The following is a 57,671-nucleotide window of genomic DNA, read 5'->3' as shown; positions in this document are numbered from 1 at the left end:
GTCCCGCGTCGTCGTGGCGCAGGTCGGCGACCTCTTCGGGGGCATGAAGACCTTCACCAACGCGAACGGGACGTTCGAGCAGCTCGCCGAGGGCAAGTACCTCATCACGTCGGGCGGCGCGAACATGTGGCAGGGCACCAACGAGTACTCGACCATCTACCGCGAGCAGGGCGCCGACGAGAACTGGTCGGCGACGGTGAAGATCAACAGCCAGGGCAACTCGAACGGGTCCGCCAAGGCCGGGATCATCGTCCGCAACGACGTCACGCAGGTCGGGAGCTCGCCGGGCTACGCCGCACTGGGCATGCGCCCGAGCGGCGGCTTCGAGTGGCTCCGCGGCAACGCGGCCGGCCAGCTCGTCACGTCGTCCGCCGCGAGCTCGACGAGCTACCCCGCGTGGGTGCGGATCGTGCGCGACGGCGACCTGTACACGGCCTCCTGGAGCAAGGACGGCGAGAACTTCACGCAGATCGGGGAGCCCCAGGCCCTCCCGGGTGCGGCGTCCGTGCAGGACGTGGGGCTCTTCGTCACCGCGCACAGCACGTCGGCCACGAGCGCCGTCGAGTTCCAGGACTTCGTGTTCGACGACGACCCGCAGACCGGGGGACCCGGTGAGGAGACCCCGCCGCAGTGCCTCGCGCAGGCGTCGGACGAGTTCGACGGCGACACCCTCGACCCGCGGTGGACGGTCGTCCGCCAGGCCGACGGCAAGCCGATCACCGTCGCCGACGGCCACGCCGTCCTGCCGGTCGTGCAGGGCGACATCAACGAGGCGCAGACCGGGCCGATCAGCTACCTCGGTCAGCCCGCACCCGCCGGCGCGTGGACGCTCGAGACGAAGCTCGACGTCCCGCTCGCCCGGCACTGGCAGCACGCCGGCCTCCTGGTCCACGTGACCGACGACGAGTACACGAAGCTCGCGTTCACGAAGAACCAGAACGGCAACCGGTTCCTCGAGTTCCAGACCGAGACCGGCGGCGCCCGCACGTGGCACGGCCAGACGAACGTCGCCGGGGACTTCCCGACGTCGATCCACCTGCGCCTCGTCTCGGACGGCTCCGCCATCACGGCCGCGTACTCGGCGGACGGCCGGACGTGGACGGCGCTCGCGGGCTCGGCGCCCGTGAAGTCGGGCGCGACGTTCGGCGTGATGGCCGGCGGCGACACCGCGGCCGCCGACTCGGTCGCCAAGGTCGACTACGTGCGCGTCACGGGCGACGGGTCGGACGACGGCGAGCGCGAGCCGAGCGACGAGTTCGAGGGCGACGCCCTCGACGGCTGCCGCTGGGACGCGGTCGTGCGCTACGACGGGTCGAAGGTCGCCGTCGCCGACGGCGAGCTGCGCATCACGACCCAGCCGGGCGACATCAACGCCGACAACAACGACGACCCGCGCAACTTCGTCCTCCAGACGGCACCGGAGGGCGACTGGGTCGTCGAGACGCGGTTCAAGGCGCCGCTCGTGCACCGGTGGCAGCTCGCGGGCCTCATCGCGTACGGCGACGACGACAACTACGTCAAGGCCGACGTGCTCGCGAAGAACGCCCCGGGCGCGGCTCTGAACCTCGGCGCCGAGCTCGTCTCGGAGAAGGGCGGCCAGTTCGGCAACGGCGGCAACCGTCAGCTCGAGCTCGCCGACTCGACCGAGTCGGGCTACTGGTACCTGCGGCTCGAGAAGGTGGGCAGCACGTACCAGGGCTGGGTCAGCGACGGCGGGGTGAACTGGACGCCGCTGGGCGACCCGGTCACCAACGACGCGGCGCTGACGAAGGTCGGCCTCATGGCGATCGGCCCGGAGCAGGAGACGCCGGTCACGGTGGCGTTCGACTGGTTCCGTCTCACGACGGACTCCGAGCCCGAGCCCACGGTCGACGTCGAGGTCACCGCCTCGGCCCGCTGCCTCGCGGGCAAGGCGTACCTCGCCCTGCGCGCGACGAACGCCGACGAGGCGCCCGTCGCGGTCACCCTCACCACGCCGTTCGGCTCCAAGGAGTTCGGCGCGGTCGAGGTGGGCGCCAACGCGTACCAGTCGTTCGCGTCGCGCGCGACGGCGTTCGAGGCGGGCACGGCGACGGTCACGGCGACGCTCGGCGACGTCACGACCGAGATCGAGGTGCCGTACGACGCCGTGAGCTGCGGCTGACGGCGGGCCGGTGACGGGCGACCCGCTCCCGTCACCAGCCACCACCTGCGCCGGCCCGGCCCGCGGGCCGGGCCGGCGCGCCCGGCGGGACGACCACAGGACAGGAGCGACAGGTGGCACAGCGCACCTCGGCACGGACGCCGACGACCCGGACCCCGGCGGGAGGAGCCCGGGCGGGCTCCGGCCGCACCGGCGGCCCGACGACGCCCGCACGCTCCCGCCCTGCCGACCGGGGCGGTGCCGGCCGCCCCGAACCCCGGCCACCGGCGCGCGTCCGCGCGCGCCGGTGGTTCGTGGGCCTCGACCCGTGGCGCCGCGTCCTGCTCGTCGTCGGCGCGCTCGCGCTCGTGGCCGTCGTGGTCGCGGCGGTCGTCGCGCTCACGCGCGGCGGCTCAGCACCTGACGAGGAGGGCTTCACCGTCGACCCGGCGCGCGTCGCGGAGCTGGAAGCGGCCGAGGAGGCGCGCGACGCCGAGAACCTCGTCGCCTCGATCGACCACGCCCGGTACCTCCAGACCGAGCTCGTCCCCGTCCTGCACGGCCTCCACGCGGTGCTCCCCGTCGACGGGTCGAGCGCTGTCCCCGCGGACCCGGCGGACGTCACCGCGTGGCGCGCGACCGTCGACGGCCTCGTCGCCGAGACGGAGGCGCTCGCGAGCGGTTCCTCCGAGCACAACATCGTCCGCAACGGGATGCTCACGTCGCTCGAGCTCGTCGGGGACGCGCTCGACGCCGTCGGGCTCGCCGCGAGCGCCGACCCCGCCGCGGCCCCGGACCTGTACGCCCTCGCGGGCGACCTGCGCACGCGCGCCGTCGAGACGTGGGGCCTCGCCGCCGTCCAGCTCGACCTGCGCTCGACCGCCGGCGGCCAGGGCCACGTCCACGTCTTCCTGCCCGTCCACCCCGACGACTCGCTCGACGGGGGCCTCGGCCTCAGCCACACGGGCGGTGACGAGGGCGGCCACGAGGGCGACCACGAGGGCGCCGACGGCGAGGACGCGCACGACCACTGAGCCGACCGACCACCGTCCACCGGACGACCGCGGCCCGCACGGGCCGCCCACCGACCTCCCGGTCGGGCGCCCTCCGGGGGCCAGGCCGAGCCCGACCGGGAACTCCCGTCCGTCAGCGGCGGGGCAGGGCCATGACGACGTCCGCATGGGTCTCCCCGCCGACGACGTACGTCCGGCCACCCACCACGGCGAACCCGTGCTTGCGGTAGAAGGCCTGGGCGCGCGCGTTGTGCCCGTTCGTGCCGAGCCAGAGGGGGAGCCCGGGCCCGAGCAGCGCCGCGGCCCCCGTCGTCGCGGTCATGAGCACGCTCGCGACGCCCGTGCCCTGCGCGGCGGGGTGCACGTAGATCTTCGACAGCTCCACCGCCTCGCCCGGCCCGACCGCGGCCGCCACGTCCGGGTCGTCGGGGAGGCCTCGTGCCAGCAGCGCGTACCCGAGGGGGCCGCTCGGGGCCTCGGGCGACCCGGCGTCCGTCTCCACGGTGCCTGCCGACGTGCCCGCCGACGTGCTTGGCGACGTGTCTCCCGACGCGCCCGCCGACGTTCCTGCTGAGGCGCCGGGCGACGCCGCCTCGACGAGCAGCAGCGCGTGCGCGGCGCTCGCGGCCCACGCGCGGAACCGGTCGGGCGAGAGCTGCGTCGCGACGTGCTCCGCGATCGCGTCGGGCGACGTGCCGGGCGGGCACGCGAGCGGGAACGTGAGCGCGGCCAGGTCCGCGAGCGCGGCGGCGTCGGCCGTCGTCGCGCGGCGCACGGCCGTCGTGGCGGTGGTGGTGTCGTCCGGCATGCCAGGAAATCTACGCCCGCGGTCTCCGCCCACGGCACGGTGGGCACCGCGGTGGCGCAGCGGTGGCGCACCGGTGGCGCACCGGTGGGGTCCGCGGCGGAGCCCGCCGAGCGCGCGTCCCGGGCATGATGGACGCGTGACGCGCATCGACCTCAACGCCGACCTCGGCGAGGGCTTCGGCCGCTGGACCCTCGGCGACGACCAGGCCCTGCTCGGCCTCGTGACCAGCGCGAACGTCGCGTGCGGGTTCCACGCGGGCGACGCGACGACCATGCGGACCGTGACGCGGGACGCCGCCGCGCGCGGGGTGCGGGTGGGCGCGCACGTGAGCTACCGGGACCGGGCGGGCTTCGGGCGGCGGTTCATGGACGTGGACCCCGGCGAGCTCGCCGACGAGGTGCTCTACCAGCTCGCCGCTCTCGACGGGTTCGCCCGGCTCGCGGGGGACCGCGTGCGGTACGTCAAGCCGCACGGCGCGCTCTACAACGCCATCGTCCACCACGAGGCGCAGGCCCGGGCCGTCGTCGACGCGGTGCGCGCCTACGACCCCACGCTGCCCGTCGTCGGGCTGCCCGGCTCGGCCGTGCTGCGGCTCGCGGACGCGGCGGGCCAGCCCACCGTCCGTGAGGCCTTCGCCGACCGCGGCTACCTCCCGTCGGGCGAGCTCGTCCCGCGCGGGGAGCCGGGCGCCGTCGTGCACGACGGCGACGAGGTCGCCCGGCGCGTCGTCCGGCTCGTGACGACCGGCACGGTCGAGGCCGCGGACGGCACGTCGCTGCGCGTCGAGGCGGACTCGGTGTGCGTCCACTCGGACACCCCCGGGGCAGTCGGGCTGCTCGGGGCGCTGCGGACCGCGCTCCAGGAGTCCGGGGTCGTCGTGCGGCCCTTCGTCGACGCCCCGCACGGCGGGTCGGCGGGCGCGGACGCCGTGCCGTGACGACCGGAAGGTCGCCCGCTCCCGGGTCACCGGTCCGCGACGCGGCCGACGGCCCCGACGGCGAGGTGACGGTGCACGCGTTCGGCGAGGCCGCGCTGCTCGTCGACCTGCCGGACCTCGCCGCCGTGCGCGCGCTGCACCGGGCCCTGGGCGACGCGCCGCCCGGCGTGGTCGACGTCGTCCCGGCCGCCCGCACGGTGCTCGTGCGCTGCGCGGCGCCTGCGGACGTCCCCGCCGCCCGGGCGTGGCTGCGCGCGGCGGCGCGGCGCGCGTCGACGACCGGCCCCACCACCCGCGTCGGGGAGCTCGTCGAGATCCCCGTGCGCTACGACGGCCCCGACCTGGACGACGTCGCCCGCTGGGCGGGCCTGAGCGTCGAGGAGGTCGTCGCGCGGCACCACGGCCGCGAGTACGAGGCCGCGTTCGGCGGGTTCGCGCCGGGCTTCACGTACCTCTCCGGGGTCGATCCCGCGATCGCCGCCCCGCGCCTGGCCACCCCGCGCACCCGCGTCCCCGCCGGCTCCGTGGCGCTCGCGGGCGGGCTCACCGCCGTCTACCCGGGGGAGTCCCCGGGCGGGTGGCGCCTCCTCGGCAGCACGGACGCACGGATGTTCGACGTCGACCGCGACCCGCCCGCGCTCGTCGCGCCCGGCGCGCGCGTGCGGTTCGTGCCGGTCCGCGCGGCCGTGACCGCGGGCGTCGGCGCGCTCGTGCCGCCGCGGAGGGAGCAGCAGCACGGGAGTGCGGGGGCGCCGCGCGTGCAGCCCGCGCAGGACCGGGCCACCACCGCCTCGCCGCCGGGCCCGCGCGCCCTGGAGGTGCTCGCGACGGGTCCCCTCGCGCTCGTCGAGGACGCGGGGCGCCCGGGGCTCGCCGCTGTCGGCGTCGGGCCGTCGGGAGCGGCCGACCGTGCGTCGTACGCGCTCGCGAACCGGCTCGTGGGCAACCCGGACGGTGCGGCGGCGATCGAGGTCACCCTCGGCGGTCTCGCCGTGCGGTTCGCCGGCGGGGCGGTCGTCGCGCTGGCGGGGGCGGCGGTCCCCGCCAGCGTGGACGGGAGCCCGGTCGGCATGCACACGGCCGTCCGGGTGCCCGACGGCGGGACCCTCCGCATCGGCCTGGCGGCGCGCGGTCTGCGCACCTACCTCGCGGTGCGTGGCGGACTCCGGCCGCCCGCGGTCCTCGGGTCGCGCGCGCGGGACGTGCTGGCCCGGCTCGGCCCAGGACCCCTGCAGCCGGGTGACGTCATCGCGGTGGGGGCAGCGCCGTCGGGCACGTGGCCGTGGCCCGACGTCGCACCGGTGCGGTTCCCGCCCGGCGAGCCGCGTCCGGGCGAGCGGGCGGGCGCGGTGCTCGAGGTGCTGCCCGGGCCGCGGTCCGACTGGTTCCTCCCCGGTGCGGGGCACGCGCTGCGCGCGCTGCGGACCGTGTCGCCGGACAGCGACCGCGTCGCCCTGCGGCTCGACGGCCAGGCGGTGCCCCGCAGGCCCGGGGAGCTGGCGTCCGAGGGGCTCGTCCGCGGCGCGGTCCAGGTCCCGCCCGACGGGCGTCCCGTCGTCTTCCTCGCGGACCGCCCGGTCACCGGGGGATACCCCGTCATCGGGGTGCTCCGCGAGCGGGACGTCGACCGCGCGGCCCAGCTCCGACCGGGAGACCGCGTGATCCTGCGGCTCGCGACGACGGTTTGAGCGCGGCGCCGGGGGAGCGCGGAAGAGCGGGGCCGACGGCCGCACGTCGTGCCGTGCGGCGAGCGGCGACGTCCCTGTGGGCCGGGTCACCGGGGAGCGGCTTGACCATGCCGCGCGGGGCCGCGTAATGTTCTGGATGTCGGCCCGACAGGGAGGAACAGACACCGCCTCGAACGATCGAGGGTGGCTGGTCCCGGGGTCGAAACCCTTCCACCGCATGGCGTAGAGTGTTCTCTGCCCGCGACGAGGAAGACCACGGTGACTGGACCACGGCGAACAGCCGGGGTTGAGGAGCCGGGGACAACCTGGTAAGGTTGAAGGGTTGCCCCAAGCGAGGTTCTGCCCGGTCGGGTGGTGCTGAGTTGGTGTGCGTCGGTTGTTTGAGAACTCAACAGTGTGCTTGTTAGTCAATGCCAAATTTTTGTCCCTGTGGCATGGCTGGCCTGGTTGCCCGTCCGGGTGGTTGGGTTGGTTGTGTCTGGGATTCCTTTGGTTGATTTCGGAAGATGATGTCATCTTTCGTGTTGATGCCAGTTTTGTGAACCCTGTTGGGGTTCGCTTCGTATGGATTGTTCACTGCCGGGTTTGTCCTGGTGGTGGGCGTTGTTCATTTACGGAGAGTTTGATCCTGGCTCAGGACGAACGCTGGCGGCGTGCTTAACACATGCAAGTCGAACGATGATGCCCAGCTTGCTGGGCGGATTAGTGGCGAACGGGTGAGTAACACGTGAGTAACCTGCCCTTGACTTCGGGATAACTCCGGGAAACCGGGGCTAATACCGGATATGAGCCGTCCTCGCATGGGGGTGGTTGGAAAGTTTTTCGGTCAGGGATGGGCTCGCGGCCTATCAGCTTGTTGGTGGGGTGATGGCCTACCAAGGCGACGACGGGTAGCCGGCCTGAGAGGGCGACCGGCCACACTGGGACTGAGACACGGCCCAGACTCCTACGGGAGGCAGCAGTGGGGAATATTGCACAATGGGCGAAAGCCTGATGCAGCGACGCCGCGTGAGGGATGAAGGCCTTCGGGTTGTAAACCTCTTTCAGCAGGGAAGAAGCGCAAGTGACGGTACCTGCAGAAGAAGCGCCGGCTAACTACGTGCCAGCAGCCGCGGTAATACGTAGGGCGCAAGCGTTGTCCGGAATTATTGGGCGTAAAGAGCTCGTAGGCGGTTTGTCGCGTCTGGTGTGAAAACTCGAGGCTCAACCTCGAGCTTGCATCGGGTACGGGCAGACTAGAGTGCGGTAGGGGAGACTGGAATTCCTGGTGTAGCGGTGGAATGCGCAGATATCAGGAGGAACACCGATGGCGAAGGCAGGTCTCTGGGCCGCAACTGACGCTGAGGAGCGAAAGCATGGGGAGCGAACAGGATTAGATACCCTGGTAGTCCATGCCGTAAACGTTGGGCACTAGGTGTGGGGCTCATTCCACGAGTTCCGTGCCGCAGCAAACGCATTAAGTGCCCCGCCTGGGGAGTACGGCCGCAAGGCTAAAACTCAAAGGAATTGACGGGGGCCCGCACAAGCGGCGGAGCATGCGGATTAATTCGATGCAACGCGAAGAACCTTACCAAGGCTTGACATGCACGAGAAGCCACCAGAGATGGTGGTCTCTTTGGACACTCGTGCACAGGTGGTGCATGGTTGTCGTCAGCTCGTGTCGTGAGATGTTGGGTTAAGTCCCGCAACGAGCGCAACCCTCGTCCCATGTTGCCAGCGGGTTATGCCGGGGACTCATGGGAGACTGCCGGGGTCAACTCGGAGGAAGGTGGGGATGACGTCAAATCATCATGCCCCTTATGTCTTGGGCTTCACGCATGCTACAATGGCCGGTACAAAGGGCTGCGATACCGTAAGGTGGAGCGAATCCCAAAAAGCCGGTCTCAGTTCGGATTGGGGTCTGCAACTCGACCCCATGAAGTCGGAGTCGCTAGTAATCGCAGATCAGCAACGCTGCGGTGAATACGTTCCCGGGCCTTGTACACACCGCCCGTCAAGTCACGAAAGTCGGTAACACCCGAAGCCCATGGCCCAACCGTTCGCGGGGGGAGTGGTCGAAGGTGGGACTGGCGATTGGGACTAAGTCGTAACAAGGTAGCCGTACCGGAAGGTGCGGCTGGATCACCTCCTTTCTAAGGAGCTACCAACCCTCGCCTTGCCGGTGTTCGCCGGTGGGTGGGTGGTTCAGGTGCCACGCCATCGCCGTCCGTGTGGTGGGTGGTTGCTCATGGGTGGAACATTGACGAAAGAGCTTCTTCGGTCTTGCTGGTGTCAGTACCTGCCGGCTCGCACGATCCTCTCGGGGTTCGTGCGGGTGGTGGTGGAACATCACGGGTGAGACTGGGGGGCTTGTCGAGCACACTGTTGGGTCCTCAGGTCACCGGCCACCGGTTGGTGGGGTGCCTGGTACGGGCCGGTCCTTGGACCACGAACCGCTTCGTCTGCGCTCTTGTATGAGGGTGTGGGTGGGGTAGGCGGGTCTGGTGGGGTCGGGGTCGTTGGTTGTTTGAGAACTGCACAGTGGACGCGAGCATCTTTGTAAAGATCAAGACGCACCCTTTGGGGTGTGGTTCTTGGTTCTCTGCAGTTTTGTTGTTTTTGTTGAAGTTTTTAAGGGCACAGGGTGGATGCCTTGGCACTAGGAGCCGAAGAAGGACGTGGTAGCCTGCGATAAGCCTCGGGGAGCTGGCAAACGAGCTGTGATCCGAGGGTTTCCGAATGGGGGAACCCCGCACGAGTCATGTCGTGTGACCCGCACCTGAATATATAGGGTGTGTGGAGGGAACGTCGGGAAGTGAAACATCTCAGTACCGACAGGAAGAGATATTCCGTGAGTAGTGGCGAGCGAAAGCGGATGAGGCCAAACCGGGCGCGTGTTCAAGCTGTCAGGCGTTGCGTGTTCGGGGTTGTGGGACCCTTCTGGTGGATCTGACAGTCCACCGGGGAGTAAGAAAGCCGTGTCATAGTCGAACCGCATTGAAAGGCGGACCACAGACGGTGCGAGTCCGGTAGACGAAATGGTGCGGCCTCCCGAAGGGGATCCCAAGTAGCACGGGGCCCGAGAAATCTCGTGTGAATCTGGCAAGACCACTTGCTAAGCCTAAATACTACCTAGTGACCGATAGCGGACCAGTACCGTGAGGGAAAGGTGAAAAGTACCCCGGGAGGGGAGTGAAATAGTACCTGAAACCGTGTGCCTACAATCCGTTGGAGCCTCCTTGGCTGGGGTGACAGCGTGCCTTTTGAAGAATGAGCCTGCGAGTTAGTGCTCAGTGGCGAGGTTAACCCGTGTGGGGAAGCCGTAGCGAAAGCGAGTCCGAACAGGGCGCCCATAGTCGCTGGGTCTAGACCCGAAGCGAAGTGATCTAGCCATGGGCAGGTTGAAGCGCGGGTAAGACCGCGTGGAGGACCGAACCCACCAGGGTTGAAAACCTGGGGGATGACCTGTGGTTAGGGGTGAAAGGCCAATCAAACTTCGTGATAGCTGGTTCTCCCCGAAATGCATTTAGGTGCAGCGTCACGTGTTTCTTGCCGGAGGTAGAGCTACTGGATGGCCGATGGGCCCTACAAGGTTACTGACGTCAGCCAAACTCCGAATGCCGGTAAGTGAAAGCGTGGCAGTGAGACTGCGGGGGATAAGCTCCGTAGTCGAGAGGGAAACAGCCCAGACCACCGGCTAAGGCCCCTAAGCGTGTGCTAAGTGGGAAAGGATGTGGAGTTGCACAGACAACCAGGAGGTTGGCTTAGAAGCAGCCACCCTTGAAAGAGTGCGTAATAGCTCACTGGTCAAGTGATTCCGCGCCGACAATGTAGCGGGGCTCAAGTACACCGCCGAAGCCGTGGCATCTGCGCTCAACTCAGGCCTTCGTGGTCCAGAGGCGCAGGTGGGTAGGGGAGCGTCGTGTGGGCGGTGAAGCCGCGGGGGAACCCAGCGGTGGAGCCCACACGAGTGAGAATGCAGGCATGAGTAGCGAAAGACGGGTGAGAAACCCGTCCGCCGAATGACCAAGGGTTCCAGGGCCAGGTTAATCCGCCCTGGGTAAGTCGGGACCTAAGGCGAGGCCGACAGGCGTAGTCGATGGACAAGGAGTTGATATTCTCCTACCGGCGAAGAACCGCCCATACCGAGCCCGGTGATGCTGACCGCCCAAACCTGCCCATCGACCCTTCGGGGTCACCGGGCAGGGGCGCGCGGGACCCAATCCGGTAGTAGGTAAGCGTATTAACAGGGGTGACGCAGGAAGGTAGCCCGGCGTGGCGATGGTAGACCACGTCCAAGGCTGTAGGCCGTCGGGTAGGCAAATCCGCCCGACATCAAGGCTGAGAGCTGACGGTGAGCGCACAAGCGCGAACTGGGTGATCCTATGCTGCCAAGAAAAGCCTCGACGCGAGGTTCTAGCCGCCCGTACCCCAAACCGACTCAGGTGGTCAGGTAGAGAATACTAAGGCGATCGAGAGAATCGTGGTTAAGGAACTCGGCAAAATGCCCCCGTAACTTCGGGAGAAGGGGGGCCCGAAGCGTGAACACCCTCGCGGTGGGAGCGTGGACGGCCGCAGAGACCAGGGAGAAGCGACTGTTTACTAAAAACACAGGTCCGTGCGAAGTCGCAAGACGATGTATACGGACTGACGCCTGCCCGGTGCTGGAAGGTTAAGAGGACGGGTCAACCCTTCGGGGTGAAGCTCAGAATTTAAGCCCCAGTAAACGGCGGTGGTAACTATAACCATCCTAAGGTAGCGAAATTCCTTGTCGGGTAAGTTCCGACCTGCACGAATGGCGTAACGACTTCTCCGCTGTCTCAACCGCGAACTCGGCGAAATTGCACTACGAGTAAAGATGCTCGTTACGCGCAGCAGGACGGAAAGACCCCGGGACCTTTACTATAGCTTGGTATTGGTGTTCGGTGCGGCTTGTGTAGGATAGGTGGGAGACTGTGAAGCCCGTACGCCAGTGCGGGTGGAGTCAACGTTGAAATACCACTCTGGCCGCTTCGGATGTCTAACCTCGGTCCGTGATCCGGACCAGGGACAGTGCCTGGTGGGTAGTTTAACTGGGGCGGTTGCCTCCTAAAATGTAACGGAGGCGCTCAAAGGTTCCCTCAGCCTGGTTGGCAATCAGGTGTCGAGTGCAAGTGCACAAGGGAGCTTGACTGTGAGACTGACAGGTCGAGCAGGGACGAAAGTCGGAACTAGTGATCCGGCGGTGGCTTGTGGAAGCGCCGTCGCTCAACGGATAAAAGGTACCCCGGGGATAACAGGCTGATCTTGCCCAAGAGTCCATATCGACGGCATGGTTTGGCACCTCGATGTCGGCTCGTCGCATCCTGGGGCTGGAGTAGGTCCCAAGGGTTGGGCTGTTCGCCCATTAAAGCGGTACGCGAGCTGGGTTTAGAACGTCGTGAGACAGTTCGGTCCCTATCCGCTGCGCGCGCAGGAAACTTGAGAAGGGCTGTCCCTAGTACGAGAGGACCGGGACGGACGAACCTCTGGTGTGCCAGTTGTTCCGCCAGGAGCACCGCTGGTTGGCTACGTTCGGAAGGGATAACCGCTGAAAGCATCTAAGCGGGAAGCCTGCTTCAAGATGAGGTTTCCATACCCTACGGGGTGAGAGGCACCCAGCAGAACACTGGGTCGATAGGCCGGACGTGGAAGCGGGGACGAAAGACCCGTGCAGCTGACCGGTACTAATCAGCCGACAACTTCAACACCAACACACTTTGCTACGCGTCCACTGTGCGGTTCCCGAACCACCAACACCACACCCCACACGGGGTGCCCCGGTGTCGAGGAGGTTCAACAGAGTTACGGCGGTCACAGCGAAGGGGAAACGCCCGGTCCCATACCGAACCCGGAAGCTAAGCCCTTCAGCGCCGATGGTACTGCCCTGGAGACGGGGTGGGAGAGTAGGACGCCGCCGGACAACCCTTCACCGAAGGCCCACCCCACACGGGGTGGGCCTTCGGCATTTCCGCATACCCCCACACCACGCGACGGGGCGAACCCGTCGTGGCTGACCCTCTCGTCGGCGTCGGCGCTGGCCCCGGCGTCCGCCCGAGCCGTCGCGGAGCGGGGGGTGTGCCGGCGTCGAGCCGGAGCAGAGGCAGCGCCCCCGGGCGCGCACCTCGCACCACGCTTCTCCGGACGCCGGGCAGAGCGGTGTGGCTGCGCCACCGAGCGCCGGCAGACGCAGGCTGATCGGGCTGCGGGCCGGCCGGAGGCGGGCCACGGCGCGTGTCCCCACTAGAATGGGGGCATGTCCACCATCTCCCGTGACGAGGTCGCGCGCGTCGCCGCGCTGGCCCGCATCGATCTGCGACCCGAGGAGCTGGACCGGCTCTCCGGCGAGCTCGACGTGATCGTCGACGCCATCGCCAAGGTCAGCGAGGTCGCGACGCCCGACGTCCCCGCGACGAGCCACCCGATCCCGATGTCGAACGTCTTCCGTGACGACATCCCCGAGCCGCCGCTGCCCGTCGAGGACGTCCTCGCGGGCGCGCCCGCGGCGGAGGACGGCCGGTTCTCCGTACCGCAGATCCTCGGGGAGGAGTGAGATGACGGACCTGACACGGCTCTCCGCGGCCGAGCTCGCCGAAGGGCTCGAGGCGCGCGACTTCTCGAGCGTCGAGGCCACCCAGGCGCACCTCGACCGGATCGGCGCGGTCGAGGGCGCGATCAACGCGTTCCTCCACGTCAACACCGACGAGGCGCTGGCGACGGCGCGCTCCGTCGACGACCGCCGCGTCGCGGGCGAGCCGGTGCACCGGCTCGCCGGTGTGCCGATCGCGGTCAAGGACGTCGTCGTGACCAAGGGCATGCCGACGACGGCCGGCTCCAAGATCCTCGAGGGCTGGGTGCCGCCGTACGACGCGACGCTCGTCGAGAAGATCCGCGCCGCCGGGCTGCCGATCCTCGGCAAGACGAACATGGACGAGTTCGCCATGGGCTCGTCGACCGAGCACTCCGCGTTCGGCAACACCCGCAACCCGTGGGACCTCGACCGAATCCCCGGCGGGTCGGGCGGCGGCTCCGCCGCGGCGGTCGCGGCGTTCGAGGCCCCCCTCGCGATCGGCACGGACACGGGCGGCTCGATCCGTCAGCCCGGGGCCGTCACCGGCACCGTCGGCGTCAAGCCGACGTACGGCGGCGTCTCCCGGTACGGGCTCATCGCGATGGCGTCCTCGCTCGACCAGGCGGGCCCCGTCACGCGCACGGTGCTCGACGCCGCGCTGCTGCACGAGCTCATCGGCGGCTACGACCCGCGCGACTCCACGTCGATCCCCGGGCGCGGGCCGGCGCTCGTCGACGCCGCGGTCCAGGGCGCCACGGGCGACCTCTCGGGCCTGCGCGTCGGCGTCGTCAAGGAGCTCACGGGCGAGGGCTACCAGGAGGGCGTGAGCGCGCGCTTCGCGCAGTCGCTCGACCTCCTGCGCGGGCTCGGCGCCGAGATCGTCGAGGTCTCCTGCCCGCACTTCGAGTACGCGCTCGGCGCGTACTACCTGATCATGCCGTCGGAGGCGTCGAGCAACCTCGCGAAGTTCGACGGCATGCGCTTCGGCCTGCGCGTGGAGCCCGAGGAGGGCCCCGTGACCGCGGAGCGCGTCATGGCCGCCACGCGCGGCGCGGGCTTCGGCGACGAGGTGAAGCGCCGCATCATCCTCGGCACCTACGCGCTCTCGGCCGGCTACTACGACGCCTACTACGGCAGCGCGCAGAAGGTCCGCACGCTCATCCAGCGGGACTTCGCCGCCGCCTTCGAGCAGGCGGACGTCCTCGTCTCGCCGACGGCGCCGACCACGGCGTTCCGGTTCGGCGAGAAGCTCGACGACCCGCTCGCCATGTACCTCAACGACGTCGCGACGATCCCCGCCAACCTCGCGGGGGTCCCCGGGATGTCGGTGCCGTCGGGCCTGTCGGACGACGGCCTGCCCGTCGGGTTCCAGATCCTCGCGCCGGCCAAGGCCGACGACCGCATGTACCGGGTGGGCGCGGCCCTCGAGGCCGCCCTGGTCGGCTCGTGGGGTGGCCCGCTGCTCGACCGCGCGCCCGCGCTGCCCACGGCCACGAACGCACAGGAGGGCCAGGTCGGATGACCGCCACGACCGTCGACCTCGTCGACTACGCCGACGCCACGCGCCGCTACGACCCCGTCATCGGGATCGAGGTGCACGTCGAGCTCGGCACGCTGACCAAGATGTTCTGCCCGGCCGAGGTGAGCTTCGGCGCCGAGCCGAACACCCAGGTGACCCCGGTCTCGCTCGGGCTCCCGGGCGCCCTGCCGGTCGTCAACGGCAAGGCCGTCGAGTATGCGATCCGCATCGGCCTCGCGCTCAACTGCCAGATCGCCGAGACGTGCCGGTTCGCGCGCAAGAACTACTTCTACCCGGACGTCCCGAAGAACTTCCAGACGTCCCAGTACGACGAGCCCATCGCCTACGACGGGTGGATCGACGTCGAGCTCGAGGACGGGACCGTGTTCCGCGTCGAGATCGAGCGCGCGCACATGGAGGAGGACGCCGGCAAGAACACCCACGTGGGTGGGGCGACCGGTCGCATCCACGGTGCCGAGTACTCGCTCGTCGACTACAACCGCGCCGGCATCCCGCTCGTCGAGATCGTCACGCGGCCGATCACGGGCGCGGGCGACCGCGCCCCCGAGGTCGCGCGCGCGTACGTACAGACGCTGCGCGACATCTTCCGGGCGCTCGACGTGTCCGAGGCGCGCATGGAGCGCGGCAACGTCCGCGCCGACGTGAACCTCTCGCTGCGCCCGACACCCGGGTCGCCGCTCGGCACGCGCACCGAGACGAAGAACGTCAACTCGTTCCGCTCCGTCGAGCGGGCCGTGCGCTACGAGGTCTCGCGCCAGGCCGCCGTGCTCGACGCGGGCGGCACTGTGGTCCAGGAGACCCGGCACTGGCACGAGGACACGGGCATCACGACGTCGGGCCGCGTGAAGTCGGACGCCGAGGACTACCGGTACTTCCCGGAGCCCGACCTCGTCCCGATCGCGCCGCCGCGCGAGTGGATCGAGGAGATCCGTGCCGGGCTCCCCGAGCTCCCGGTCGCGCGCCGCCGTCGGCTCCAGGGCGAGTGGGGCTACGCCGACGCCGAGATGCGCGACGTCGTGAACGCGGGCGCGCTCGACCTCATCGAGGCCACCGTCGCCGCGGGCACCAGCCCGGCCGGAGCGCGTAAGTGGTGGATGGGCGAGCTCGCGCGCCGCGCCAAGCAGGACGAGGTGGCGCTCGAGGCGCTGCCCGTCACGCCCGCGCAGATCGCCGCGCTGCAGGGTCTCGTCGACGCGGGCCGCATCAACGACAAGCTCGCGCGCCAGGTGCTCGACGGCGTGCTCGCCGGCGAGGGGGACCCGGAGGCGGTCGTCACCGCCCGGGGCCTCGAGGTCGTCTCCGACGACGGTGCGCTGCTCGCCGCGATCGACGAGGCGCTCGCCGCGCAGCCGGACATCGTGGAGAAGGTCCGGGGCGGGAACCTCGGGCCCGTCGGCGCGATCATCGGCGCCGTGATGAAGGCGACGCGCGGCCAGGCGGACGCGGGCCGCGTGCGCGAGCTCGTCCTCGAGCGGATCGGCTGACCGCCGTGACGCGCGGACCGGTCGTCCTGGGGGAGATGGTGCGTCTGCGCCCGATCGAGGCGCGGGACGCGGACCGCATGTGGGAGTCGCTGCAGGACCCGGAGGCCAACCGGCTCACGGGGACGACGGCGACCTTCACGCGCGACCAGATCGACGAGTGGGTGGCGACCGTCAGCGACCGGGACGGCCGGTACGACTGGGCCATCACGCCGGGCGCGGTGCGTGACGGGCAGCCGGTGAGCGACGAGCTGATCGGCGAGATCGTGCTCAACGACCTCGACGAGCACGCGCGCTCGGCGAACCTGCGGCTCGCGCTGCTCCCGAACTACCGCGGGCGCGGCTACGGTCGCGAGGCCATCTTCGAGGTGCTGCGGTTCGCGTTCGACGGGTCGACGGACGTGGACGGCGTCCGGCACGAGGGACCGCGCCTGCACCGCGTGAGCCTCGACGTGCTGAGCATCAACCCCCGCGCCCGGATGCTCTACGAGTCGTTGGGCTTCCGCGAGGAGGGGCGACTGCGCGACGTCTACCGCGACGGCGACGGGTGGGCGGACGCGACGGTCATGAGCATCCTCGAGGACGAGTTCCGGGCGGGCCTCGGCGCGTCCTGAGCCGTCCGCGGGCACGACCGCACGAAGGGCCCGGCAGCATCCGCTGCCGGGCCCTTCGTCGTCCCGTCCTGCACCAGCTCCTCGCCGCGCGGACGTGCCCGTCAGGCGCGGTACGCCTGGCGCAGCAGCTCCACGCCGTCCAGCGTGCCCTCGAAGGACGTGCCACCGGTCATGACGACCACGAGCTCCTGGTCGGGGAAGAGCGCCAGGAGCTGGCCGCCCAGGCCGAGGGCGAAGACCATGCCGAGGTCCGGGTCGGCCCACCAGTGCCAGCCGTACGCGCCGATCCAGGGGTAGGTCCGGGTGCGGGGGCGCCAGCACTCGCGCAGCCAGTCGAGCGGCGCGACCTCCTCGCGCAGCACGGCGGTCCCGAGGCGCGCGAGGTCGGTCGGGAGGAGGCACAGCCCGTTGCCCGCGTGGCTGTAGCCGTTCCGGTCCGCGTAGAAGCGCCAGCGGCGGATGCCCGACGGGCGGAAGAGGTGCTCCTCCGCCAGCTGCTCGACGCTGCGACCCGTGCGCCGGTGGAGCACCGCACCGAGCAGGTGCGAGGACCCCGTGGAGTACCACATCGTGCGTCCGGGCTCGTCGACCAGCGGCCGCTCCACGACGGCGCGCAGCAGGTCCTTGCTCGCCGTGAGCGGCGGGGCCGAGCCCCGCCAGGCGCCGAACTCCGGCCACTCGAGCCCCGACGTCATCCCCAGCAGGTGCTCGACGGTGATGGCGCGCTTGCGCTCGTCGTCGACCGGCACGTGCGGCAGGTGCGCAAGCGCCGAGGACGACAGGTCGACGTCGACGAGGCCCGCGAGGATGCCGGTGACGCTCTTCGTCACCGAGTTCAGCTTGGCGAGGCGGTCCGCTCCGTCGTGCCGGCGGAACCACGTGCGCTCGGTGGTCCCCGCGTGCACGACGACGAGCGCGTGCACGCCGGCGGTGCGCAGCCGCCGCTCCCAGCGCGGGCCGGTCCAGAGGTCGTCGATCATGGGGCAGGAACGTAGCGGCTCCGGCTCGCGGCGGACGACGGGATTACCGACGCGTGGCCGGGACGCACCGTGGTTGACATCACCCGACCCACGACGTACATTCATAAGACGGAAACAAACTTCCGAGATGTGGAATCCACTCCGAAGGTCGGGCGGTGTGCCGCCCGGCCCGGTCGTCGAGAGGGAACGCAGCGATGACGCTGGACGAGTTCAACCGGTGGTCGCCGGACGAGGCGCAGGACGCGCTCCTCGCGTGCGCCCACGTGGACCGCTGGGCCGAGGAGGTCGCGGCCGGGCGCCCGTACGCGACCGTGGAGGACGCCGCCGAGGCGGCGCTCACCGCCGCCGACCCGTGGACGGACGACGAGGTCGACTCCGCGCTGGCGCGCCACCCCCGGATCGGCGAGCGTGCCGAGGGGGAGGCCGCGGACGCGAGCATGTCGCGCTCCGAGCAGGCCGGCGTCGACACCTCCGACGACGACGTGACGCGCCGGCTCGCCGAGGGGAACCGCGCGTACGAGCAGCGGTTCGGCCACGTGTTCCTCGTCCGGGCCGCCGGGCGCAGCGCCGAGGAGATCCTCGAGCAGCTCACCGAGCGGCTGGGCAACGACGCCGAGACCGAGCGGGCGAACGCCGCCCGCAACCTGCGCGAGATCGCCGCGCTGCGGCTGAAGGGAATGCTGACGGCATGAGCACCCACGCCAGCCACATCACCACGCACGTACTCGACGCGGCCAGCGGTAGGCCCGCCGAGGGGATCACCGTCCGCCTGGAGGCGGCTCCGGAGATCGCGGAGGGGACGACGGGGCAGGGCTGGTCCCTGGTGGCGTCCTCCCGCACGAACGACGACGGTCGCGTGCCCCAGCTCGGGCCCGAGACCCTCGTCCCCGGTACGTACCGGCTCGTGTTCGACACGGCCGAGTACTTCGACCGGCGAGACACCGTGTCCTTCTACCCGGAGGTCGTCATCGTCTTCCGGGTGGCGAGCGCTGAGCAGCACTACCACGTCCCCGTCCTGCTCAGCCCGTTCGCCTACTCGACCTATCGAGGGAGCTGACATGAGCACCACCACGACTGCCGAGCAGTCGGCGGCCACGCAGAGCAGCGGGGCCATCGTCCTGGGCGACAACCAGTGGGGCAAGGCGGAGGTGCGTCTCGTGCGCGTCGACCGCTCCACGCCCCGCCACGAGATCACGGACGTCAACGTCTCCTCACAGCTGAGGGGCGGGCAGGAGGCCACGCACCGCGAGGGGGACAACTCCCGGTGCGTCGCGACGGACACGCAGAAGAACACGATCTACGCGTTCGCCCGCGACGGCGTCGGCGCGATCGAGGACTTCGCGATCCGCCTCGGGCAGCACTTCGTCGAGGACTTCGAGTGGATCGAGGGCGGGCGCTGGGAGATCGAGCAGTACTCCTGGAACCGCATCGAGACCTCGGACGGCGAGCACGACCACGCGTTCGTCCGCAGCAACCAGGAGACGCGCACCACGGTCGTGCAGCGCGACGGCGACGAGATCTTCGTCGTCTCGGGCCTCACGGACCTTGTCGTCCTCAAGTCGACGGGCTCGGAGTTCCACGGGTTCCCCCGCGACCGCTACACGACGCTCGTCGAGACGGACGACCGCATCCTCGCGACGTCGGTCACCTCGCGCTGGCGCTACACGACCACGGACGTCGACTTCGACGCGGTGTACGCGAAGGTCCGCGCGATCCAGCTCGAGGCGTTCGCGACGACGCACTCGCTCGCGCTCCAGCAGACGCTCTTCGCGATGGGCAAGGCCGTCCTGGAGGCCGTCCCGGAGATCGCGGAGATCAAGTTCTCGATGCCGAACAAGCACCACTTCCTCGTGGACCTGGCGCCGTTCGGCCTCGACAACCCGAACGAGGTCTTCTACGCGGCCGACCGCCCGTACGGTCTCATCGAGGCGACCGTCCTGCGTGAGGACGTCCCGGCCGAGCCGCGCGCCTGGGCGACCGTCACCGGGTTCTGCTGAGCCGACATGACGGACGAACGCGCCCTGCCCGGCCGCGGAGCCCCCGCGGCCGGGCAGGGCGCGCCCATCTCAGGGCGCCGCGGTGATGAGCTCGCGCGTGAGCTCGCTCGCGACGCGGTGCAGCACCGGGACCGCGTGCTCGCCGAACTCGTACGTCACGCGGGCCGCGGGCCCGGAGACGGACAGTGCGGTGGGGGTCGGGGCGTCGGGCACCGCGACGGCGAAGCAGCGCACGCCGAGCTCCTGCTCGCCGTCGTCGATCGCGTACCCGCGCTCGCGGGTCGCGGCGAGCTCCGCGAGGAGCGCGTCGACGTCGGTGATCGACTGGTCCGTCGCGGGGGGCATGCCGACGCGGCCCATGATCTCGCGCACCGTCTGGTCGGGGAGCTGGGCGAGGACCGCCTTGCCGACGCCCGTGCAGTGCGTGTAGACGCGCCGTCCGACCTCGGTGAACATGCGCATCGAGTGGCTCGACGACGCCTGGGCGACGTAGACCGCCATGTCGCGGTCGATCATCGCGAGGTTCGCCGACTCGCCGAGGTCGTGGGCGAGGCGCTCCAGGTAGGGGCGCGCACCGGCGCCGAGCTGGCGGCCCGCCGACTCGCCGAGCCGGATGAGGCGCGGGCCGAGGGTGTACCGCCGCGACGGCGTCTGGCGCACGTAGCCCTGTGCGAGCAGCGTGCGCAGCAGGCGGTGGATCGTGGGCAGGGGGAGCCCCGCGTGCTGCGCGAGCTCGCTCAGGCCGGACTCCCCGCCGAAGTCGGCGAGCAGCTCGAGCAGCTCGATCGCGCGGTCCACGGACTGCACGCCCCCGGCCGGCTTCGCCGCTCGCGTGCCCGGCGCGGTCTCCGTCGGCTCCGTCGCCGCCGGTGTCTCGGCCATCTCACCATCTCCTGTCCACCAGGTGCCGCCCGACGGCGGGCGCACCTCGCCTGAGCAGTGCGGGAACCTCCCGCGCTCCCTTCCGCATCACGGAAGACACGCATCAGCATACGAGAAGAAGGAACGAACATGACGTCCGAGACGAAGGCCCCGGAGACCCAGGCCGCGACGGCGAAGAACGCCGCGACCAGCCCGAGCTACTCCATCACGCTGCGCGTCGAGGCCCCCAGCGGTCACCGCACGGCGAGCGACCTCGTCGCGGCCGTGAGCGCGACGGGTGCGGCGATCACGGGCGTCGACGTCTCGGAGTCGGGCGCCGACCGCCTCGTCGTCGACATCACGGCCGACACCGTCGACGCCGCGCACGTGGAGCAGATCCGGGACGCGCTGAGCGCGCTCGACGGCCTCACCGTGCGGCACGTGAGCGACGCGACGTTCCTCATGCACCTCGGCGGCAAGCTCGAGGTCAACCCCAAGGTGCCGCTGCGCCACCGCGCCGACCTGGCCCGCGCCTACACGCCCGGCGTGGCGCGCGTGTGCCTCGCCATCGCGGAGCGGCCCGAGGACGCGCGCCGCCTGACGGTCAAGCGCAACACGGTCGCGGTCGTGACCGACGGCACCGCCGTCCTCGGCCTGGGCGACATCGGTCCCGCCGCCGCGCTCCCCGTCATGGAGGGCAAGGCCGCGCTGTTCAAGCAGTTCGCGGGCGTCGACGCGTGGCCGGTGTGCCTCGACACGACCGACACCGAGGAGATCATCCGCACGGTGAAGGCCATCGCGCCCGTGTACGGCGGGATCAACCTCGAGGACATCTCCGCGCCCCGCTGCTTCGAGATCGAGCGCCGTCTGCGCGAGGAGCTCGACATCCCCGTGTTCCACGACGACCAGCACGGCACGGCGATCGTCGTGCTCGCGGCGCTGACGAACGCGCTGCGCGTGGTGGGCAAGGCCATCGAGGACGTGCGCATCGTCGTCTCCGGTGTCGGCGCGGCGGGCAACGCGATCATCGCGCTGCTCCAGGGCCAGGGCGCGGGCAACATCGTCGCGTTCGACCGCCAGGGCGCGATCCACCCCGGCGCGAGCCTCACCGACGAGCACCGCCGCCGCCTGGCGGAGACGACCAACCCCGAGGGTTTCACGGGCACGCTGCGCGAGGGCCTGGCCGGTGCCGACGTCTTCATCGGCGTCTCGGGGCCGAACATCCTCACGGGCGACGACGTGGCCACCATGGCCGACGACGCGATCGTCTTCGCGCTGGCGAACCCCACGCCGGAGGTCGACCCGATCGCCGCGGCGCAGCACGCGACGGTCGTCGCCACGGGCCGGAGCGACTACCCGAACCAGATCAACAACGTGCTCGCCTTCCCGGGCCTTTTCCGAGGCCTGCTGGACGTCGGCGCGAGCGAGATCACCGACGAGATGCTGCGCGCCGCGGCCGTCGCGATCGCCGACGCGGTCGCGCCCGAGGAGCTCAGCGCGAGCTACATCGTCCCGAGCGTCTTCGAGCCGGCCGTCTCCACGGCCGTCGCGCGCGCCGTCGCCGAGGTCGCGGAGCGCGACCGCGCGGGCCAGGCTCAGGAGAGCAGCACGTCGGGCCACCACGTCGGGTCGGCAGCCCGGTCCTGACGCACCCTCGTCAGCCCGGCCCGCCCCGCAGAAAGGACACCACCATGACCACCACCACGGCCGTCGCCGTCCACGGACCCGCCGTCGAGCGGTCCGACGAGATCCTCACGCCGGACGCGCTCGACTTCGTCGCCGACCTGCAGCGCCGGTTCGGCGCCCGCCGCGACGAGCTGCTCGCCGCCCGGGCCGCGCGGCGCGAGCAGGTCGCCCGCACGGGTCGCCTCGACTTCCTGCCCGAGACCGCCGACGTGCGCGCGGGGGACTGGACGGTCGTCGGCGCGCCCGCCGACCTCCGGGACCGCCGCGTCGAGATCACCGGGCCCCCGACGCCCAAGATGGCGATCAACGCCCTCAACTCGGGCGCGAAGGTCTGGCTCGCCGACCTCGAGGACGCGTCGACGCCGCACTGGAGCAACGTCGTCGGGGGGCAGGTCGCCCTGCACGACGCGACGCGCCGCACGCTCGCGTTCACGTCGCCCGAGGGCAAGCAGTACGCGCTGCGCCCGGAGACCGACGGCGACCCGCTCGCCGTCATGGTCGTGCGGCCCCGTGGGTGGCACTTCGACGAGGTGCACCTCACCGTGGACGGGACGCCCGCCGTGGGCGCGCTCGTCGACTTCGGGCTGCACTTCTTCCACAACGCCGCGGAGCTCGTCGCGCGCGGCTCCGGGCCGTACTACTACCTGCCGAAGATGGAGTCGCACCTCGAGGCGCGCCTGTGGGACGAGGTCTTCACGCACGCGGAGCAGGCGCTCGGCATCCCGCACGGGACGATCCGGGCGACGGTCCTCATCGAGACGATCCCGGCCGCGTTCGAGATGGACGAGATCCTCTACGAGCTGCGCGACCACGCGTCCGGGCTCAACGCGGGCCGCTGGGACTACCTGTTCTCCGTGATCAAGTACTTCCGCGACTCCGGGCCGTCGTTCACGCTGCCCGACCGCGGGTCCATCACGATGACCGCGCCGTTCATGCGCGCGTACACCGAGCTGCTGGTGCAGACGTGCCACCGGCGCGGCGCGTTCGCGATGGGCGGCATGGCGGCCGTCATCCCGAACCGCCGCGAGCCCGAGGTCACCGCCCAGGCGTTCGAGAAGGTGCGCGCCGACAAGCAGCGCGAGGCCGGCGACGGCTTCGACGGGTCGTGGGTCGCGCACCCGGACCTCGTGCCGGTGTGCCGCGAGGTGTTCGACGGGGTGCTCGGCGAGCGACCCAACCAGCTCGACCGGCAGCGCCCCGACGTCCACGTCACCGCCGACCAGCTCCTCGACGTGGCGTCCGCGCAGGGCGACGTCACCGAGGCCGGGCTGCGCAACAACCTCTACGTGTCCGTCGCGTACGTCGCGGCGTGGCTCGCGGGCAACGGCGCGGTCGCGATCCACAACCTCATGGAGGACGCCGCGACCGCGGAGATCTCGCGCTCGCAGGTGTGGCAGTGGGTGCGCTCGGGCGCGTCGTTCACCGCGGGCGAGAGCGCGGGCACGACCGTCACCGCCGACCTGGTCCGCACGCTCCTGCGCGAGGAGACCGCGCGGCTGCGGGACGACGTCGGGCACGAGGCCTACGACGCCGGGCCGTACGACCGGGCGGCGGCGCTCGTCGAGGACATCGCGCTCAACGAGCACTACGTCGACTTCCTCACGCTGCCCGCGTACGAGGACGTCGTCGCGCACGAGCAGGACGCGTCCTGATGCCGGCCGGTCCCGAGGCGGGCTCGGTCCGCGGCTTCAGCGAGGACGACGTCGCGGCGCTGCACGCGTCGCTCGACGGGCTGCTCGCGCCCTGGGACGCGGAGCCCGCGGCGCGCTACCCGGGCGACGACGGCTCGCGCCAGCCCGTGCACACCGTCTACGTGCCGGGCGACCGGTACACGGCCGGCCTCGCACCGGAGTGGGCGGCCCGGGCGCGCGAGGCGGTCGACGGCGCAGGCGGCGTCCGCCGGCTCGTGGACCTGCTGGGCGTCGGGGAGGGGGCCGGGGGCGACCTCGCGGACGCCGTCGCGGAGCGCGTGAGCGCGAAGCTCGCGGTCGAGGCGATCGAGGACCTCCGGATCGACTTCGAGGACGGGTTCGGCGACCGCGGCGACGCGGCGGAGGACGCCGCGGTGATCGCGGCGGCGCGCGAGCTCGTCCGGGCCGAGGCGCAGGGCACGGCGACGCCGTTCGCGGGCATCCGCATCAAGTGCCTCGAGGAGGCGACGCGCCGACGCGGCGTGCGCACCCTCGCGCTGTTCGTCGCGGAGCTCGTCGCGGGTCGCGCCGGGGCCGGCGAGGCCCGCGCCCTGCCGGACGGGTTCGTCGTGACGCTCGCCAAGGTCACCGCGCCGCAGGAGGTCGAGGCGATGGCGCGCGCGTGCGAGCACGTCGAGGAGGCGAACGGCCTCGAACCGGGCACCCTGCGGTTCGAGGTGCAGGTCGAGACGCCGCAGGCGCTGCTCGCGGCCGACGGCACGGCGACGGTCGCCCGCCTGGTGCACGCCGCGCCGGGTCGTGTGACGGCGCTGCACTACGGCACGTACGACTACTCGGCGTCGCTCGGCATCGCGGCGGCGTACCAGTCGATGGAGCACCCCGCGGCCGACCACGCGAAGTCGGTCATGCAGCTCGCCGTCGCGGGCACGGGCGTGCGCCTGTCGGACGGGTCGACGAACGTCCTGCCCGTCGGTGACCCCCAGGCCGTCGACGCCGCGTGGCGACTGCACGGGCGGCTCGTGCGCCGCTCGCTCGAGCGCGGGTACTACCAGGGCTGGGACCTGCACCCCGCGCAGCTCCCGAGCCGGTTCGCCGCGACGTACGCCTTCTACCGCGAGGGCGCGGCGTCGGCGCTCGCGCGCCTCGCGGCGTACGTCGGGTTCGTGCCCGACGCCGGGGGCGTCCTCGACGAGCCGGCGACCGCCAAGGCGATGGCCTGGTTCCTCGGGCGCGGCGTCGACTGCGGCGCGCTCACCGAGACCGAGGTCCGCACCGCGACCGGCCTCGACCGCGCCGGGCTCGACGCGGTCCGCGTCTCCGGGCGCGCGCCGCAGTCGGTCGCGGGCTGAGCGCCCGCCCTCCCATCCTTCCCGCCGTCCGCCGTGGCACCGCCACCGGCACGGCCACGACCTCCGAGGAGTGACCCCATGACCCAGACCACCCCCTACTACACCCCGCAGGGTGGCCTGCCCGGCCAGACCGAACTGCTCACCGACCGCGCGATCGTCACCGAGGCGTACACGGTGATCCCGCGCGGCGTGCTGCGCGACATCGTCACGAGCAACCTGCCCGGCTGGGACAAGACCCGGCTGTGGGTGCTCGCCCGGCCGATCGAGGGCTTCGCGACGACGTTCGCGCAGTACGTCATGGAGGTCTCGCCCGGCGGCGGGTCGGACCAGGGCGAGGACGAGGAGACCGTGCAGTCCGTCGTCTTCGTCACCGAGGGCACGCTCGTGCTCACGCTCGCCGGGGTCGAGCACGTGCTCGAGCCGGGCGGGTACGCGTACCTGGCGGCGGGGGAGCGGTGGGCGCTGCACAACCGCTCGGACGCGAAGGCTGCGTTCCAGTGGATCCGCAAGGTGTACGAGCCGATCCCGGGCCACGCCGCGACGTCGTTCGTCACGCGCGAGCAGGACGTCGAGCCGCGCGCGATGCCGGACACGGACGGCGTGTGGGTGACGACCCGGTTCGTCGACCCCGACGACCTCGCGCACGACATGCACGTCAACATCGTGACGTTCCAGCCCGGCGGGTCCATCCCGTTCGCGGAGACGCACATCATGGAGCACGGCCTCTACGTGCTCGAGGGCAAGGCGGTCTACCGCCTCAACGGCGACTGGGTCGAGGTGCAGGAGGGCGACTTCATGTGGCTCCGGGCGTTCTGCCCGCAGGCCTGCTACGCGGGCGGCCCCAAGCCGTTCCGCTACCTCCTCTACAAGGACGTGAACCGGCAGGTCAAGCTCGACCGTCGCCGCTGACGGCCGTCGGTCGCTCGTCGGCGATGACCCGCGAAGGGCCCGGTCCCCCTGGAGGGGCCGGGCCCTTCGTCGTCCGTGCGCTCCGGGCCGAGGGCGGTGGCGCTGTTGACGCCCGGTGACGGGCATGCCTACACTTCCATACAGCAGAAGAAAAGTTCCGCAGAATGGAATCGCAAGGTCGCGAGACGCGGACGGACCCAGGGAGACGACGATGAGCCCCGCACCGACGTACACCGTCAACTGCTCGATCCTGCTCACGGACCTGCCGCTGCTCGAGCGGCCGGCCGCCGCCGCGGCGGCGGGGTTCCGGGGCGTCGAGTTCTGGTGGCCGTTCGCGTCGCCCACGCCCGCCCGCGACGAGGTGGACGCGTTCGTCGGCGCGATCGAGACCGCGGGCGTGCAGCTCACGGGCCTCAACTTCGACGCCGGGAACATGCCCGGCGGCGACCGCGGCCTCGTGTCGTGGCCCGCGCGCTCCGCCGACCTGCGCGCGAACCTCGACGTCGTCACCGCGATCGGGGAGCGCACCGGCTGCCGCGCGTTCAACGCGCTCTACGGCAACCGCCAGGAGGGCGAGACGCCCGAGGTGCAGGACGAGCTCGGCGCCGAGAACCTCGCGCTCGCGGCGCGGGCCGTCGGGCGCATCGGCGGCACGGTGCTCGTCGAGCCCGTGAGCGGCGCGCCGGCCTACCCGCTGAAGACCGCGGCCGACGCGGTGCGCGTCATCGACCGGGTCGCCGCCGACCACGGCGAGACGAACCTGGGTCTCCTTTTCGACGTCTACCACCTGGCCGTCAACGGCGACGACGTCGACGCGGCCCTGTCGACCTACCGCGGCCGCATCGCGCACGTGCAGGTCGCGGACGCGCCCGGTCGTGGCGAGCCCGGCACGGGCGACCTGCCGATCGAGCGCTGGACCAAGGACCTGCGCGCCGGCGGCTACGACGGCTGGATCGGCCTCGAGTACAAGACCGCGGCCGCCGACCCGTTCGCGTGGCTCCCCGCCGCCGAGCGCTGACGCGACCCCCGGCCGTCAACCGGCCGCGTGCCGACCGTCCGTCGGCCGCCCCGACCCCCGACCTGAACCACCCAGAGGAGCACACCATGGCCTCCATCGCCTTCATCGGACTCGGCATCATGGGCAGCCCCATGGCCGTCCACCTGCAGAACGCCGGGCACGACGTCGCGGGCTACAACCGCAGCCCCGAGAAGACCGCGCCGCTCGTCGAGGCGGGTGGTCGCGCGGCCGCGTCGGTCGCCGACGCGGTCTCGGGCGCCGACGTCGTCGCGATCATGGTCCCGGACTCGCCCGACGTGGAGGCGGTGCTCACCGGCGACGACGGCGTCCTCGCGAACGCGAAGCCCGGCGCGCTCGTCGTCGACTTCTCCTCGATCCGCCCGGACGTCACGGTCGCGCTCGCGCAGCAGGCGAAGGACGCGGGCCTGCGGATCGTCGACGCCCCCGTCTCGGGCGGCGAGCCGGGCGCGATCAACGCCGCGCTGTCGATCATGGTCGGCGGCACGCCCGAGGACTTCGAGGCGGCCAAGCCGTTCCTCGACGTCGTGGGCAAGACGGTCGTGCACGTGGGCCCGAACGGCTCCGGCCAGACGGTCAAGGCCGCGAACCAGCTCATCGTCGCCGCGAACATCCAGGCGCTCGCCGAGGCGGTCGTCTTCCTCGAGGCCTACGGCGTCGACACCGAGGCCGCGATCGAGGTCCTGGGCGGCGGCCTCGCGGGCTCGGCGGTGCTGAACCAGAAGGCGCGCAAGATGCTCGACCGCGACTTCGGCCCCGGCTTCCGGATCGAGCTCCACCACAAGGACCTCGGCATCGTCACCGCCGCGGCCCGCGAGGCGCGCGTCGTCGCGCCGCTCGGCGGCCTCGTCGCCCAGCTCATGGCCTCCGCCCGCGCGAACGGCGACGGCGGCCTCGACCACTCCGGCCTGTTCCGCGGCGTCGAGCGCCTGTCCGGCCGCGACGGCTCCTGACTTCCCCCTGACGACGACGTCACCTCCAGCAAGGAGAGAAACCATGCCTCGTATGCGTGCGGTGGACGCCGCAGTGGCGATCCTCGAGATCGAGGGCGCGACCCAGGCGTTCGGCCTGCCCGGCGCCGCCATCAACCCCTTCTACTCCGCGATGCGCGCGCACGGCGGCATCGACCACGTGCTCGCCCGCCACGTCGAGGGCGCGTCGCACATGGCCGACGGCTACTCCCGCGCGAAGCCGGGGAACATCGGCATCTGCATCGGCACGTCGGGCCCCGCGGGCACCGACATGATCACCGGCCTCTACGCCGCGTGGGCCGATTCGATCCCGATGCTCTGCATCACGGGCCAGGCGCCGGTCGCCAAGCTCGACAAGGAGGACTTCCAGGCCGTCGACATCGCGAGCATTGCCGCTCCGGTGACGAAGATGGCCAAGACCGTCCTCGAGGCCGGGCAGGTGCCGCAGGTCTTCCAGCAGGCGTTCCACCTCATGCGCTCGGGCCGCCCGGGCCCGGTGCTCGTCGACCTGCCGATCGACGTGCAGCTCACGGAGATCGAGTTCGACCCGGCGACCTACGAGCCGCTGCCCGTGCACCGCCCGGCGGCGACGCGCGCGCAGGCCGAGAAGGCGATCGACCTGCTGCTCGCGGCGGAGCGTCCCCTGCTGGTCGCGGGCGGCGGCATCGTCAACGCGGGCGGCGAGGACCTGCTCGTCGAGCTCGCCGAGACGCTCGGCGTCCCCGTGATCCCCACGCTCATGGGCTGGGGCGTCATCCCGGACGACCACGCGCTCATGGCCGGCATGGCCGGTCTCCAGACGTCGCACCGCTACGGCAACGCGAACCTGCTCGCGTCCGACTTCGTGCTCGGCATCGGCAACCGCTGGGCCAACCGCCACACGGGCGGCCTCGACACGTACCGCGCGGGCCGCACGTTCGTCCACGTCGACATCGAGCCGACGCAGATCGGTCGCGTGTTCGCGCCCGACTACGGCATCGTGTCGGACGCGAAGGCGGCCCTCGAGCTGTTCGTCGAGGTCGCGCGCGAGCGCCGCGACGCCGGCCGTGCGCGCGACTACGCGGGCTGGGCGGCCGAGTGCGCCGAGCGCAAGCGGACGCTGCAGCGCAAGACGCACTTCACCGAGATCCCCATCAAGCCGCAGCGCGTGTACGAGGAGATGAACAAGGCCTTCGGCCCCGAGACGCGCTACGTCACGACCATCGGGCTCTCGCAGATCGCCGGCGCGCAGTTCCTCCACGTGTACAAGCCGCGGCACTGGATCAACGCGGGCCAGGCCGGGCCCCTCGGCTGGACGGGGCCGGCGGCGCTCGGTGTCGCGAAGGCCGTGCCGGACGAGCCGGTCGTCGCGCTCTCGGGCGACTACGACTTCCAGTTCATGATCGAGGAGCTCGCGGTCGGCGCGCAGTTCAACCTGCCGTACGTGCACGTCGTCGTGAACAACTCCTACCTGGGCCTGATCCGCCAGGCGCAGCGGGCCTTCGACATGGACTACCACGTCCAGCTCTCGTTCGAGAACGTCAACTCGCCCGAGCTGGGCGGCTACGGCGTCGACCACGTCAAGGTGGCCGAGGGGCTGGGCTGCAAGGCGATCCGCGTGACCGACCCCGAGGGGCTCGGCGAGGCGTTCGCGAAGGCGCAGGCCATGGCGGCGGAGTTCCGCGTGCCGGTCGTGGTCGAGGTCATCCTCGAGCGCGTCACGAACATCGCCATGGGCGTCGAGATCACCGGCGTGAACGAGTTCGAGGACCTCGCGATCTCGGCCGAGGACGCCCCCACCGCCACCGCGCTGCTCGACTGAGCACGCCGCACCCAGGGAGCAGGAGACATGACGGAGGGCGCGATGGGCACGGGTGAGGTGAGCGGTCGCGGGCACGAGTACGACCTCGTCGTGCGCGGCGAGCGCGTGCTCGTCGCCGGTGGCGAGCACCCGCGCGAGGTAGGTGTCGTCGGGGGAGTGGTCCGCGCGATCGAGCCGCTCGGCGCGGGGCTCGACGGCGCGCGCGTCGTCGAGCTGGGGCCGCACCAGGTGCTGGTCCCCGGGCTCGTCGACACGCACGTGCACGTGAACGAGCCGGGGCGCACCGAGTGGGAGGGGTTCGCGTCCGCGACGCGGGCCGCCGCCGCGGGCGGGGTGACGACGATCGTCGACATGCCGCTCAACTCGATCCCCCCGACGGTCGACGTCGAGGCGCTCGAGACCAAGCAGAAGGTCGCGCGCGACCAGGCGTTCGTCGACGTCGGGTTCTGGGGCGGCGCCGTGCCCGGCAACGCGGACGAGCTGCGGCCCCTGTGGGACGCGGGCGTGTTCGGGTTCAAGTGCTTCCTGCTGCACTCGGGGGTCGAGGAGTTCGGGTACCTCGAGCCGGACGAGCTGGAGGCCGACCTGCGCCTGCTCGCCGACTTCGACGGGCTCATGCTCGTGCACGCCGAGGACTCGCGCGCGATCGAGCGGGCGCCCACCCCGCACGGCGACCACTACGACACGTTCCTCGCGTCGCGCCCGCGCGGCGCGGAGAACGTCGCGATCGCCGCGGTGATCGAGGCGGCGCGCTGGACCGGGGCGCGCGCGCACGTGCTGCACCTGTCGAGCTCGGACGCGCTGCCGATGATCCGGAGCGCGAAGCGCGAGGGCGTGCGCCTCACGGTCGAGACGTGCCCGCACTACCTGGCGCTCGCGGCCGAGGAGATCCCCGACGGCGCGACGCAGTTCAAGTGCTGCCCGCCCATCCGGGAGATCGACAACCGCGAGCTGCTCTGGGAGGGGCTGCTCGACGGCACGATCGACTGCATCGTCTCGGACCACTCGCCGAGCACGCCCGACCTCAAGGAGCTCGACACGGGCGACTTCGGGACGGCGTGGGGCGGCGTGTCGTCGCTCCAGCTCGGGCTCGCGATCGTGTGGACCGAGGCGCGGACGCGCGGCGTGCCGTTCGCGCGCGTCGTCGAGTGGATGTCGGCTCGCCCGGCGGCCGTCGCGGGCCTGCGGCGCAAGGGCTCGATCGCGCTCGGCTTCGACGCGGACCTCGCGGTGGTCGAGCCGGACACGGCGTTCGTCGTCGACCCGAAGGCCCTGCACCACAAGAACCCCATCACGCCGTACGCCGACCGCGCGCTCTCGGGCGCCGTCGTCGCGACGTACCTGCGGGGCGAGGAGATCACCCTCGACCGCCCCACGGGCCGCCTGCTCTCGCGCGGCGACGCGTGAGGGGCTGAGACTCCCGTGCCCGGCCGCGGGGGCCGGGCACGGGGAACCACCTGACCCGCGCACGACGAGGGGCGGCACCGCTGGTGGGTGCCGCCCCTCGTCGCGCGCGAGGTAGAGCGCTGGTCGCCCGAGGTAGAGCCGTGGTCGCCCGAGGTAGAGCCGTGGTCGTGACCACGGCTCTACCCCGGCGGACCAGGGCTCTACCTCGGCGGGGTGGAGGGCGTGGGGTCAGGACTGCGCGAGGAGCTCGTCGAGCTGCTCGTAGCCCTCGCGCACGCCGACCTCCATGCCGCTCGCGACGAAGCCGTCGCGGCCCTCGAACGAGTCGACGAGCGACGTCGCGGTGAGCCGGCTGCGGCCGTCGGGCAGGTCCTCGAACACGAGGCGGTCGAGCGAGACGCCGTCGGGGAAGCCCTCGAACGTGAACGTCTGGACGATGAGCTCGTCCGGGCGCACCTCGTGGACGCTGCCGAAGAACGCGTACTCGCTGCCGTCCGGGTCGACCTGGACGTACCGGTACGCGCCGCCCGTGCGCACGTCCCAGAGCTCGTTGCGCTGGGTGAGGTAGCGCGGGCCGTTCCAGCGCGCGAAGAGCTCCGGGTCGAGGTGGGCGCGGAAGACCTTCGCCGCGGGCGCGTCGAACTCGCGCACGATGCGGACGATCGGGAGGTCCGTGGGGACGACGATCTCGGTCTCGTGGGTGCCGGTGGTGGTCATGGTGCTGCTCCTGTCGTCGGGTCGTTCTCGGTGGTGCCCGGTCGGTCGGGCAGGTCGCGCAGGACGTCGTCGAGGCGCCGGTAGCGGTCCTCGGCCTCGCGCCGGTAGCGCTCGATCCACTTCGTCATGAGGTCCAGCACCTCCGCCTCGAGGTGCACGGGGGCGCGCCGGGCGTCCGTCGTGCGGGTCACCAGGCCGGAGTCCTCGAGCACGCGCAGGTGCTTGGACACCGCCTGGACGGACATGTCGTACGGCCGGGCGAGCTCGCCGACGCTGGCGTCTCCCGACGCGAGCCGGGCCACCATGTCGCGGCGCGTGGGGTCGGCGAGCGCCGAGAACACGCGGGAGAGCGGGTCGGCCGTCACGGGACCTCCTCGTGGGGCGCCGGGGTGCGGCGTCCGGTCATCAACTCATCGGTTGACAACGACGCTACGCCGCACTCGGAGAGTCGTCAACCCTTTGGTTGAGAAAGAGGCGTCAGACGCGCCGGGCCCGCTCGAAGTCGTCGAGCGAGACCTTCCGCTCGACGGCGTGGTCGACGATCCGCTCGGGGTACCCGGCCGGCAGCTCGCGCAGCGTCCACGGCTCGTGGACCGCCCGGCCCTCGACCTCCCGCAGCTCCGGCACCCACCGGCGCACGTACGAGCCGTCGGGGTCGAACTTCTTCGCCTGGGTGACGGGGTTGAAAATGCGGAAGTACGGCGCGGCGTCGCGGCCCGTCCCGGCGACCCACTGCCAGTTCAGCTGGTTCTGCGAGACGTCGCCGTCCGCGAGGTGCGCCATGAAGTGCTCCGCGCCGCGCTGCCACCGCACGTGCAGGTCCTTGACGAGGAACGACGCCACGACCATCCGCACGCGGTTGTGCATCCACCCCTCGCCGAGGAGCTGGCGCATCCCGGCGTCGACGAGCGGGTAGCCCGTGCGGCCCTCGGCCCACGCGGCGAGGTACGCGTCCTCGGCGGCACCCTCCGCCCACGCGTCCTCGGGCACGACGTCCCGGAGCGACCGCTGCGCGGCCCCCGGGTGGTGGAACAGGACGTCCGCGTGGAACTCGCGCCAGGCGAGCTCGGAGCGGTAGGCGAGCGCGTCGTCGGACGGCGCGGAGCCGTCGTGCAGGGCGCTCCGCACGTCGGCGAGGAGCGTGCGCGGGTGCAGCTCGCCCCACTTCAGCGGCACCGACATGCCCGACGTCGCGGGCCGGTCCGGGCGGTCGCGCTCGGTCGCGTAGCCCGCGAGGTGGTCCGCGAGGAAGTCGCGCCAGCGCCGTCGCGCCGCGGCCTCGCCCGCCGCGGGGAGCCGGGCGTCGGTACCGGGGTCGGCGGGGACGCCGTCCGACCGGAGCGTGGCCCACGGCACGTCGCGCGGCCTCGGCGCCGGGTCGCGCCAGCCGTGCTCGACCCACGCGTCGCGGAACGGCGTGAAGACCTGGAACGGGGTCCCGGTGCGCGTGCGCAGGCGCCCCGGCGCGACGGCGTAGGGCGAGCCGGTGCGCACGAGGTGCGCGTCGGCGTCGGGCAGCGCCTCCTCGACCGCGACGTCGCGGGCGACGCCGTAGGGCTCGAACGACGCCGCGACGTGCACCTCGCGCGCCTCGACCTCGCGCGCGACGGCGGGCACGACGGCGCGCGGGTCGCCGTGCCGGACGACGAGCCGGCCGCCCGTCGCCTCGTCGAGCGCGGCGAGGCTGCGCGCGAGGTAGGCGCGGCGCGGGTCGCCCGCGGCGCCCCACAGGCGGGGATCGAGCACGTAGAGCGCGACGACCTCGTCGTCCGCGTCCCGGGCGGCCTGCACCGCCGCGACGAGGGCCGGGTTGTCGGCGAGGCGGAGGTCGCGGCGGCACCACCAGAGCGTCGGCATCCGGCCACGCTAACGGTCGCAGGCGGTGCACGCCGGTGGGAGCATCGCAGGATGGGTGGTGACGACCGACGAGAGCAGGACGACGCGCGACGCCGCGCCCTCGAACGCGAGGCGCGCACCGAGCCGGAGGCCGGGGCGCCGCCCCTCGGGCCGGGTACCGCGGCCGGTGTAGGGGCCGCCGAGGGCCCCGCGGCGGGGGCCATCGTCGGGGACCACGCGTTCTTCGGGCACCCGCGCGGGCTGCTGACGCTCTTCACCACCGAGCTGTGGGAGCGGTTCAGCTACTACGGGATGCGCGCGATCCTGCTGTTCTACCTCACGGACACCGTGGCGAACGGCGGCCTGGGCATCGGGGAGACGACGGGCCTCGCGCTCGTGTCGATCTACGGCACCAGCGTGTACCTGCTGTCCGTCGTGGGCGGCTGGCTCGCGGACCGCGTGATCGGGTCCCGGCGCTCCGTCCTGTACGGCGGCATCATCATCGCGGCCGGGCACGTGAGCCTCACGGTCCCCGGCGCGGGCTTCTCGATGGTGGGCATCGCGCTCGTCGCGCTCGGCACCGGCCTGCTCAAGCCGAACGTGTCGTCGATGGTCGGCGAGCTGTACGCGCGCGACGACCCGCGCCGCGACTCGGGCTTCTCGATCTTCTACATGGGCATCAACCTCGGCTCGTTCGTCGCGCCGTTCCTCGTGGGCGCCGCGCGCGCCTGGGGCGGGTACCACGCGGGCTTCGCCGTCGCGGCGGTGGGCATGGCGGTCGCGCTCGTGTTCTTCGTCGCGGGCCGGCGCTACCTCGGCGAGGCGGGGGCGCACGTGCCCAACCCCGTCCGCCCCGAGGAGCGCGCGAAGATCGCGCGGATCTTCCTCCTCATCGCGGGCGGCGTGGTGCTCGTCGGTCTGGTCGCCGTCCTCGTCGCCGGCGGGTTCGAGATCTCGACCTTCATCGACACGATGTCCTACCTGGCGTTCCTCGCGCCGATCGCCTACTTCATCGTCATGTACCGCTCGCCGCGCGTGACGGACGCCGAGCGGCCGCGCGTCATCGCGTACATCCCGCTGTTCGTCGCGGCGATGCTCTTCTGGATGATCTTCGAGCAGGCGGCCACGACGCTCTCGGCGTTCGCGAAGGACCGCACCGACCTGACGTTCTTCGGCGTGGGCATCAGCCCCGAGTTCTTCCAGTCGGTGAACCCGCTGTCGATCATCGTCCTCGCGCCCGTGTTCGCGTGGATCTGGCTTAAGACGGGCGACCGCCCGACGACGGCCAACAAGTTCGCGATCGGCCTCACCCTCGCGTCGGTGTCGTTCCTCTTCCTCGCGGCCGCGTCGGCCGTCGTCGGCGACGGCAAGGCGCCGTCGTGGGTGCTCGTGCTCGTCTACGTGATCCAGACGCTCGGCGAGCTGTGCCTGTCGCCGGTCGGCCTCGCCGCGACGACCCTGCTCGCGCCGAAGGCGTTCCGGTCCCAGGCGATGGCCCTGTGGTTCCTCGCGCCCGCCGCCGGGCAGGCCATCACCGCGCAGGTCGTGCAGGTCACCGAGGGTGCCTCCGACACCGCGTACTTCGGCGGCATCGGCGCCATCACCCTCGTGTTCGCGCTCGCGCTGTTCGCGCTCGCGCCGTGGGTCACGCGGCACATCCGCCACGCCGACGAGCTCGAGGGCGCGCACACCGCCGGGGCCTGAGGGCGGCGTCGGACGACGGAGCGGGGCCGCGACGTCGCGGCCCCGCTCCGGTCCTGCACCCGTGGTGGTGCCAGTCCCGCGGCGCGTCAGCGCAGCCAGGCCGCCCGGCGCACGAGGGGGAGGGCCGCCCAGCGTCGGCCGAGGCCCCACGTGTCGCCCGCGAGCGTCGTCGCGAGGACGGCGAGTAGCAGGATCACGAGGACGTGGTCGTCGACGACCGGGTTGTTCGAACCGGCCGCGAGCGGCCACTGCGAGAGCCACAGCATCGCGAACAGGACCGTGCCGCTCACCGCGGCGACCCGCAGGCCGATCCCCAGCAGGAGCGCGAGGCCGACGCCCAGCAGCCCGAGCATGAAGAGCCAGTCGGTGACGGGGCTCGCCATCGCGGCGAACGTGCTCGCGAGCGGGCCCTGGGCGCCGTTCTCGAGGTAGCCCTGCGTGGGTGCGCCCCCCGCGAGCCACGCGCGCTCGCGCGGGGTCGCGTACCCGAGGCCGACGAGCTTGTCGGTGAACGGCCACAGGAAGACGACGGCCGTGCCGATCCGCGTGAGCGCGAGGGCGTGGCGGGCCGACGAGCGCGTGACGACGTCGTCCTGGGTGACGGGGCCGGTGGTGCGCGCTGCGGCCCCCGGGGTGGCGCCGGGCGGCGCGGCGGTGGTGGACGTGGACATGGAGGTGCCCCCTCGGGAGAGAAGTGGTCGGGTCGGGGCCGGCGAGGACCCACCCCGACCCGAGCGGTGTGCCGCTCCCCGTCGAGGCGTCGCGGTGGTCGTCCGGCCGTGACGTGCTCGCCCACGGTGGCAGGGGTACGGGAGGCGGTTCAACCCTTACGTCCGGATCGCGTGGACATCCCGTAGGTCCCTCGGGGCTACGTACGTAGGCCGCACGACCACGAGACGGACGCCTCGGCCGGACCGCCCCGACGAGGCGTAATGTGACCCGGCGGCCGGAGGATCGGTCGCAGCACCCCGTCGAAGGAGCTGACCCGGAATGAGCCGCCCCCTGCGCTCTCGGACGTCCACCCACGGCCGCAACATGGCCGGCGCCCGCGCCCTCTGGCGCGCGACCGGCATGGGCGCGGAGGACTTCGGCAAGCCGATCATCGCGATCGCCAACTCGTACACGCAGTTCGTCCCCGGCCACGTGCACCTCAAGGACATGGGCGACCTCGTCGCGTCCGCGATCCGTGAGGCCGGCGGCGTCTCCAAGGAGTTCAACACCATCGCCGTCGACGACGGCATCGCCATGGGCCACGGCGGCATGCTCTACTCGCTCCCGAGCCGCGACCTCATCGCCGACTCGGTCGAGTACATGGTCAACGCGCACTGCGCCGACGCCCTCGTGTGCATCTCCAACTGCGACAAGATCACGCCCGGCATGCTCAACGCCGCGCTGCGGCTCAACATCCCGGTGATCTTCGTGTCCGGCGGGCCCATGGAGGCGGGCAAGGCGGTCGTCGCGGACGGCGTCGCCAAGACCCCGCTCAATCTCGTCAACGCGATCAACTACTCGGCCGACGACGCGGTGTCCGACGCCGCGCTCGCGCAGGTCGAGGAGAACGCGTGCCCCACGTGCGGGTCGTGCTCCGGCATGTTCACCGCGAACTCGATGAACTGCCTCACCGAGGCGCTCGGCCTGTCGCTCCCCGGCAACGGCTCGACCCTCGCGACGCACGCCGCGCGCAAGGAGCTCTTCCTCGAGGCCGGGCGCACGATCGTCGGGCTCGCGAAGCGCTACTACGAGGACGAGGACGACTCCGTCGCGCCCCGCTCGATCGCGACCAAGGCCGCGTTCTCCAACGCCATGGCGCTCGACGTCGCGATGGGCGGCTCGACGAATACCGTGCTGCACATCCTCGCCGCCGCGCAGGAGGGGGGCGTCGACTTCGACCTCACCGACATCGAGCGCATCAGCCGCCAGGTGCCGTGCCTGTCCAAGGTCGCGCCGAACCACCCGAACTTCCACATGGAGGACGTGCACCGCGCCGGCGGCATCCCCGCCCTCCTGGGCGAGCTCGACCGCGCGGGCCTGCTCGACCACGACGTCACGAGCGTCCACACGCCGACGCTGCGCGAGTGGCTCGACGACTGGGACGTCCGGGGCGGCAAGGCGACCGAGCGGGCCGTCGAGCTGTTCCACGCGGCGCCCGGGGGAGTGCGCACCACGCAGGCGTTCTCGACGTCGAACCGCTGGGAGTCGCTCGACACCGACGCGGCCGAGGGCTGCATCCGCGACCTCGAGCACGCGTACACCGTCGAGGGCGGGCTCGCCGTGCTGCGCGGCAACCTCGCCGAGGACGGCGCCGTGTTCAAGACCGCCGGCGTCGACCCGGACGTCTTCCACTTCGTCGGCACGGCGCTCGTCTGCGAGTCGCAGGACGAGGCCGTCGAGAAGATCCTCACCAAGCAGGTCCAGCCCGGGCACGTCGTCGTCGTGCGCTACGAGGGCCCCGCGGGCGGCCCCGGCATGCAGGAGATGCTGTACCCGACGTCGTTCATCAAGGGCCGCGGCCTCGGCAAGGTCACCGCGCTCATCACCGACGGCCGCTTCTCCGGCGGGTCGTCGGGCATCTCCGTCGGCCACGTCTCGCCCGAGGCCGCCGCGGGCGGCGTCATCGGCCTCGTCGAGGACGGCGACGAGATCGAGATCGACGTCGACACGCGCCTCATCCGCCTCAACGTGCCCGACGACGTGCTCGCCGAGCGCCGCGCCAAGATGGAGGCGCGCGAGAACCCGTGGCAGCCGGTCGACCGCGACCGCTACGTCTCGCCCGCCCTCCAGGCCTATGCCGCCATGGCGACGTCCGCCGACCGCGGCGCCGTCCGCGACGTGTCGCTGATCAAGCGCCGCTGACCCGACGACGACGGGCCCGCACCTCCCGAGGTGCGGGCCCGTCGTCGTGCGCGGGCGCGGAGCCCCCGCGGCGAGGGTCAGCACTCCTCCTCGGACTGCTCCGTGACGACCCACCGCGCGCCCTGCGGCACCATGACGGCGGTGCCGCAGTCGCCGCCGTCGTAGACGACGGACAGCACCGTCGCGTCGGCGCGCTCCTCGCTGACGCCGACCTCGACCTCCGGCACGTCGCCCACGGCCGCGTAGAGACCGGCGGTGGTCGTGGTCATCGACGCGCAGTCCGTGATGCCCGGCCACCCCTGTGCCGTCATCTCGGCGACCATCCGGTCGACGAGCTCCGGTGCGAGGTAGCCGCACGCGACCTCGACGTCCGGCGCGCGGCTCGCGGCCAGCCACGCGCGGAACGACTCCTCGGGCGTCTCGACCTGCCCCTCGGGAGCCTCCTCGGTGCTCGCGGTCGCCGTCGCGGTCGCGGTGTCGTCGGGCGACCCGGTCGTCGCGTCCGGTGCGGGGGCGGACGTCGCGGAGGTAGGGGAGCCGGGGCTCGTGCCCGACGGCGCGGGAGCCGCGCACGCGGCGGTCGCGGCCAGTGCGAGGACGGGCAGGACGGCTCGGACGGCTCCGGGGCGTGTGTGCACGGCCCCATGATGCCGTGCGCCTCGCACCGCGGTCGGCCCGTCTCGGGCCTGCACGGGCCGGGCGGGCCTCCGTGCCGCGGCGCGTCCCGCCGCGCCCCGCGCCGGTGCCGTTCCTAGAGTGGGGTCATGACTGGGCACACCTCGGGGTCCGACGCCGGACCCGACCTCAAGCCGCGTTCCCGCCAGGTCACCGACGGCCTGGAGGCGACGGCGTCGCGCGGCATGCTGCGCGCCGTCGGCATGGGCGACGAGGACTTCGCCAAGCCGCAGATCGGCATCGCGAGCTCGTGGAACGAGATCACGCCGTGCAACCTGTCGCTCGACCGGCTCGCGCAGGGCGCGAAGGAGGGCGTGCACGCGGGCGGCGGGTACCCGCTGCAGTTCGGGACGATCTCCGTCTCCGACGGCATCTCCATGGGCCACGAGGGGATGCACTTCTCGCTCGTGAGCCGCGACATCATCGCGGACTCGGTCGAGACGGTCGTCCAGGCGGAGCGCCTCGACGGGACGGTCCTCCTCGCCGGGTGCGACAAGTCCCTGCCGGGGATGCTCATGGCGGCCGCGCGGCTGGACCTGGCGAGCGTGTTCCTCTACGCGGGCTCGATCATGCCCGGCTGGGTCAAGCTCTCCGACGGCACGGAGAAGGACGTCACGCTCATCGACGCGTTCGAGGCGGTCGGCGCGTGCGCGCGCGGGCTCATGAGCCGCGAGGACGTGGACCGCATCGAGCGCGCCATCTGCCCCGGCGAGGGCGCGTGCGGCGGCATGTACACGGCGAACACGATGGCGTCGGTCGCGGAGGCGATGGGCATGTCGCTGCCCGGCTCGGCGGCGCCGCCGTCGGCGGACCGGCGCCGGGACGCGTTCGCGCACCGCTCGGGCGAGGCCGTCGTCAACCTGCTGCGGCTCGGCATCACGGCCCGCGACATCATGACGAAGGAGGCGTTCGAGAACGCGATCGCCGTCGTCATGGCGTTCGGCGGCTCCACCAACGCGGTGCTGCACCTGCTCGCCATCGCGCACGAGGCCGAGGTCGACCTCACCCTCGCCGACTTCGACCGCGTCGCGAGCCGCGTGCCGCACCTCGGCGACCTCAAGCCGTTCGGGCGCTACGTGATGAACGACGTCGACCGCATCGGCGGCGTGCCCGTCGTCATGAAGGCCCTGCTCGACGCCGGCCTGCTGCACGGCGACGCGCTCACCGTGACGGGCCGCACCGTCGCGGAGAACCTCGCCGAGATCGACCCGCCGGACCCGGACGGCAAGATCCTGCGCGCGCTCGACGACCCGATCCACCACACCGGGGGCATCACGATCCTGCACGGGTCGCTCGCGCCCGAGGGCGCCGTCGTGAAGTCCGCCGGGTTCGACGAGGACGTGTTCGAAGGCACCGCCCGCGTCTTCGAGCGCGAGCGCGCGGCGCTCGACGCCCTGGAGGACGGCACGATCACGGACGGGGACGTCGTCGTCATCCGGTACGAGGGTCCCAAGGGCGGCCCGGGGATGCGCGAGATGCTCGCCATCACGGGCGCGATCAAGGGCGCGGGGCTCGGCAAGACGGTCCTGCTGCTCACGGACGGCCGCTTCTCCGGCGGGACGACCGGCCTGTGCGTGGGGCACGTCGCGCCCGAGGCGGTCGACGGGGGCCCCATCGCGTTCGTGCGCGACGGCGACCCGATCCGGCTCGACGTCGCGAACAAGACGCTCGACCTGCTCGTCGACGCCGACACGCTCGCCGCGCGCCGCGACGGGTGGGCGCCGCTGCCCCCGACGTTCACGCGCGGGGTGCTCGCGAAGTACGCCAAGCTCGTCCAGTCGGCGTCGCGCGGCGCGATCCTCGAGTGACCGCGGAGCGCGCGGGCGTCGGAGGCGCGCACTAGCGTGGTGTCGCACCTCGCCGCAGCGACGCACCCCGGAGGACGGCCATGACCCAGACGGCGGACGACCGCATCACCGCGCGCCAGTTCCACGACAGCGACGGCGTCGAGGACTGGCGGTTCATCCTGAGGACGGTGCAGACGCTGTTCCGCACGGGGTCGTTCACCGCGGGGGTGGAGCTGGTCGACGCGATCGGCGAGCTCGCCGAGGCGGCGAACCACCACCCCGACGTGGACCTGCGGTACGGGACGGTGACGGTCCGGCTGACCTCGCACGACGTCGGGGGCGTCAGCGAGCGGGACGTGGCCCTCGCCCGGCAGATCTCCGCGGCGGCGCGCGAGCTCGACCTCGTCGCGGACCCGACGGCGGTGCAGGACCTCGAGATCGCGATCGACACGCTCGTCGGCACGGCGGTGCAGCCGTTCTGGCGCGCGGTCCTCGGGTTCGACGAGGGCGCGCCCGAGCTGCCCGCGCCCGAGCTCCGCGACCCGAGCGGGCGCGCCCCCGCGTTCTGGTTCCAGCAGATGGACGCGCCGCGCGAGCAGCGCAACCGCATCCACGTGGACGTGACGGTCCCGCACGACGTCGCGGAGGCGCGCGTCACCGCCGCCATCGCCGCGGGCGGGCACCTCGTGTCCGACCGTCGCGCGCCCGCGTTCTGGGTCCTGGCCGACGCCGAGGGCAACGAGGCGTGCGTGTGCACCTGGCAGGCGCGCGACTGACCGCGCCCCGTGGCGCCGGGGGTGAGACGAGCGCGCAAGAACCGTCCGGCCCCTGCGAGGCTGGTCCCGTGAGCGCCCGTCCGGAGAGATCGCCGCGCCGTCGTCGAGCCGCGTCCGCCGTCGTCCCGCTGGCCATCGTGACGGCCGCGGTCGTCGCGCTCGGCGGGTGCACGGCCGCCGGGGAGCCGGAGGCCGCTCCGGGGTCCTCCGCCCCGAGCCCGACGGCCACCGAGGACGCGCCGGGCACGCGCGACGAGCCGTCGGAGGAGACGACGCCCGAGGTGGTCGACCCGCTCGCCGACCGTCCCTCCGCGCCACCCGCCCAGGCGGTGGACGCGGGAACGGTCGCCGCCGGTGCACCCGCCGCGGCGAGCGGGACGGGGAGCGCCGCCGTGACGTTCGCGCGCGACGGCGACTTCGCCGTCGTCGTGCACCTGGACTGCGGTGACTGCGCCGGGACGCGCGCGTTCATGGCGCCGACGGACGTCACGCCGTACCCGGGCGCGCTCGGTGAGACGACCGGGTCGTACCTCATGGACGTCTTCGAGGACTCCGCGCCGCAGCAGTCGATCTGGCTCGAAGCGTCGGGGGAGTGGTCCCTGCGGTTCGAGAGCTGGAACGACCTGCCGCCCGTCGCAGGGCCGCAGTCGGGCACGGGGCCGACCGTCCTGCGGCTCGACGGCAGCACGACGAGCGCGGAGGTGTCGTGGACGCCGGCGGCCCCCGAGGACTCGTTCCAGGGCCGGTACTTCGGGGTCACGCGCGAGGCGTCGCGCATGTTCGGCGACACCGAGGCGTTCACCGAGACGTACGACCTCGCGCTTCCCGGCGTCCTCGCCGTGAAGACCGCCGGCACGTGGAGCGTCACCCCGCAGGGCTGACGCCCGGTGTGCCGCTGACGAGACCCGGCCTGCGGGGTCAGGCGCGCGCGACGACGAGCTCGTCGTAGCCGGGCACCAGGACCCGCCGCTTGGCGCGGCGCGAGACGACGCGCAGGGGTGCGCCGTCGTCGAACAGCGCGTGCAGGAGCGCGGCGATCTCGGCGCGGGCGAGCGCGGCGCCGAGGCACAGGTGGCGCCCCGCGCCGAACCAGAGCTGGCGCGTCTCGCGCACGTACGGGCGGTCGGCGCGGAACGGGCCGGCCGCCGCGTTCGCCGCCCACGTGAGGATCATGACGCGCTCCCCGGCCCGCAGGGTGCGGCTCGCGACCTCGACGTCGGCCGACACGCCCCGGCCGATCACCGACGCCGGGCTCGTCACGCGCAGACCCTCGCGCACGGCGTTCTCGACGGCGTCCGGCTCCCCGGCGGCCCGCTCGACGGGGTGGGCGCGCTCGTCGGCCAGGAGCCGGAGCAGGCGGTGCTGCTCGCCCGTGTCGATCAGGAGCGCCGTGGTGCGGGCCATCGCGGACGCCGACGTCTCGGTGCCCGCGACCATGAGCAGGCTCGCGAGCCCCGTCGTCTCCTCCAGCCCGAGGCCGAGCTCGCGGCACCGGCCGAGCAGGCGGTCGGCCGGCGCGTGCCGCCACCCGTCCGGGACGCCCTGGGTCAGCTCGGCGACGATCTCCCGCGCCGCGGCGACCTGGCCCGGCGCGAGGTACGTCGAGCCGGCGCTGCCGAGCGCGATCGACGCGAGCCGCTCGCCCGTCGCGAAGGCCGCGAGCGCGTCGTCGTCCGTCGGGACGGCCTCCGGCGTCACGCCGGTGCCGGCGCCCGCCGCTGAGCCCGCCGCTGAGCCCCGTCCTGAGCCCGCCCCGGTGGCCGCCGGGGACGGGATGCCGAGCAGCGAGATCATCATCCGGCCGACGAGCACGCGCGCGAGCCGGCCGACGTCGACCGACCCGCCCGCGGCGAGGGTGCGGCGCGCGTCGTCGAGCGCGAGCGACCACGCGCCGTCGACCAGCGCCGCGGCGCTCGCCTCGGTGAAGAGCTCGCGCGAGCGGGTGCGCAGGTCGTGGTGGCCCGGGCCGTCGAACAGGTCGAGGACCCAGTCGCCGAGGATCTGGGCCCAGAGGTGCCCGACCCCGCCCTCGCCGACGATCGTGAAGTGCCGGTGGTCGGTGAGGATGCGGCGACCCACGGTCGGGTCGGCCGTCACCCACCCGAGGCCCGGGACCCGGCGCAGCCCTCCGCCCGGACGCGGCCCGGTGAGCGCGCCGCCCACGAGCAGCACACCGGCCATCGCGGGGCGTGCGGCGGTGAGGACCTGCAGCTCGTGCCGGGTCGTGGGCAGGGCGCGACGTCGTTCGCGGGCGGGCACGGGGGCGGTCGTGGTCGCAGTCACGGGGTCAGTGTGGCGCACCGGGGAGGCCACGGGGCGGCCGCGCCGCCGTCCGGGGATGGGCACTTCACCCCATCGGAACCTGTGGACGACCGCCGTCCGAGGGGGTCTGCTTGGCTACTGTGTCGCGCGTGCCAGAGAACCCACCCCGCCCGGTAGCCCCCGGGTCCGCTCCCGTGCGTCCCGCGGCGGTGATCGCCGCCGTCGGGGTCCACCTGCCCGAGCGCGTGGTCGACGTGCGCGAGGCGGAGCGCGCGCTCGCGGAGCGCAACCCGGGCGCGGCGCCGCGCGTGCCGATGGTCTCGCGCCTCACGGGCGTGCGGCAGGTCCGCGTGCTCCCCGACGACTGGGACGCCTCCGACCTCGCCGTCGCGGCCGCGGAGAAGCTGCTCGCGACCCAGGGCCTCGCGCCCGACGACGTCGACCTGCTGCTCTTCGCGTCGGCGAGCCAGGACATGGTCGAGCCCGCGACGAGCCACATCGTCGCCGCGAAGCTCGGGGTCCGGGCGCCCGTCATGGACGTCAAGAACGCGTGCAACTCCGTGCTCAACGCCATCGAGGTCGCCGAGGCGCTCGTCGCGACGGGCCGGTACGGCACCGTGCTCGTCGCGTGCGGGGAGGCACCGTCGCGCGCCGTGCGCTGGGACGTCCCCGACCGTGCGACGTACCTGCTCTCCGCCCCGGGCTACACCATGTCCGACGCCGGGGCCGCCGTCCTCGTGCGCCGCGCCACCGCGGCGGAGGCCGACGCGCGCGACGGCTCCGGCGCCCCCGCGCCCCGCGGCATTCTCGCGAGCGCGTTCGGCGCCGAGTCGACGCACTGGGACGTCGGCATGCTCCCCGGGGGCGGCACCGCGCACCCGCGCGACCTCGAGCGCACCTACTTCGAGATCGACGGGTCCCGGCTCCGGGACGCGTTCCTCGCGCTCGGGCCGGGTGTCGTCCTCGACGCGCTCGGCCGTGCGGGGCTCACGTGGGACGACGTCGCGCTCGTCGCCGTGCACCAGGTCGCCGTCGCCTACCTCGACGACGTGCACGCCGCGCTCGGCCTGCCGACCGGCCGCACGCTCGTCACCGTCGCCGACCACGGCAACGTCGCCTCCGCGACGCTCCCGCTCCAGCTCGCGACCGCGCTTGAGACGGGTCGGGTCGGGCCGGGCGACGTCGTCGTGCTCGTCGGCCTCGCGGGCGGCATCAGCATCGGCGCGACGGTGGTGCGGCTGTGAGCACCCGGCGGTTCACGCGAGGAGTGGCGAGCACGCAGCGGCTCGCCGTCGTGGTGCCCGCGCGCGACGAGGCGCACGGGATCGTCGCGACGCTGGAGGCGCTGCGCGACCAGCAGGACACGGACTTCGACCTCGTCGTCGTGGACAACGGGTCGTCGGACGGCACGGGCGACCTGGCGCGCGCGACCGCGGCGGCGTGGGGCATGACGCGGTGGCGCGTCGTCGACGAGCCGCAGAAGGGCACGGGCGCGGCGGCCGACACGGGGATGCGGGCGGCGATCGCGCAGGGCGCGACGCACCTCGCGCGCACCGACGCCGACTGCCTGCCGCTGCCCGACTGGACCCGACGCGTGCGCGCCGCGTTCGCGAGCGGGCACGACCTCGTCGCGGGACGGCTCGTGCCGCGCACCGACGACCGCCCGGTCTCGCGCGTCCAGCAGGGCGTGCTCTCCGCGGCGGTGAGCGTCGCGAGCACGTTCGGGCGCTTCCGCCCCGGCAACCAGGACCCGTCCTACCTCGGGCCCTACGTCATGGCGCCGGGCTGCAACATGGCGATCACGGCGGCGCTGTACGAGGCGGCGGGCGGGTTCCCGCGCACCGCGATCGAGGACGTCCACGAGGACCGGGCGCTCGTCAACGCGGTGCGCCGCCTCACGCGGCGGTACGGCGCGCACCGCGACGTCGTCGTGCGGGCCTCCACGCGCCGGGCGCACGCGTGGGGCCTCGTCCGCACGCTCGGCTGGTATGCCGACCACCGCTACCGGCCCGAGCTCGTGGACATCCGATGACCGGCACGGCGCTGGCCCCCGCGCCCGCCGGGCTCGCCGCGGCGATGCGTTGGGAGGAGAGGGTCCAGCGCGGGGCGCACCCGCTCGTCTACCCGGCGATCCGGGCCCTGCGGCACCGCGGCCCGGTCGTGCGCGTCCCCGGGATCGGGGTGGTCGTGTCCGACGCCGCGACGGCGCGCGCCGTGCTGCTCGACAGCGAGCACTTCTCCAAGGTGGGCCCGGGGTCGCCGTCGGACCTGTGGACGCCCGTGCTCGGCCCGTCCGTGCTCCTCAACATGGAGGGGGCCGACCACGCGCGCCTGCGCCGGGCGCTGTCGGGTCTCTTCACGCCCCGAGCGGTGCGCGACCTCGTCGCGGTGAGCGTGCCCGACGTCCTCGCAGGCCTCGCTCCGCGGCTGCTCGCGGGCGAACGAGTCGACCTCGTGGCGGAGACGGCGACCATGGCCGGGACGGTCGTCTGCGCGATGACCGGGCTGCCACCGACGGACGCCGCCGTCCGCGAGGCGATGACGGCCGCGCAGTCCGTGGTCGGGCTCGTGCGCCTGCACCGGCGCAGCCTCACCGCCGGCCAGGTGCGGCACGCGCGCGCCGTCCTCGCACGGCTGTCCGCACCGGCGCGCGACGCGTACCGCGCGGGGGACCCCGCGACCGTCCCCGGGCGCATGCGCGAGCTCGGGCTCTCGGAGGACGAGGCATTGGGCGCCGTCGGCGCGTTCGTCCTCACGGGCACCGAGACCATCCAGTCATTCGTGCCGCGCCTCGTCGCGCTCGCCGCCGACACCGGCTGGCTCGACCAGCTCCTCGCGGCCGACCCCGGCGCCGGGCCGGAGGCCGCCGCGCTGCGCGGCCGCGTCGTCGAGGAGGCGCTGCGCGTCACGGCACCGACCCCCGCGATGCTGCGCTCGGTGCGCGCCGACGCGACCGTGGGCGACGTCCGCGTCCGCGCGGGCGACCGGGTCGTGATCGCGACGATCTCCTGCTGCAAGGACGCCGGCCCCTTCGACCCGGACGCCCCCGTCGACCCGGCGGTGCGGCACCTGTGGTTCGGCGCCGGACCGCACTTCTGCCTCGGGATGCCGCTCGCGACGGCCCAGGTCGATGCCGTCCTGGACGCCCTGCGCCCGGTCGCCGCAGCGGGTCGGAGCCTCCAGGTCACCGACCGCGCCGTCGCCCGCGGGGTGCTCATCCCGGCGTACCGCTCGCTCGTCGTGCGGGCGGTCGGCGGCGAGGTGCGCGCGCCGGGTCCGGTCGCCGAGTCGGCCGCGTCGTCGGCGGGGGAGGCGGCGTGACCGTGCCCGACGCCGTCCCCCGCCACCTGCTCGCCCCGATCCTCGCCCGCGGGGCCGCCGGGCACGCGTCCGCCGACGCGGTCGCGCTCCGGCGCTGGACGCGGCCGGGCCGCCGCGGTGCGCGCGTGCGCGAGGAGGTCACGTACGCCGACCTCGCGCGGCGCGTCGAGGCGACCGCGACGGCGCTCGCGGCCGACGGCCTCGCGCCGGGCGACCGCGCCCTGTTCTCGGTGCGGCCCCGGCCGGAGGGCGTCGTGCTCGCGTTCGGGGTGGTCCGGGCGGGCGGGACCGTCGTCTTCGTCGACCCCGGCTCGACGCCGGAGCTCTTCGCCGCGCGCGTGGGTGCGGCCGGGCCGTCGCTAGCGACGACCGAGTCGCTCCTCTACGCCGTCTCGCGCGGGCCGCTGCGCCGTCTGGCCCGGTCGCGGGGCCTGCTCCTGCCCGACTACGCGAGCCTCCCGCTGCGGCACGTGCACGCCGGCCCGTGGCTCCCCGGGGTGCCGCGGGGCTCGCGCGCCGCCCGCCGCCTCGCCGCGAGCCCGGTCGACCGCGCGGCGCTGCCGACGCTCGACCCGGACCGAGAGGCGCTCACCGTCTTCACGTCCGGCACGACGGCGCAGCCGAAGGCCGTCGTGCACACGGCCGGGTCGCTGCTCGCCGGGTGTGACCTGCTGCGCGACGTGTTCGCGCTCGCGCCGGGCGACGTCGTGCACACCGACCAGATGCTGCTCGGCGTCCCGGCGCTGTTCGCGGGTGCCACCTGGTCCGTGCCGGCCGACCCGCCGAGCCGCGACATCACGACCTTCGCGCGCCAGCTCGACGGCGCCGCAGGCACGTACCTCGTGCCCGCGGACGTCACGGCGCTGCTCGACGCGATCGAGGCCGGGGCGGTGCCCGCGCACGGGCCGCGCGTCGCGCTCGTCGGCGGCGCTCCCGTGACCCGCGCGCTCCTGGAGCGCGCGACGCGCGTGCTGCCCGGCACGCGGTGGGTCGCGGTGTACGGGATGACGGAGATCCTGCCGGTCGCGGTGGTCGAGGCCCGCGAGAAGCTCGCGTACGGGGGCGACGGCGACCTCGTCGGCGTCCCGCTGCCCGGCACGGTCGCGCGGCTCGACCCGGTCGAGGACGAGGAACCCGAGGACGGCCGCGACGACGTCGTCGGGGAGCTCGTGCTGTCCGGGCCGTCGCTCATGGCGGGCTACCTGCACGACCTCGACGCCCCCGCCCGGGGCGCAGGCGAACGGGCCGCGGAGCACCGCACCGGCGACCTCGCGCGCCTCGACGACGCGGGGCGGCTCGTCCTCGTCGGCCGCACGCGGGACATGATCATCCGCGGCACGACGAACATCTACCCCGGCCTCTACGAGCCGCGCGTCGCGGCGCTCGACGGCGTCGGCGAGGCGCTGCTCGTGGGGGTGCCCCAGGTGGACGGCGACGAGCGGGTCGCGCTCGTCGTCACCTCGGCGTCGGAAGACTCTCGGCCGGACGCGGGCACCGGGACCGACCCTCGGCCCGACGCCGGTGCGGCGGTGCATCTGGACCCGCACCACCCGCTCGTGGACCGGGTGCGCACCGCGCTGCCGAGCGTTCTCGACCACGACGCGCTGCCCGACGTCGTGCTGCACGCCGACCGCGTGCCGCTCGCCGGTCGCTCGCGCAAGCCCGACCGCGCCGCGCTCTCGCGCGCCGCCGCGCCGCTGGTGCCCGCCGCTCCGGCCGGACCCGTCGAGCCGGTGGTAGCCGCCGCGTCGACCGCCGTCGGCCGAGACACCCCCGGCACCCGCGCGTGAGGGTCGTCGTCACCGGGGCGTCGGGGTTCGTCGGGGGAGCGGTCGCGCGCGGGCTGGTCGCCGACGGCCACGAGGTCTGGACGTCCTCCCGCCGCGACCCGGCGGTCGACGGCGCCTGGCACCTCGCCTGGGACCTCACCACCGGTCCGCTCGCCGACGCGCCCACGGTGGACGCCGTCGTGCACGCGGGCGCCGCCGTGTCCGACTGGTGCGCGCTCGACGTCGCGCGCGCCACGAACGTCGCCGGGACGCTCGCGGTCCGCGACACGTTCCCCGGCGCGCGGTTCGTGCACGTCTCGTCCGGCAGCGTGTACGACCCGTACCGCCCGAGCGTCCGCGCGCGCGAGCACGAGGCGCCGGTCGCCCGGTACCTCGACGCCTACGGCACGACGAAGGCGGAGGCCGAGCGCGCGCTGGCCCGCGACGTCGCGCGCCACCCCGACCGCGGCGCTGTCGTCGTCCTGCGCCCGCACGCCGTCTACGGGCCGGGCGACTCGACGCTCCTGCCGCGCGTCGAGGCCGCCGTGCGGCGCGGACGCCTCGTCCTGCCCGGCGGCGGACGCGTCCTCCAGTCCCTGACCCACGTGGACACGCTGCTCGCCGCGGTGCGCGCCGCCGTCATGCTGCCCGACACCGCGGCCCGCGCGCCCGGCGCGGGGGACGGCGCGGCCGGAGGCCCGCTCGTCGTGAACGTCGCCGACGCCGAGCCGGTGGTCCTGCGCGACGCGCTCGCCGACGCGCTGCGCCGCCGCGGTACCGCCGTGCGGGTCGTCGCCGTCCCGGTGCGCCCCGCCTGGGCGCTCGCGGGCGCGGTCGAGACGGTCGCCCGGCGGCTGCGCCGCCCCGAGCCGCCACGCCTGACCCGGTACGCGCTGAGCCACCTCGCGATGGAACGCACCTACGACCTCGCGGTCCTGCGCGACGTGCTGGGCGTCGACCCGGCTCTCACGAGCTTCGTCGGGGCCGAGCGGTGGTAGCGGCGAAAGCCCTGGGTATCGTGACGCCGACCCGCTAGGTTGCCCGGGTGGAGACCGGGACCGACCTCGCGCGGCGCTACTACGACGAGGTCGTCGGGCCGATCCTGCTCGGCCGCTGGCCCGGGCTGCCGCACGCGGCGGGACGCCTCGGGAGCGGGTCCGACGTCCTCGGGCTCGACGACGCGACGTCGCGCGACCACGACTGGGGTCTGCGCCTGACGTTGCTGGTCGACGAGCCGATGGTCGACGAGGTCGACGCGCTGCTCGGCGCGGCGCTGCCCGACACGTTCGCCGGGCACCCGACCCGGTTCCCGACCACGTGGAGCCCGCACGGTCCGCACCAGGTCGAGGTGGCGTCGCCGTCGGGCTTCGTCACGTCGCGCCTCGGCGTCGACGCGACGCGACCGCTCGCCGTCGACGACTGGCTCACGCTCACCGGTCAGGCGGTCCTCGAGGTGACGGCCGGGCCGGTGTTCGTGGACACCGGCGGCCAGGTCACCGCGGCGCGCGAGCGCCTCGCCTGGTATCCCGACGACCTGTGGCGGTACGCGGTCGCCGTCGACTGGGCGCGGATCGGGCAGGAGCTGCCGTTCGTCGGCCGGACGGCGAAGCGCGGCGACGACCTCGGGTCGCGCGTCGTCGCCGCCCGGCTCGTGCGCGCAGCGATGCACCTCGGCTTCCTGCTCGAGCGGCACTGGACGCCGTACGCGAAGTGGTTCGGGACGACGTTCGCCGCGCTCCCGCGTGCCGCCGCCGCCGCGCCCGACCTCGCGGAGGCGCTCGCGGCCGACGACTGGCGGGCGCGCGAGGCGGCGCTGTGCCGAGGGCTGGAGACCCTGCACGACCTCCAGGGCGAGGTGGGCCTCCCGACCGTGACCGACGTCGTCGTCCCGTTCTTCGACCGGCCCTTCCGGGGGCTCGGGCCGGTGGCCGACGTGGTGACGTCCGCGATCCAGGACCCGGTGGTGCAGGCGCTGCCACCGGGCGTCGGGACCGTCGAGCAGTGGGTCGACGACGTCGACGTCCTCACGGACCCCGCCCGTCGCGTCGCCGCGGCGCGCGCCGTCGGGCAGGCTGGGACCAGGACCCCCTGACCCGAGAGGAAGCCGTGCGATGACCTCGTCCGCACCCACCCCGGACCCCCTGCCTCGCGGCGGGTGGCCCGGCGCCGAGACGCCCGGTGACGCCCCCTGGTGGACGCGCTCGGTCGTCTACCAGGTGTACCCGCGCTCGTTCCAGGACACCGACGGCGACGGCATCGGGGACCTCCCGGGGATCACGCGACGCCTCGACCACCTGGAGCGCCTGGGCGTCGACGTCGTGTGGCTGTCCCCGGTGTACCGGTCGCCGCAGGCGGACAACGGCTACGACATCAGCGACTACGAGGACGTCGACCCGCTGTTCGGGTCGCTCGCGGACCTCGACGCCCTGATCGAAGGGCTGCACGCGCGCGGGATGAAGCTCGTCATGGACCTCGTCGTCAACCACACGAGCGACGAGCACCCGTGGTTCGTCGAGTCGCGCTCGTCCGCGCAGAGCCCGCGGCGCGACTGGTACTGGTGGCGCCCCGCGCGCGAGGGCATGGAGCCCGGCGCCCCGGGTGCCGAGCCGACCAACTGGCGCTCGTTCTTCGGGGGCAGCGCGTGGCGGTTCGACGAGGCCTCGGGCGAGTACTACCTGCACCTGTTCGACCCCAAGCAGCCGGACCTCAACTGGGAGAACCCCGACGTCCGCGAGGCGGTCTACGCGATGATGCGGCGGTGGCTCGACCGCGGGGTCGACGGCTTCCGCATGGACGTCATCAACCTCATCTCCAAGGACGTCGCGCCCGACGGCTCGCTGCCCGACGGCGAGGTGCACTGGGGCACGTACGGGGACGGGAGCCCGCACTACACGGACGGCCCGCGCGTGCACGAGTTCCTCGCCGAGATGCACCGCGAGGTGTTCGCGCCCTACCTCGCCCGGGGCCGGGAGATCCTCACGGTGGGGGAGACGCCGGGGGTGACGGTCGAGCACGGCGTGCGGTACACCGACCCGGACCGTCGCGAGGTCGACATGGTGTTCCAGTTCGAGCACATGGGCATCGACCACGGCGCGACCCGGTACGACCCGGTCCGGTGGAACCTCGCCGACCTCAAGGCGACCCTCGGCCGGTGGCAGGCGGGCCTCGCCCACCGGGGCTGGAACGCCCTCTACTGGGACAACCACGACCAGCCGCGCGTCGTCTCGCGGTTCGGCGACGACTCCCCGGAGCACCGCGTCGCCTCGGCGAAGGCGCTCGCCCTCCTGCTGCACCTGCACCGCGGCACGCCCTACGTCTACCAGGGCGAGGAGCTCGCCATGACGAACGCGCCGTTCACGCGGATCGAGCAGTACCAGGACGTCGAGTCGCTCGGGTACTTCCGCGAGCTCACCGGTCGCACGGGCGCCCCGCGCCTGCGGACCGACGGGGAGATGCTCGCCGTGCTCGCGCACGCGAGCCGCGACCACGCCCGCACGCCCGTGCAGTGGGACGCGAGCGCGAACGCCGGCTTCACGACGGGGACGCCGTGGCTCGAGGCCAACCCGAACCACACGACGATCAACGCGGAGGCCGCCTGGGCCGACGAGGACTCCGTGCTGCACTTCTACCGGCGGCTCGTCGCCCTGCGCCGGGAGGAGCCGGTCGTCGCGCTCGGCGACTTCCGCATGCTGCTGCCCGACCACGAGGCGGTCTACGCGTTCACGCGCGCCCTCGACGCGCCCGGGCCCGACGGCACGACCGTCCGGGACGAGCTGCTCGTGCTCGTCAACGTCGGTGGCGTCCCGCAGGACGTCCCGGCCGGGACGCTCACGGGCTGGGAGGAGGCGTCGGTCCTGGTGACCACGCACCCCGGGCGGGCCGACGACGGCACCCGGCCGGGCGCCGTCGGGCACCTGGAGCCGTGGGAGGGACGGGTGCTCCGGCGCACCGGGCCGCGCCCCGCACGTCCCAGTGCGTGAGACGGCCGCCTCGACACGTGACATCACCGGGACATGGGCGTACAGTCCCAGACGTGCAGACGATCCTCCTTGTAGTACTTCCTGAGCGCGCCGGCTGAGGCCACGCCACCAGGCTTCGTCAGCGCGCTCACCCCTCGTCCAGCCCGGCATCCCGGGTCCGAGGGGTTTTTTGTTGCCACCACAACGCCATCAGCACGGCAGACAGACCGCGGCAGGCCTACCCGGCCACCGCGAGCGCCGCACCCGCGAGACCCGCGAGGACCGGCACCCGCACACCGCGACCAGCACGACCGCACCACCACGGTCGGCTCCGGCTCCCGGCGGAGCGCCCCACGGGGCGCCCGCCGGGCCGAGGCCACGACACGCAGGAGACACCATGGCCCAGGGTCCCACCCCGGCACCTCCGCGACAGGGCGCCCCGGCGCCCGCCGCCGCGGCGCCGAAGCCCGCCCCGACACCCGCGTCGGTCGCCCCGCGCGGCGACGTCCGGCGCGCAGCCACGGCTCGCCCGGCCGGCGCCTCGAACGGCGCCCCGACGGGCGAGGAGATGACGGGCGCGCAGTCGATCGTCCGCTCGCTCGAGGAGGCCGGTGCCGAGGTCGTCTTCGGCATCCCGGGTGGTGCGATCCTCCCGACGTACGACCCGCTCATGGACTCCCAGCGCCTGCGCCACATCCTCGTGCGCCACGAGCAGGGCGGCGGCCACGCGGCGCAGGGCTACGCCCACGCGACCGGCCGCGTCGGCGTCACCATGGCGACGTCGGGCCCGGGCGCGACGAACCTCGTCACCCCGATCGCCGACGCGAACATGGACTCGATCCCGCTCGTCGCGATCACCGGCCAGGTCGCCGAGTCGATGATCGGCACCGACGGCTTCCAGGAGGCGGACATCGTCGGCATCACGATGCCGATCACCAAGCACTCCTACCTGGTCACCGACCCGGACGACATCCCGCGCACCATCGCCGAGGCGTTCCACATCGCCTCGACCGGCCGCCCGGGCCCGGTGCTCGTCGACATCGCGAAGTCGGCGATGCAGTCCCGCACCACGTTCTCCTGGCCGCAGGACGTGCAGCTCCCGGGCTACCACCCGGTGACGAAGCCGCACAGCAAGCAGATCAAGGAGGCCGCGCGCCTGCTCGCGACGGCCCGGCGCCCGGTCCTGTACGTGGGCGGCGGCGTGATCCGCGCGAACGCGTCGGCCGAGCTGCGCCGCCTCGTCGACCTGTCGGGCGCGCCCGTCGTGACGACGCTCATGGCCCGCGGCGCGGTGCCCGACACGCACCCCCAGAACCTCGGTATGCCCGGCATGCACGGCACCGTCCCGGCCGTGGCGGCGCTGCAGAAGGCCGACCTCGTCGTGTCGCTCGGCGCCCGCTTCGACGATCGCGTCACCGGCGCGCTGTCGAGCTTCGCCCCGCACGCGCAGGTGGTGCACGCCGACATCGACCCCGCGGAGATCGGCAAGAACCGTGACGTGGACGTGCCGATCGTCGGCGACCTCAAGGAGGTCATCACCGACCTGCTGCCGGAGCTCGAGCGTGAGCACGAGGCCAAGGGCAAGCCGGACGTCGAGGCCTGGTGGCGCCAGATCGACGACTGGCGCGAGACGTACCCGCTCGGCTACACGGAGCCCGACGACGGCCACCTCGCCCCGCAGCACGTCATCTCCCGCCTGGGCGAGATCTCGGGCCCCGAGTCGATCTACGTCGCGGGCGTCGGGCAGCACCAGATGTGGGCGGCCCAGTTCATCCGCTACGAGCACCCGCGGACGTGGCTCAACTCCGGCGGCCTCGGCACCATGGGCTTCTCGATCCCGGCGGCCATGGGCGCGAAGGTCGGCCGCCCCGACGCCACGGTGTGGGCGATCGACGGCGACGGCTGCTTCCAGATGACCAACCAGGAGCTCGCCACCTGCACGATCAACGAGATCCCCATCAAGGTCGCGCTGATCAACAACAGCTCGCTCGGCATGGTGCGCCAGTGGCAGACGCTGTTCTACGACCAGCGCTACTCGAACACGGACCTGCACACCGGCCACGGCACGGCGCGCGTGCCCGACTTCGTCAAGCTCGCCGACGCGTACGGGTGCGAGGGCATCCGCGTCGAGTCGATGGGCGAGGTGGACGCCGCGATCAAGCGCGCGATGGAGATCGACGACCGCCCGGTCGTCATCGACTTCAACGTCTCGCGCGACGCGATGGTGTGGCCGATGGTCGCCGCCGGCGTGAGCAACGACGACATCCAGTACGCGCGGGGCATCTCGCCCGCCTGGGACCGGGAGGACTGAGCGAAATGCAGCGGAGGTTGAGGGCCGCAGCGAAGCAAGGCACTCGGCTGCAGCGCAATGCAGCCTCGATCCGACCCCTGTCCCTGGAGGACTGACCGATGTCCCGCCACACCCTCTCCGTGCTCGTCGAGAACAAGCCCGGCGTGCTGACGCGCGTCGCGGGCCTGTTCGCCCGCCGCGCCTTCAACATCCACTCCCTCGCCGTCGGCCCCACGGAGCACGAGGAGATCTCGCGCATCACCGTGGTCGTCGACGTGGAGGAGCGCCCGCTCGAGCAGGTGACGAAGCAGCTCAACAAGCTGGTCAACGTCATCAAGATCGTCGAGCTCGACTCGACCGCCTCGGTGCAGCGCGAGCTCCTGCTCGTCAAGGTCCGCGCCGACGGTGCCCACCGCACCGGCGTCCTCGAGGTCGTCAACCTGTTCCGCGCGAAGGTGGTCGACGTCGTGCCCGACGCCGTGACCATCGAGGCGACCGGCACGGGGGAGAAGCTCGACGCGCTGCTCGGAGCCCTCGAGCCCTACGGCGTGCGCGAGATCGTGAAGTCGGGGACCGTCGCCGTCGGGCGCGGGTCCCGTTCCATCACGGACCGCGCGCTGGAACGCGTCGTCCGCTCCGCCTGACCATCGCCTACCCTCGCACCGAGACCCCCGTGGGCGTCGGCGCGCACCGGTCGCCGTTCCGCGCGACACCGCAACAGACCCCTGCACCGCAACGAAGAACCGAGGAGATCCATCGTGGCTGAGCTGTTCTACGACGACGACGCCGACCTGTCCATCATCCAGAGCAAGAAGGTCGCGATCGTCGGCTACGGGAGCCAGGGCCACGCGCACGCCCAGAACCTGCGCGACTCGGGCGTCGAGGTCGTCGTCGCCCTGCGCGAGGGCTCCAAGTCCGTCGCGAAGGCCCAGGACGAGGGCTTCGAGGTCAAGTCCGTGGCGGACGCCGCCGCGTGGGCCGACCTGATCATGATCCTCGCGCCGGACCAGCACCAGCGCTCGATCTACAACGACGAGATCAAGCCGAACCTCGCCACGGGCAAGACGCTCGCGTTCGCGCACGGGTTCAACATCCGCTTCGGCTACATCGAGGCCCCCGAGGGCGTCGACGTCATCCTCGTCGCCCCGAAGGCGCCGGGCCACACGGTGCGCCGCGAGTTCGTCGCGGGCCGTGGCATCCCGGACATCATCGCCGTCGAGAAGGACGCGTCGGGCCAGGCCTGGGACGTCGCGCTGTCGTACGCGAAGGCGATCGGCGGCACCCGCGCGGGCGTCATCAAGACGACGTTCACCGAGGAGACCGAGACCGACCTGTTCGGCGAGCAGGCCGTGCTCTGCGGCGGTGTGTCGCAGCTCGTCCAGTACGGCTTCGAGACGCTGACCGAGGCCGGCTACCAGCCGGAGATCGCGTACTTCGAGGTGCTGCACGAGCTCAAGCTCATCGTCGACCTCATGTGGGAGGGCGGCATCGCCAAGCAGCGCTGGTCCGTCTCCGACACCGCCGAGTACGGCGACTACGTCTCCGGCCCGCGCGTCATCGACGCCCGCGTCAAGGAGAACATGCAGGGCGTCCTCGCCGACATCCAGTCGGGCGCGTTCGCCAAGCGCTTCATCGACGACCAGGACGCCGGCGCGCCGGAGTTCACGGCACTCCGCGAGAAGGCCGCGCAGCACCCGATCGAGAAGGTCGGCAAGGAGCTGCGGTCGCTGTTCGCGTGGAAGCAGCAGGACGCCGACTACACCGAGGGCAGCGCCGCGCGCTGACCACTCCGCTCCACCGGGGGTGGGTGACCGACTCGCGCGTTCCGTGCGAGGGGTCGCCCACCCCTTCGTCGTCCCACCGGTCGCCGTCGCGACCGGCCGGTGAGCGGTGCGGGTGGTGCGCGGCCCCGTGCGCCAGGATGGGGGCATGACCCGAGAGACGGACGAGGGAGACCCGGTGACGGACGACGTGACGGTGGACGAGCGGGCGGCGGAGATCCTGGCGTTCTGGGAGCTGGCCCGGCCCAGCGCGGGCATGGCGCGGCTCGGCGTCGTCACGGGGACCACGGTGTCCGAGAGCGTCCCGCCCCCGGCGTGGTCGTTCGGGGACAACCCGGCCCTGGCGGACGACCTGCTCATGGCCGTGCTCACGGGCGAGAAGACGGCGACGTCGTCGGCCCTGTGGGAGTACGAGGAGACGGGCGAGGCGGTGCCGCGGGTCGGCGAGCTGTCCATCCTGCTGGACGGTGCGGGCCACCCGCGCGCGCTGATCCGCACCACCTCGGTCGAGATCGTCGCGT

44 protein-coding genes and 3 rRNA genes (2 of these 47 only partly in view) are annotated in these 57,671 nt (G+C 72.7%); 38 read left to right on the top strand and 9 right to left on the bottom strand.

From position 1 onward, the window contains the following. Together RSE42_RS13040 and RSE42_RS13035 are read left to right on the top strand one after the other, a co-directional pair. A protein-coding gene (locus RSE42_RS13040; RefSeq protein ID WP_415296540.1) for a ThuA domain-containing protein crosses the window boundary here: on the top strand, nt 1-2,143 show its 3' portion. Its footprint begins 3,356 nt before the window's first position; 2,143 of the gene's 5,499 nt are visible here — the last part of the coding sequence; the start codon falls outside the window, past its left edge; it ends in the stop codon at nt 2,141-2,143. Between the two features lie 113 nt (nt 2,144-2,256). Next, on the top strand, nt 2,257-3,156 hold the full coding sequence (locus RSE42_RS13035) for a hypothetical protein (protein WP_415296539.1): 900 nt from the start codon (nt 2,257-2,259) through the stop codon (nt 3,154-3,156). A 112-nt stretch (nt 3,157-3,268) separates the two neighbouring features. Here the strand turns inward: RSE42_RS13035 and RSE42_RS13030 are convergent, their stop codons facing one another. After that, entirely contained in the window at nt 3,269-3,943 is a 675-nt protein-coding gene (locus RSE42_RS13030; RefSeq protein ID WP_415296537.1) for a GNAT family N-acetyltransferase, read from the bottom strand. 136 nt (nt 3,944-4,079) lie between these two features. Here RSE42_RS13030 and RSE42_RS13025 point away from each other — a divergent pair, with 136 nt between their 5' ends. From RSE42_RS13025 to RSE42_RS12985, 9 genes are all read left to right on the top strand, one after another. Beyond that, nucleotides 4,080-4,880, top strand: coding sequence for a LamB/YcsF family protein (locus RSE42_RS13025; RefSeq protein WP_415296535.1), 801 nt, complete (start codon nt 4,080-4,082; stop codon nt 4,878-4,880). Then, nucleotides 4,877-6,568 carry a 5-oxoprolinase/urea amidolyase family protein gene (locus RSE42_RS13020; protein ID WP_415296533.1) on the top strand — a complete coding sequence of 564 codons (1,692 nt, stop codon included), beginning with the start codon at nt 4,877-4,879 and terminating at the stop codon, nt 6,566-6,568. Before RSE42_RS13025 ends, RSE42_RS13020 begins: the two co-directional genes overlap by 4 nt. 610 nt (nt 6,569-7,178) lie before the next feature. Beyond that, nucleotides 7,179-8,700: ribosomal RNA gene (locus RSE42_RS13015) — 16S ribosomal RNA — on the top strand. Nucleotides 8,701-9,168: 468 nt separating this feature from the next. Then, nucleotides 9,169-12,276 (top strand): 23S ribosomal RNA (locus tag RSE42_RS13010). 95 nt (nt 12,277-12,371) lie between these two features. Next, a 5S ribosomal RNA gene (rrf, locus tag RSE42_RS13005) occupies nt 12,372-12,488 on the top strand. The 16S, 23S and 5S rRNA genes sit together here, the layout of an rRNA operon. A 333-nt stretch (nt 12,489-12,821) precedes the next feature. Further along, nucleotides 12,822-13,118 carry an Asp-tRNA(Asn)/Glu-tRNA(Gln) amidotransferase subunit GatC gene (gene gatC / locus RSE42_RS13000; RefSeq protein ID WP_021480419.1) on the top strand — a complete coding sequence of 99 codons (297 nt, stop codon included), beginning with the start codon at nt 12,822-12,824 and terminating at the stop codon, nt 13,116-13,118. 1 nt (nt 13,119) lies between these two features. Beyond that, nucleotides 13,120-14,658, top strand: a complete 1,539-nt coding sequence (gatA, locus tag RSE42_RS12995; protein WP_415296531.1) for an Asp-tRNA(Asn)/Glu-tRNA(Gln) amidotransferase subunit GatA — start codon at nt 13,120-13,122, stop codon at nt 14,656-14,658. After that, complete coding sequence (gene gatB / locus RSE42_RS12990) at nt 14,655-16,160, top strand: Asp-tRNA(Asn)/Glu-tRNA(Gln) amidotransferase subunit GatB (protein WP_415296529.1); 1,506 nt, start codon at nt 14,655-14,657, stop codon at nt 16,158-16,160. The genes gatA and gatB overlap by 4 nt, the downstream gene beginning before the upstream one ends. Before the next feature lie 5 nt (nt 16,161-16,165). Further along, complete coding sequence (locus RSE42_RS12985) at nt 16,166-16,771, top strand: GNAT family N-acetyltransferase (RefSeq protein ID WP_043654210.1); 606 nt, start codon at nt 16,166-16,168, stop codon at nt 16,769-16,771. A 101-nt stretch (nt 16,772-16,872) separates the two neighbouring features. Here the strand turns inward: RSE42_RS12985 and RSE42_RS12980 are convergent, their stop codons facing one another. Then, nucleotides 16,873-17,751 (bottom strand): serine hydrolase domain-containing protein, encoded by an 879-nt coding sequence (locus RSE42_RS12980; protein ID WP_308820959.1) that lies wholly within the window; start codon nt 17,749-17,751, stop codon nt 16,873-16,875. Nucleotides 17,752-17,945: 194 nt separating this feature from the next. Between RSE42_RS12980 and uraD the strand changes: the two genes are divergently transcribed. Genes uraD through pucL form a run of 3 tightly spaced genes read left to right on the top strand, consistent with a single transcriptional unit; the run spans nt 17,946 to nt 19,748 of the window. Then, nucleotides 17,946-18,443: a 2-oxo-4-hydroxy-4-carboxy-5-ureidoimidazoline decarboxylase gene (gene uraD, locus RSE42_RS12975; protein WP_415296528.1), complete on the top strand. Its 498-nt coding sequence runs from the start codon at nt 17,946-17,948 to the stop codon at nt 18,441-18,443. Further along, the gene (uraH, locus tag RSE42_RS12970; protein WP_021480424.1) at nt 18,440-18,808 is read left to right on the top strand and encodes a hydroxyisourate hydrolase; all 369 of its coding nucleotides are present in this window, start codon (nt 18,440-18,442) and stop codon (nt 18,806-18,808) included. The genes uraD and uraH overlap by 4 nt, the downstream gene beginning before the upstream one ends. A gap of 1 nt (nt 18,809) precedes the next feature. After that, nucleotides 18,810-19,748 carry a factor-independent urate hydroxylase gene (gene pucL / locus RSE42_RS12965; protein ID WP_415296525.1) on the top strand — a complete coding sequence of 313 codons (939 nt, stop codon included), beginning with the start codon at nt 18,810-18,812 and terminating at the stop codon, nt 19,746-19,748. A 69-nt stretch (nt 19,749-19,817) separates the two neighbouring features. Here pucL and RSE42_RS12960 read toward each other — a convergent pair whose 3' ends face one another. After that, the gene (locus tag RSE42_RS12960; protein ID WP_021480426.1) at nt 19,818-20,630 is read right to left on the bottom strand and encodes an IclR family transcriptional regulator; all 813 of its coding nucleotides are present in this window, start codon (nt 20,628-20,630) and stop codon (nt 19,818-19,820) included. Between the two features lie 129 nt (nt 20,631-20,759). Here RSE42_RS12960 and RSE42_RS12955 point away from each other — a divergent pair, with 129 nt between their 5' ends. The 8 genes from RSE42_RS12955 (at nt 20,760) to allB (ending at nt 31,420) form a co-directional block, all read left to right on the top strand. Beyond that, entirely contained in the window at nt 20,760-22,256 is a 1,497-nt protein-coding gene (locus RSE42_RS12955) for an NAD-dependent malic enzyme (RefSeq protein ID WP_021480427.1), read from the top strand. A gap of 44 nt (nt 22,257-22,300) precedes the next feature. Beyond that, a complete protein-coding gene (aceB, locus tag RSE42_RS12950; protein WP_415296523.1) occupies nt 22,301-23,947 on the top strand; it encodes a malate synthase A in 1,647 nt (548 codons plus the stop codon). Next, nucleotides 23,947-25,296 (top strand): DUF6986 family protein, encoded by a 1,350-nt coding sequence (locus RSE42_RS12945; protein WP_415296521.1) that lies wholly within the window; start codon nt 23,947-23,949, stop codon nt 25,294-25,296. Before aceB ends, RSE42_RS12945 begins: the two co-directional genes overlap by 1 nt. Before the next feature lie 78 nt (nt 25,297-25,374). Beyond that, nucleotides 25,375-26,205 (top strand): bifunctional allantoicase/(S)-ureidoglycine aminohydrolase, encoded by an 831-nt coding sequence (locus tag RSE42_RS12940; protein WP_194520978.1) that lies wholly within the window; start codon nt 25,375-25,377, stop codon nt 26,203-26,205. A gap of 211 nt (nt 26,206-26,416) precedes the next feature. Further along, entirely contained in the window at nt 26,417-27,223 is an 807-nt protein-coding gene (locus tag RSE42_RS12935; RefSeq protein ID WP_086151230.1) for a hydroxypyruvate isomerase family protein, read from the top strand. A gap of 86 nt (nt 27,224-27,309) precedes the next feature. Further along, nucleotides 27,310-28,194, top strand: coding sequence for a 2-hydroxy-3-oxopropionate reductase (locus tag RSE42_RS12930; RefSeq protein ID WP_415296519.1), 885 nt, complete (start codon nt 27,310-27,312; stop codon nt 28,192-28,194). Between the two features lie 43 nt (nt 28,195-28,237). Continuing rightward, entirely contained in the window at nt 28,238-30,013 is a 1,776-nt protein-coding gene (gene gcl / locus RSE42_RS12925; protein WP_144722648.1) for a glyoxylate carboligase, read from the top strand. Nucleotides 30,014-30,055: 42 nt separating this feature from the next. Beyond that, nucleotides 30,056-31,420: an allantoinase AllB gene (gene allB, locus RSE42_RS12920; protein ID WP_144722666.1), complete on the top strand. Its 1,365-nt coding sequence runs from the start codon at nt 30,056-30,058 to the stop codon at nt 31,418-31,420. A gap of 228 nt (nt 31,421-31,648) precedes the next feature. On the opposite strand, the gene RSE42_RS12915 is transcribed toward allB, so the two are convergent. From RSE42_RS12915 to RSE42_RS12905, 3 genes are all read right to left on the bottom strand, one after another. Further along, the gene (locus RSE42_RS12915) at nt 31,649-32,137 is read right to left on the bottom strand and encodes an SRPBCC family protein (RefSeq protein ID WP_034652234.1); all 489 of its coding nucleotides are present in this window, start codon (nt 32,135-32,137) and stop codon (nt 31,649-31,651) included. Continuing rightward, nucleotides 32,134-32,502: an ArsR/SmtB family transcription factor gene (locus RSE42_RS12910; protein WP_043654229.1), complete on the bottom strand. Its 369-nt coding sequence runs from the start codon at nt 32,500-32,502 to the stop codon at nt 32,134-32,136. The genes RSE42_RS12915 and RSE42_RS12910 overlap by 4 nt, the downstream gene beginning before the upstream one ends. A 112-nt stretch (nt 32,503-32,614) precedes the next feature. Continuing rightward, nucleotides 32,615-33,994: a cryptochrome/photolyase family protein gene (locus RSE42_RS12905; protein WP_034652238.1), complete on the bottom strand. Its 1,380-nt coding sequence runs from the start codon at nt 33,992-33,994 to the stop codon at nt 32,615-32,617. 51 nt (nt 33,995-34,045) lie between these two features. On the opposite strand from RSE42_RS12905, the gene RSE42_RS12900 reads away from it, so the two are divergent. Then, complete coding sequence (locus RSE42_RS12900; RefSeq protein WP_081600138.1) at nt 34,046-35,677, top strand: peptide MFS transporter; 1,632 nt, start codon at nt 34,046-34,048, stop codon at nt 35,675-35,677. Nucleotides 35,678-35,763: 86 nt separating this feature from the next. On the opposite strand, the gene RSE42_RS12895 is transcribed toward RSE42_RS12900, so the two are convergent. Continuing rightward, a complete protein-coding gene (locus RSE42_RS12895) occupies nt 35,764-36,348 on the bottom strand; it encodes a DoxX family protein (protein ID WP_051028307.1) in 585 nt (194 codons plus the stop codon). 319 nt (nt 36,349-36,667) lie between these two features. On the opposite strand from RSE42_RS12895, the gene ilvD (RSE42_RS12890) reads away from it, so the two are divergent. Next, nucleotides 36,668-38,530 (top strand): dihydroxy-acid dehydratase, encoded by a 1,863-nt coding sequence (gene ilvD / locus RSE42_RS12890; protein ID WP_021482360.1) that lies wholly within the window; start codon nt 36,668-36,670, stop codon nt 38,528-38,530. A gap of 77 nt (nt 38,531-38,607) precedes the next feature. On the opposite strand, the gene RSE42_RS12885 is transcribed toward ilvD (RSE42_RS12890), so the two are convergent. Next, nucleotides 38,608-39,168: a hypothetical protein gene (locus tag RSE42_RS12885; RefSeq protein WP_415296515.1), complete on the bottom strand. Its 561-nt coding sequence runs from the start codon at nt 39,166-39,168 to the stop codon at nt 38,608-38,610. Nucleotides 39,169-39,294: 126 nt separating this feature from the next. Here RSE42_RS12885 and ilvD (RSE42_RS12880) point away from each other — a divergent pair, with 126 nt between their 5' ends. The 3 genes from ilvD (RSE42_RS12880) (at nt 39,295) to RSE42_RS12870 (ending at nt 42,649) form a co-directional block, all read left to right on the top strand. Next, the gene (gene ilvD / locus RSE42_RS12880; RefSeq protein WP_021482630.1) at nt 39,295-41,013 is read left to right on the top strand and encodes a dihydroxy-acid dehydratase; all 1,719 of its coding nucleotides are present in this window, start codon (nt 39,295-39,297) and stop codon (nt 41,011-41,013) included. An 80-nt stretch (nt 41,014-41,093) separates the two neighbouring features. Further along, on the top strand, nt 41,094-41,768 hold the full coding sequence (locus RSE42_RS12875; RefSeq protein ID WP_396052256.1) for a 4a-hydroxytetrahydrobiopterin dehydratase: 675 nt from the start codon (nt 41,094-41,096) through the stop codon (nt 41,766-41,768). Nucleotides 41,769-41,836: 68 nt separating this feature from the next. Then, nucleotides 41,837-42,649: a hypothetical protein gene (locus RSE42_RS12870; protein ID WP_128082733.1), complete on the top strand. Its 813-nt coding sequence runs from the start codon at nt 41,837-41,839 to the stop codon at nt 42,647-42,649. A 37-nt stretch (nt 42,650-42,686) separates the two neighbouring features. On the opposite strand, the gene RSE42_RS12865 is transcribed toward RSE42_RS12870, so the two are convergent. Further along, complete coding sequence (locus RSE42_RS12865; RefSeq protein ID WP_415296513.1) at nt 42,687-44,051, bottom strand: cytochrome P450; 1,365 nt, start codon at nt 44,049-44,051, stop codon at nt 42,687-42,689. Between the two features lie 128 nt (nt 44,052-44,179). On the opposite strand from RSE42_RS12865, the gene RSE42_RS12860 reads away from it, so the two are divergent. From RSE42_RS12860 to RSE42_RS12810, 11 genes are all read left to right on the top strand, one after another. Then, nucleotides 44,180-45,274 (top strand): 3-oxoacyl-ACP synthase III family protein, encoded by a 1,095-nt coding sequence (locus RSE42_RS12860; RefSeq protein WP_415296511.1) that lies wholly within the window; start codon nt 44,180-44,182, stop codon nt 45,272-45,274. After that, entirely contained in the window at nt 45,271-46,062 is a 792-nt protein-coding gene (locus RSE42_RS12855; protein WP_232322531.1) for a glycosyltransferase family 2 protein, read from the top strand. The genes RSE42_RS12860 and RSE42_RS12855 overlap by 4 nt, the downstream gene beginning before the upstream one ends. Continuing rightward, nucleotides 46,059-47,351, top strand: a complete 1,293-nt coding sequence (locus tag RSE42_RS12850) for a cytochrome P450 (RefSeq protein ID WP_415296509.1) — start codon at nt 46,059-46,061, stop codon at nt 47,349-47,351. Before RSE42_RS12855 ends, RSE42_RS12850 begins: the two co-directional genes overlap by 4 nt. After that, nucleotides 47,348-49,141 (top strand): class I adenylate-forming enzyme family protein, encoded by a 1,794-nt coding sequence (locus RSE42_RS12845; protein WP_415296507.1) that lies wholly within the window; start codon nt 47,348-47,350, stop codon nt 49,139-49,141. The genes RSE42_RS12850 and RSE42_RS12845 overlap by 4 nt, the downstream gene beginning before the upstream one ends. Further along, nucleotides 49,138-50,118, top strand: coding sequence for an NAD-dependent epimerase/dehydratase family protein (locus RSE42_RS12840; protein WP_034654414.1), 981 nt, complete (start codon nt 49,138-49,140; stop codon nt 50,116-50,118). Before RSE42_RS12845 ends, RSE42_RS12840 begins: the two co-directional genes overlap by 4 nt. 47 nt (nt 50,119-50,165) lie before the next feature. Next, the gene (locus RSE42_RS12835) at nt 50,166-51,212 is read left to right on the top strand and encodes a DUF4037 domain-containing protein (RefSeq protein ID WP_415296505.1); all 1,047 of its coding nucleotides are present in this window, start codon (nt 50,166-50,168) and stop codon (nt 51,210-51,212) included. A 19-nt stretch (nt 51,213-51,231) separates the two neighbouring features. Continuing rightward, nucleotides 51,232-53,100 (top strand): alpha-glucosidase, encoded by a 1,869-nt coding sequence (locus RSE42_RS12830; protein ID WP_415296503.1) that lies wholly within the window; start codon nt 51,232-51,234, stop codon nt 53,098-53,100. 376 nt (nt 53,101-53,476) lie between these two features. After that, entirely contained in the window at nt 53,477-55,390 is a 1,914-nt protein-coding gene (locus tag RSE42_RS12825) for an acetolactate synthase large subunit (protein WP_034654410.1), read from the top strand. Nucleotides 55,391-55,488: 98 nt separating this feature from the next. After that, complete coding sequence (gene ilvN / locus RSE42_RS12820; RefSeq protein WP_074809857.1) at nt 55,489-56,013, top strand: acetolactate synthase small subunit; 525 nt, start codon at nt 55,489-55,491, stop codon at nt 56,011-56,013. Nucleotides 56,014-56,127: 114 nt separating this feature from the next. Continuing rightward, on the top strand, nt 56,128-57,153 hold the full coding sequence (gene ilvC, locus RSE42_RS12815; protein ID WP_021481959.1) for a ketol-acid reductoisomerase: 1,026 nt from the start codon (nt 56,128-56,130) through the stop codon (nt 57,151-57,153). Nucleotides 57,154-57,298: 145 nt separating this feature from the next. Next, nucleotides 57,299-57,671 carry the 5' portion of an ASCH domain-containing protein gene (locus RSE42_RS12810; protein WP_175008252.1) on the top strand. Its footprint extends 167 nt past the window's final position, so the window shows 373 of its 540 coding nt (coding positions 1-373); its start codon is at nt 57,299-57,301; the stop codon falls past the right edge of the window.

It is taken from the genome of Cellulosimicrobium sp. SJTW-1 (genome assembly GCF_047716875.1).
GTDB classification, from domain to species: Bacteria; Actinomycetota; Actinomycetes; order Actinomycetales; family Cellulomonadaceae; genus Cellulosimicrobium; species Cellulosimicrobium funkei.
Note: the sequence above shows the minus strand (reverse complement) of the source record. Positions and strands in the feature narration are given on the sequence as shown.

Coding starts and splice junctions, on each gene's coding strand:
- aceB (WP_415296523.1), top strand. CDS start 22,301: ATGACCACCACCACGGCCGTCGCCGTCCACGGACCCGCCGTCGAGCGG.
- uraH (WP_021480424.1), top strand. CDS start 18,440: ATGAGCACCCACGCCAGCCACATCACCACGCACGTACTCGACGCGGCC.
- RSE42_RS12940 (WP_194520978.1), top strand. CDS start 25,375: ATGACCCAGACCACCCCCTACTACACCCCGCAGGGTGGCCTGCCCGGC.
- RSE42_RS13030 (WP_415296537.1), bottom strand. CDS start 3,943: ATGCCGGACGACACCACCACCGCCACGACGGCCGTGCGCCGCGCGACG.
- RSE42_RS12830 (WP_415296503.1), top strand. CDS start 51,232: ATGACCTCGTCCGCACCCACCCCGGACCCCCTGCCTCGCGGCGGGTGG.
- RSE42_RS12900 (WP_081600138.1), top strand. CDS start 34,046: ATGGGTGGTGACGACCGACGAGAGCAGGACGACGCGCGACGCCGCGCC.
- allB (WP_144722666.1), top strand. CDS start 30,056: ATGGGCACGGGTGAGGTGAGCGGTCGCGGGCACGAGTACGACCTCGTC.
- RSE42_RS12955 (WP_021480427.1), top strand. CDS start 20,760: ATGACGTCCGAGACGAAGGCCCCGGAGACCCAGGCCGCGACGGCGAAG.
- uraD (WP_415296528.1), top strand. CDS start 17,946: ATGACGCTGGACGAGTTCAACCGGTGGTCGCCGGACGAGGCGCAGGAC.
- RSE42_RS12980 (WP_308820959.1), bottom strand. CDS start 17,751: ATGATCGACGACCTCTGGACCGGCCCGCGCTGGGAGCGGCGGCTGCGC.
- gcl (WP_144722648.1), top strand. CDS start 28,238: ATGCCTCGTATGCGTGCGGTGGACGCCGCAGTGGCGATCCTCGAGATC.
- RSE42_RS12875 (WP_396052256.1), top strand. CDS start 41,094: ATGACCCAGACGGCGGACGACCGCATCACCGCGCGCCAGTTCCACGAC.
- RSE42_RS12945 (WP_415296521.1), top strand. CDS start 23,947: ATGCCGGCCGGTCCCGAGGCGGGCTCGGTCCGCGGCTTCAGCGAGGAC.
- gatC (WP_021480419.1), top strand. CDS start 12,822: ATGTCCACCATCTCCCGTGACGAGGTCGCGCGCGTCGCCGCGCTGGCC.
- gatB (WP_415296529.1), top strand. CDS start 14,655: ATGACCGCCACGACCGTCGACCTCGTCGACTACGCCGACGCCACGCGC.
- RSE42_RS12905 (WP_034652238.1), bottom strand. CDS start 33,994: ATGCCGACGCTCTGGTGGTGCCGCCGCGACCTCCGCCTCGCCGACAAC.
- RSE42_RS12850 (WP_415296509.1), top strand. CDS start 46,059: ATGACCGGCACGGCGCTGGCCCCCGCGCCCGCCGGGCTCGCCGCGGCG.
- RSE42_RS12960 (WP_021480426.1), bottom strand. CDS start 20,630: ATGGCCGAGACACCGGCGGCGACGGAGCCGACGGAGACCGCGCCGGGC.
- RSE42_RS12935 (WP_086151230.1), top strand. CDS start 26,417: ATGAGCCCCGCACCGACGTACACCGTCAACTGCTCGATCCTGCTCACG.
- RSE42_RS12930 (WP_415296519.1), top strand. CDS start 27,310: ATGGCCTCCATCGCCTTCATCGGACTCGGCATCATGGGCAGCCCCATG.
- pucL (WP_415296525.1), top strand. CDS start 18,810: ATGAGCACCACCACGACTGCCGAGCAGTCGGCGGCCACGCAGAGCAGC.
- ilvD (WP_021482630.1), top strand. CDS start 39,295: ATGACTGGGCACACCTCGGGGTCCGACGCCGGACCCGACCTCAAGCCG.
- RSE42_RS12895 (WP_051028307.1), bottom strand. CDS start 36,348: ATGTCCACGTCCACCACCGCCGCGCCGCCCGGCGCCACCCCGGGGGCC.
- RSE42_RS12825 (WP_034654410.1), top strand. CDS start 53,477: ATGGCCCAGGGTCCCACCCCGGCACCTCCGCGACAGGGCGCCCCGGCG.
- ilvD (WP_021482360.1), top strand. CDS start 36,668: ATGAGCCGCCCCCTGCGCTCTCGGACGTCCACCCACGGCCGCAACATG.
- gatA (WP_415296531.1), top strand. CDS start 13,120: ATGACGGACCTGACACGGCTCTCCGCGGCCGAGCTCGCCGAAGGGCTC.
- ilvN (WP_074809857.1), top strand. CDS start 55,489: ATGTCCCGCCACACCCTCTCCGTGCTCGTCGAGAACAAGCCCGGCGTG.
- RSE42_RS12915 (WP_034652234.1), bottom strand. CDS start 32,137: ATGACCACCACCGGCACCCACGAGACCGAGATCGTCGTCCCCACGGAC.